The 55902-nt window shown below is 70.4% G+C and carries 53 protein-coding genes, 1 tRNA gene and 3 pseudogenes (2 of these 57 running past the window's edge); 29 read left to right on the top strand and 28 right to left on the bottom strand.

Features of this window, described 5'->3' with window-relative positions; all coding sequences use genetic code 11:
* A protein-coding gene (locus ACFYXM_RS22780; RefSeq protein WP_389291813.1) for a hypothetical protein crosses the window boundary here: on the top strand, positions 1-187 show its 3' portion. Its footprint begins 80 nt before the window's first position; only the last 187 of its 267 coding nucleotides appear in the window; its start codon lies beyond the left edge, outside the window; its stop codon occupies positions 185-187.
* Positions 188-760: 573 nt separating this feature from the next.
* Here ACFYXM_RS22780 and ACFYXM_RS22775 read toward each other — a convergent pair.
* Complete coding sequence (locus ACFYXM_RS22775) at positions 761-1111, bottom strand: hypothetical protein (RefSeq protein ID WP_389291811.1); 351 nt, start codon at positions 1109-1111, stop codon at positions 761-763.
* Positions 1112-1548: 437 nt separating this feature from the next.
* Between ACFYXM_RS22775 and ACFYXM_RS22770 the strand changes: the two genes are divergently transcribed.
* The 6 genes from ACFYXM_RS22770 (at position 1549) to hemC (ending at position 6416) form a co-directional block, all read left to right on the top strand.
* Complete coding sequence (locus tag ACFYXM_RS22770; RefSeq protein WP_389291809.1) at positions 1549-1947, top strand: hypothetical protein; 399 nt, start codon at positions 1549-1551, stop codon at positions 1945-1947.
* Between the two features lie 978 nt (positions 1948-2925).
* Positions 2926-3465 (top strand): helix-turn-helix domain-containing protein, encoded by a 540-nt coding sequence (locus ACFYXM_RS22765; RefSeq protein ID WP_389291807.1) that lies wholly within the window; start codon positions 2926-2928, stop codon positions 3463-3465.
* Complete coding sequence (locus tag ACFYXM_RS22760; RefSeq protein ID WP_389291805.1) at positions 3458-4669, top strand: helix-turn-helix domain-containing protein; 1212 nt, start codon at positions 3458-3460, stop codon at positions 4667-4669. Before ACFYXM_RS22765 ends, ACFYXM_RS22760 begins: the two co-directional genes overlap by 8 nt.
* Positions 4670-4907: 238 nt before the next feature.
* A complete protein-coding gene (locus ACFYXM_RS22755; RefSeq protein ID WP_389291803.1) occupies positions 4908-5093 on the top strand; it encodes a hypothetical protein in 186 nt (61 codons plus the stop codon).
* Positions 5090-5299, top strand: coding sequence for a hypothetical protein (locus tag ACFYXM_RS22750; protein ID WP_389291801.1), 210 nt, complete (start codon positions 5090-5092; stop codon positions 5297-5299). The genes ACFYXM_RS22755 and ACFYXM_RS22750 overlap by 4 nt, the downstream gene beginning before the upstream one ends.
* Before the next feature lie 154 nt (positions 5300-5453).
* Positions 5454-6416 (top strand): hydroxymethylbilane synthase, encoded by a 963-nt coding sequence (hemC, locus tag ACFYXM_RS22745; RefSeq protein WP_389291799.1) that lies wholly within the window; start codon positions 5454-5456, stop codon positions 6414-6416.
* Positions 6417-6786: 370 nt separating this feature from the next.
* Here the strand turns inward: hemC and ACFYXM_RS22740 are convergent, their stop codons facing one another.
* Positions 6787-7083, bottom strand: coding sequence for a GYD domain-containing protein (locus ACFYXM_RS22740; protein ID WP_389291797.1), 297 nt, complete (start codon positions 7081-7083; stop codon positions 6787-6789).
* 485 nt (positions 7084-7568) lie between these two features.
* On the opposite strand from ACFYXM_RS22740, the gene ACFYXM_RS22735 reads away from it, so the two are divergent.
* On the top strand, positions 7569-8237 hold the full coding sequence (locus ACFYXM_RS22735; RefSeq protein WP_389291796.1) for an HAD-IA family hydrolase: 669 nt from the start codon (positions 7569-7571) through the stop codon (positions 8235-8237).
* A 299-nt stretch (positions 8238-8536) separates the two neighbouring features.
* On the opposite strand, the gene ACFYXM_RS22730 is transcribed toward ACFYXM_RS22735, so the two are convergent.
* Positions 8537-9034, bottom strand: a complete 498-nt coding sequence (locus tag ACFYXM_RS22730) for an ABC transporter permease (protein ID WP_389291846.1) — start codon at positions 9032-9034, stop codon at positions 8537-8539.
* Between the two features lie 229 nt (positions 9035-9263).
* On the opposite strand from ACFYXM_RS22730, the gene ACFYXM_RS22725 reads away from it, so the two are divergent.
* The 3 genes from ACFYXM_RS22725 (at position 9264) to ACFYXM_RS22715 (ending at position 12172) form a co-directional block, all read left to right on the top strand.
* On the top strand, positions 9264-9908 hold the full coding sequence (locus tag ACFYXM_RS22725; protein WP_389291794.1) for an HNH endonuclease family protein: 645 nt from the start codon (positions 9264-9266) through the stop codon (positions 9906-9908).
* Positions 9909-10771: 863 nt separating this feature from the next.
* A complete protein-coding gene (locus ACFYXM_RS22720; protein ID WP_389291793.1) occupies positions 10772-11215 on the top strand; it encodes a DoxX family protein in 444 nt (147 codons plus the stop codon).
* 297 nt (positions 11216-11512) lie between these two features.
* The gene (locus ACFYXM_RS22715; RefSeq protein WP_389291791.1) at positions 11513-12172 is read left to right on the top strand and encodes a DedA family protein; all 660 of its coding nucleotides are present in this window, start codon (positions 11513-11515) and stop codon (positions 12170-12172) included.
* Here ACFYXM_RS22715 and ACFYXM_RS22710 read toward each other — a convergent pair.
* Positions 12159-12383, bottom strand: coding sequence for a DUF2277 domain-containing protein (locus tag ACFYXM_RS22710; protein ID WP_389291790.1), 225 nt, complete (start codon positions 12381-12383; stop codon positions 12159-12161). The genes ACFYXM_RS22715 and ACFYXM_RS22710 overlap by 14 nt on opposite strands.
* A 126-nt stretch (positions 12384-12509) precedes the next feature.
* Complete coding sequence (locus tag ACFYXM_RS22705) at positions 12510-12944, bottom strand: hypothetical protein (RefSeq protein ID WP_389291788.1); 435 nt, start codon at positions 12942-12944, stop codon at positions 12510-12512.
* A 491-nt stretch (positions 12945-13435) separates the two neighbouring features.
* Between ACFYXM_RS22705 and ACFYXM_RS22700 the strand changes: the two genes are divergently transcribed.
* A complete protein-coding gene (locus ACFYXM_RS22700; protein WP_389291844.1) occupies positions 13436-14767 on the top strand; it encodes a sensor histidine kinase in 1332 nt (443 codons plus the stop codon).
* A gap of 151 nt (positions 14768-14918) precedes the next feature.
* Complete coding sequence (locus ACFYXM_RS22695) at positions 14919-15614, top strand: response regulator (RefSeq protein WP_389291787.1); 696 nt, start codon at positions 14919-14921, stop codon at positions 15612-15614.
* 87 nt (positions 15615-15701) lie between these two features.
* Here the strand turns inward: ACFYXM_RS22695 and ACFYXM_RS22690 are convergent.
* Positions 15702-16016: pseudogene (locus tag ACFYXM_RS22690) on the bottom strand (phosphatase PAP2 family protein); the annotation flags it as partial.
* Between ACFYXM_RS22690 and ACFYXM_RS22685 the strand changes: the two are divergent.
* Positions 15973-16332 carry a hypothetical protein gene (locus tag ACFYXM_RS22685; protein WP_389291855.1) on the top strand — a complete coding sequence of 120 codons (360 nt, stop codon included), beginning with the start codon at positions 15973-15975 and terminating at the stop codon, positions 16330-16332. The pseudogene ACFYXM_RS22690 and the gene ACFYXM_RS22685 sit on opposite strands and share 44 nt — an antisense overlap.
* Before the next feature lie 514 nt (positions 16333-16846).
* On the top strand, positions 16847-17788 hold the full coding sequence (locus ACFYXM_RS22680; protein WP_389291786.1) for an N-acetylmuramoyl-L-alanine amidase: 942 nt from the start codon (positions 16847-16849) through the stop codon (positions 17786-17788).
* A gap of 407 nt (positions 17789-18195) precedes the next feature.
* On the opposite strand, the gene ACFYXM_RS22675 is transcribed toward ACFYXM_RS22680, so the two are convergent.
* Together ACFYXM_RS22675 and ACFYXM_RS22670 are read right to left on the bottom strand one after the other, a co-directional pair.
* A complete protein-coding gene (locus tag ACFYXM_RS22675) occupies positions 18196-18384 on the bottom strand; it encodes a hypothetical protein (protein ID WP_389291785.1) in 189 nt (62 codons plus the stop codon).
* Positions 18385-18562: 178 nt separating this feature from the next.
* Positions 18563-18730: pseudogene (locus ACFYXM_RS22670) on the bottom strand (transposase); the annotation flags it as partial.
* A 103-nt stretch (positions 18731-18833) separates the two neighbouring features.
* Between ACFYXM_RS22670 and ACFYXM_RS22665 the strand changes: the two are divergent.
* Both ACFYXM_RS22665 and ACFYXM_RS22660 read left to right on the top strand, forming a co-directional pair.
* On the top strand, positions 18834-19079 hold the full coding sequence (locus ACFYXM_RS22665; RefSeq protein ID WP_389291783.1) for a hypothetical protein: 246 nt from the start codon (positions 18834-18836) through the stop codon (positions 19077-19079).
* Positions 19069-19530: a nucleotidyltransferase domain-containing protein gene (locus tag ACFYXM_RS22660; protein ID WP_389291781.1), complete on the top strand. Its 462-nt coding sequence runs from the start codon at positions 19069-19071 to the stop codon at positions 19528-19530. Before ACFYXM_RS22665 ends, ACFYXM_RS22660 begins: the two co-directional genes overlap by 11 nt.
* 213 nt (positions 19531-19743) lie before the next feature.
* Here ACFYXM_RS22660 and ACFYXM_RS22655 read toward each other — a convergent pair.
* Positions 19744-19818, bottom strand: a tRNA-Val gene (locus ACFYXM_RS22655).
* A gap of 264 nt (positions 19819-20082) precedes the next feature.
* Between ACFYXM_RS22655 and ACFYXM_RS22650 the strand changes: the two genes are divergently transcribed.
* The 4 genes from ACFYXM_RS22650 (at position 20083) to ACFYXM_RS22635 (ending at position 23626) form a co-directional block, all read left to right on the top strand.
* Positions 20083-20856: a DUF4097 family beta strand repeat-containing protein gene (locus ACFYXM_RS22650; RefSeq protein ID WP_389291779.1), complete on the top strand. Its 774-nt coding sequence runs from the start codon at positions 20083-20085 to the stop codon at positions 20854-20856.
* Positions 20857-20927: 71 nt separating this feature from the next.
* The gene (locus tag ACFYXM_RS22645) at positions 20928-22388 is read left to right on the top strand and encodes a hypothetical protein (protein ID WP_389291777.1); all 1461 of its coding nucleotides are present in this window, start codon (positions 20928-20930) and stop codon (positions 22386-22388) included.
* Between the two features lie 270 nt (positions 22389-22658).
* Positions 22659-23246 carry a DUF4383 domain-containing protein gene (locus ACFYXM_RS22640; RefSeq protein WP_389291776.1) on the top strand — a complete coding sequence of 196 codons (588 nt, stop codon included), beginning with the start codon at positions 22659-22661 and terminating at the stop codon, positions 23244-23246.
* Positions 23247-23398: 152 nt separating this feature from the next.
* Positions 23399-23626 carry a zinc ribbon domain-containing protein gene (locus tag ACFYXM_RS22635; protein ID WP_360112335.1) on the top strand — a complete coding sequence of 76 codons (228 nt, stop codon included), beginning with the start codon at positions 23399-23401 and terminating at the stop codon, positions 23624-23626.
* A gap of 314 nt (positions 23627-23940) precedes the next feature.
* On the opposite strand, the gene ACFYXM_RS22630 is transcribed toward ACFYXM_RS22635, so the two are convergent.
* From ACFYXM_RS22630 to ACFYXM_RS22615, 4 genes are all read right to left on the bottom strand, one after another.
* The gene (locus tag ACFYXM_RS22630; protein ID WP_389291774.1) at positions 23941-24600 is read right to left on the bottom strand and encodes an O-methyltransferase; all 660 of its coding nucleotides are present in this window, start codon (positions 24598-24600) and stop codon (positions 23941-23943) included.
* 172 nt (positions 24601-24772) lie between these two features.
* The gene (locus tag ACFYXM_RS22625; RefSeq protein WP_389291773.1) at positions 24773-25642 is read right to left on the bottom strand and encodes an HAD family hydrolase; all 870 of its coding nucleotides are present in this window, start codon (positions 25640-25642) and stop codon (positions 24773-24775) included.
* Positions 25639-28446: a phosphoribosyltransferase gene (locus tag ACFYXM_RS22620; RefSeq protein WP_389291771.1), complete on the bottom strand. Its 2808-nt coding sequence runs from the start codon at positions 28444-28446 to the stop codon at positions 25639-25641. Before ACFYXM_RS22620 ends, ACFYXM_RS22625 begins: the two co-directional genes overlap by 4 nt.
* A complete protein-coding gene (locus ACFYXM_RS22615) occupies positions 28443-29606 on the bottom strand; it encodes an HpcH/HpaI aldolase/citrate lyase family protein (RefSeq protein ID WP_389291769.1) in 1164 nt (387 codons plus the stop codon). The genes ACFYXM_RS22620 and ACFYXM_RS22615 overlap by 4 nt, the downstream gene beginning before the upstream one ends.
* A 220-nt stretch (positions 29607-29826) precedes the next feature.
* On the opposite strand from ACFYXM_RS22615, the gene ACFYXM_RS22610 reads away from it, so the two are divergent.
* Positions 29827-30762: a TerD family protein gene (locus ACFYXM_RS22610; RefSeq protein WP_389291767.1), complete on the top strand. Its 936-nt coding sequence runs from the start codon at positions 29827-29829 to the stop codon at positions 30760-30762.
* A gap of 181 nt (positions 30763-30943) precedes the next feature.
* Here ACFYXM_RS22610 and ACFYXM_RS22605 read toward each other — a convergent pair whose 3' ends face one another.
* The 6 genes from ACFYXM_RS22605 to ACFYXM_RS22580 all read right to left on the bottom strand — a co-directional run bounded on the left by ACFYXM_RS22605 (position 30944) and on the right by ACFYXM_RS22580 (position 36135).
* Entirely contained in the window at positions 30944-31678 is a 735-nt protein-coding gene (locus ACFYXM_RS22605) for a Tellurium resistance (protein ID WP_389291765.1), read from the bottom strand.
* A 308-nt stretch (positions 31679-31986) separates the two neighbouring features.
* A complete protein-coding gene (locus tag ACFYXM_RS22600) occupies positions 31987-33132 on the bottom strand; it encodes a DUF475 domain-containing protein (RefSeq protein ID WP_389291763.1) in 1146 nt (381 codons plus the stop codon).
* A 70-nt stretch (positions 33133-33202) separates the two neighbouring features.
* Complete coding sequence (locus tag ACFYXM_RS22595; RefSeq protein WP_389291761.1) at positions 33203-33778, bottom strand: TerD family protein; 576 nt, start codon at positions 33776-33778, stop codon at positions 33203-33205.
* Positions 33779-34056: 278 nt separating this feature from the next.
* Positions 34057-34632, bottom strand: a complete 576-nt coding sequence (locus tag ACFYXM_RS22590) for a TerD family protein (RefSeq protein WP_389291760.1) — start codon at positions 34630-34632, stop codon at positions 34057-34059.
* 243 nt (positions 34633-34875) lie between these two features.
* The gene (locus ACFYXM_RS22585) at positions 34876-35334 is read right to left on the bottom strand and encodes a peroxiredoxin (protein ID WP_362620667.1); all 459 of its coding nucleotides are present in this window, start codon (positions 35332-35334) and stop codon (positions 34876-34878) included.
* Positions 35335-35697: 363 nt separating this feature from the next.
* On the bottom strand, positions 35698-36135 hold the full coding sequence (locus ACFYXM_RS22580) for a DUF3052 domain-containing protein (protein WP_389291758.1): 438 nt from the start codon (positions 36133-36135) through the stop codon (positions 35698-35700).
* Between the two features lie 471 nt (positions 36136-36606).
* On the opposite strand from ACFYXM_RS22580, the gene aceE reads away from it, so the two are divergent.
* Positions 36607-39348, top strand: coding sequence for a pyruvate dehydrogenase (acetyl-transferring), homodimeric type (gene aceE / locus ACFYXM_RS22575; protein ID WP_389291757.1), 2742 nt, complete (start codon positions 36607-36609; stop codon positions 39346-39348).
* Between the two features lie 238 nt (positions 39349-39586).
* Here aceE and ACFYXM_RS22570 read toward each other — a convergent pair whose 3' ends face one another.
* A complete protein-coding gene (locus ACFYXM_RS22570) occupies positions 39587-39979 on the bottom strand; it encodes a peptidase inhibitor family I36 protein (RefSeq protein WP_389291755.1) in 393 nt (130 codons plus the stop codon).
* 217 nt (positions 39980-40196) lie between these two features.
* Complete coding sequence (locus ACFYXM_RS22565; RefSeq protein ID WP_389291753.1) at positions 40197-41807, bottom strand: MFS transporter; 1611 nt, start codon at positions 41805-41807, stop codon at positions 40197-40199.
* Positions 41808-42090: 283 nt separating this feature from the next.
* Here ACFYXM_RS22565 and ACFYXM_RS22560 point away from each other — a divergent pair, with 283 nt between their 5' ends.
* The 3 genes from ACFYXM_RS22560 (at position 42091) to ACFYXM_RS22550 (ending at position 45460) form a co-directional block, all read left to right on the top strand.
* Positions 42091-42768, top strand: a complete 678-nt coding sequence (locus ACFYXM_RS22560) for a TetR family transcriptional regulator (RefSeq protein ID WP_389291842.1) — start codon at positions 42091-42093, stop codon at positions 42766-42768.
* A 394-nt stretch (positions 42769-43162) separates the two neighbouring features.
* Positions 43163-44374 carry an alpha/beta hydrolase gene (locus ACFYXM_RS22555; RefSeq protein ID WP_389291751.1) on the top strand — a complete coding sequence of 404 codons (1212 nt, stop codon included), beginning with the start codon at positions 43163-43165 and terminating at the stop codon, positions 44372-44374.
* Between the two features lie 96 nt (positions 44375-44470).
* Positions 44471-45460 (top strand): DUF4429 domain-containing protein, encoded by a 990-nt coding sequence (locus ACFYXM_RS22550; protein WP_389291750.1) that lies wholly within the window; start codon positions 44471-44473, stop codon positions 45458-45460.
* A 241-nt stretch (positions 45461-45701) separates the two neighbouring features.
* Here ACFYXM_RS22550 and ACFYXM_RS22545 read toward each other — a convergent pair.
* Both ACFYXM_RS22545 and ACFYXM_RS22540 read right to left on the bottom strand, forming a co-directional pair.
* Positions 45702-46088 (bottom strand): annotated as a pseudogene (locus ACFYXM_RS22545) (RNA-guided endonuclease InsQ/TnpB family protein); the annotation flags it as partial.
* Positions 46089-46140: 52 nt separating this feature from the next.
* On the bottom strand, positions 46141-46269 hold the full coding sequence (locus ACFYXM_RS22540; protein WP_389291749.1) for a hypothetical protein: 129 nt from the start codon (positions 46267-46269) through the stop codon (positions 46141-46143).
* A gap of 375 nt (positions 46270-46644) precedes the next feature.
* Between ACFYXM_RS22540 and ACFYXM_RS22535 the strand changes: the two genes are divergently transcribed.
* Positions 46645-48045 (top strand): sensor histidine kinase, encoded by a 1401-nt coding sequence (locus ACFYXM_RS22535; protein WP_389291747.1) that lies wholly within the window; start codon positions 46645-46647, stop codon positions 48043-48045.
* Positions 48046-48081: 36 nt separating this feature from the next.
* Positions 48082-48765: a response regulator gene (locus ACFYXM_RS22530; protein WP_389291745.1), complete on the top strand. Its 684-nt coding sequence runs from the start codon at positions 48082-48084 to the stop codon at positions 48763-48765.
* A 115-nt stretch (positions 48766-48880) separates the two neighbouring features.
* Here the strand turns inward: ACFYXM_RS22530 and ACFYXM_RS22525 are convergent, their stop codons facing one another.
* The 5 genes from ACFYXM_RS22525 to ACFYXM_RS22505 all read right to left on the bottom strand — a co-directional run bounded on the left by ACFYXM_RS22525 (position 48881) and on the right by ACFYXM_RS22505 (position 55716).
* Entirely contained in the window at positions 48881-49702 is an 822-nt protein-coding gene (locus tag ACFYXM_RS22525) for an APH(3'') family aminoglycoside O-phosphotransferase (RefSeq protein ID WP_389291744.1), read from the bottom strand.
* Positions 49703-49864: 162 nt separating this feature from the next.
* Positions 49865-50509, bottom strand: coding sequence for an isochorismate family cysteine hydrolase YcaC (ycaC, locus tag ACFYXM_RS22520; protein WP_389291742.1), 645 nt, complete (start codon positions 50507-50509; stop codon positions 49865-49867).
* A gap of 332 nt (positions 50510-50841) precedes the next feature.
* Entirely contained in the window at positions 50842-51861 is a 1020-nt protein-coding gene (locus tag ACFYXM_RS22515; protein WP_389291740.1) for an aldo/keto reductase, read from the bottom strand.
* Positions 51861-52322 carry a MerR family transcriptional regulator gene (locus ACFYXM_RS22510; protein ID WP_389291738.1) on the bottom strand — a complete coding sequence of 154 codons (462 nt, stop codon included), beginning with the start codon at positions 52320-52322 and terminating at the stop codon, positions 51861-51863. The genes ACFYXM_RS22515 and ACFYXM_RS22510 overlap by 1 nt, the downstream gene beginning before the upstream one ends.
* Before the next feature lie 298 nt (positions 52323-52620).
* The gene (locus tag ACFYXM_RS22505; RefSeq protein ID WP_389291736.1) at positions 52621-55716 is read right to left on the bottom strand and encodes a BTAD domain-containing putative transcriptional regulator; all 3096 of its coding nucleotides are present in this window, start codon (positions 55714-55716) and stop codon (positions 52621-52623) included.
* 160 nt (positions 55717-55876) lie between these two features.
* Between ACFYXM_RS22505 and ACFYXM_RS22500 the strand changes: the two genes are divergently transcribed.
* A protein-coding gene (locus ACFYXM_RS22500; protein WP_389291734.1) for an ATP-binding cassette domain-containing protein crosses the window boundary here: on the top strand, positions 55877-55902 show its beginning. Its footprint extends 1825 nt past the window's final position; only the first 26 of its 1851 coding nucleotides appear in the window; its start codon is at positions 55877-55879; the stop codon falls past the right edge of the window.

Below are 55902 nucleotides of genomic sequence, written 5' to 3'. Positions count from 1 at the left end.
GTCCGACGACCTTGCCGTCATCATGGCCACCGGCGCCGACTTCGCCGGAGCCGTCCGCGCCACCGTCGGACAGCTCGCCGACATGTACCGCACCGCATGGGCCCACGGCACCGTCCCCGAGAGCGAAACGCCCCTCCTGATCGCCTACCAGCTCGCCCCACGTCCGACACCGACGCACCAGCCGTGACCACGCCGCATGACGCCGTGTCCGACCGGCCCGCCGTTCCCCGCGTCGGCCGCCGCATCCCCGGCCCCTACCCTGTCCGACAGCCCACGCCGTAGACCCAACCCGACCGACACCGCGCCCCACCGTGTCAGACAGAGCGCTATGCCGGACCCCGCCCGTACCGTAGAAGCCGTCCCATCCACGCTCCTGACTCGACGCCGCTACGGACCGAGGCCCCGCCCACTGATTTGGAGGGCGGGGCCTCACCTGTACCAAGCGCTACACAAGCCTTGCCGGTTCGCGTACCGTGACCAATCCGACGGCGGGCATAAGAGGGCAAGCTGTCGGCGAGCTGCGACGCCGCCGAGCCCTCGCCCGCCGTCGCCATCACCCTCGCGTTCTCCTCCAACGCCGGGCGCACGCAGCGCCGAGGGTATTTGCGTCCTGCCACTTCACGCAGGTGACGTATCTCGGGTACGACCTACGACAGCGTGGATCCTGCGACAGGCAGCGAATTACACCCCTACAGCCAGAGAAACGAGGACCTTTGGGACTTTCATCAGTCCCTACCGGCGAAGCTTTAACCGCCTTCATCTACCACCAGGCGCTGCACCCAGTCCCAAGGCTGCTGCACGCACGCATCCAGAACTTCTTCAGGTGAGGGTAGGACCCACTGGATCCAGTGGCCTTCGACACGGCCCCATCCTTATAGAGCTCCACGTAGGTGTAGGACGTCATGACACCGATCGACCAGGTTCCCTTGTAGTAGCCGCCACTGGTCGCGGTCCAGGTCTTGCATACCTCTGCGTTTCCGCCGCTCTTGTCAGTGAGTCTGGTACAGCCACCGTCTGCTTGAGCTGCTGGCGCGTTGAGCAATAACGCGCTGACAGCAGTTGCGGCGGCGATGCCCAATCCGCTGATCACGCGCCGCTTCTTGTCCAGCATTCTCGATCTGACCATTTTGCGATCCTCCAGCAGTCCCGGCTAATCGGCCTTAGCAGACCTGGTTGCACTAACGCTGCTCCACCCTGGTCGTCCAACCTTGGAGAAACCTTCGGGAAACCTTGAATCCGCCCTCGGGACTGGCGGGAATCACGGATACGGCCTGTCCGATGACAGGCCGCGCACCACGGGGATGCACCGGTGCAGATCGACATGCCGTCGCCCACCACCCAAGCCAAACCGCCCAGGCCAGCCACCCATCGCCCGCACCGGGACCTCGCCGCGCCAGCACCCACGTACATCAGCCAGGAAGGCGGCACATCCGGTACGCCCGGACAATCACAGGCTCGCCCCACCAAAGCGGGCCTTCGCGTTTCCCGCACAACCCTTCACAGAACTCACTTGTCTCACTGGCACAGACCCAAGTACGGAGAGTGCACATGAGACGCCCCGCCGCCCTGCTCGCCACCACCGCTGCCGCGCTGCTCGCGCTCACCGCATGCTCGACCGGCGAGGCGGACGTGAATAAGCCCGCGCCAGTGCCGACGAAGACCGTCGACCACGCTGCGGCCGAGAAGGCCGCGGGCATCCCGCCCGCTCCGACCGGCGACGCCCGCGACGCCTACCTCGCCGCGATCAAGGCTGTGGACCCGCGGATCGTCGAGGACGAGGAGAAGGCGATCGACGCCGGCCGGAACCAGTGCAGCAGCCTCGCGAAGCCCAACGGCAAGGAGGACTGGTTGGCCGCGCAGCGGTTCGGGAACGACGCCCGGCCGCTCAGGGACGAGCAGGGCAAGGCGCTGAACGAGGCACTGCGCAAGACCCTCTGCCCGAAGTGACGTTGCCCACCGTGACCGTTCCGTGATCCAATCAGGGCGTCTCCGGCATGCCTGGAAGTGGTGGTTGACTGAGCCGCCGCACCTCGTACGCAACAGTTCGGCAGCTGCGTACGAAGTCCTGAGCAGCACTAAACGTGACCGTTTCCGGTCTATGGACTGCTTCGTTACGCAACTGCCGCAATTGGCGCAAGATATCCAGCGCTTCATCCGTAAGACCCAGTGATTTAAGCCCGCGCAGCACATTTCCTATTGGAGCGCCGCGGAGCGAATCGGTGGCCTGACCGCCTTCCCTCAACAAGTCCATGTAGAGCGATTCGAGCTTCGTCCATGCCGTAACCACGGCGCCCACGGGCGACGCGGACGCCATCTCCATGGCGTCCGCGAATGCGTCGTCCTGCGAGGCACGGCGAGTTGCCCGGAGGACACGCGACCGCGCCCGATCAGCCCGCCTGCGGCGTAGCTCAGTGTCAGGGTCTTCGTGAAGAAGATGACGCAGCAACTCTTCAACCTGTGGTTCATTCTCACCAGCTGAGCGAGGCCCAGGCGCAGACCCAGAATCACGCGCAGGCTCAGACACGGGCTCGGGCACACGCTCAGAAACAGGCACAGCAGTAGGCCCAGGCACCGTTACTGGGCTGCCCCTCACCGCGCTAGAAGCATTGGACCGCGCCAGTTCCTCCACCTCATCGAGCACGTTAGCCGCCTCAGCCGCAAACTCAGCGCTCCCAGCAGGGGTTTCAACCCGCGTAAGCCGACCGAACGCACCCTTGATCTGGCTCCGCAGCACCCATACCAAGCCAATCGTGACGAGAGGCCACGTGAGGGCCTTGACGTACTCCAGGACCAGTTTCGCGATCTCCACGACGCCATCATGCCGCTGCTCACACACGCCCCCTGTTCAGCGCCGGATTCGTGACGGAGACGAGACCAACGCCCATCAACCACCAGCAACTACCGCGGCGGGGAGGTGATGCGCCTATGGGCCGCCCCATCGACGACAAGGACCGCCGCCGCGTCCGCGAGCTGCACGCCGCGGGCAAGTCCCGCAACGAGATCGCCCGCGCACTGAAGCGCAGCCCGAGCACCGTGTCGAAGATCGCCGCCGACCAGGGGCTCGCCTTCGACCGCGCCGAGCAAGTCGAAGCCGCCACCCGCGTACGAGCCGCCGACCACGCCGCCCGCCGCGCCACGCTCGCGTTCGGCCTCCACACCGACGCCGAACGACTCCGCGCACAGATGTGGGAGCCGTGCAAGTACGGCGAGTTCGGCGGCAAAGACAACAAGTGGTCCGAGGTCGACCTCGACCGCCCCCGGTTCGGCGACCAACGCCAGATCATCGCCGCCGCACAGACCGCCGTGAACGCATCGCTGCGCCTCGTCCCCGCGCGTGCGGGGTTTCGCTCCCTCCCGCAGCGCGCGGAAGGGAGCGGTTTCGTCGTTCTCAGACCAGCCCAGCCCAGGTTCAACGTGCCTGCGGATATATGGGCTCCGACGGCGTACCGTCGGCCATGTGAGTGAGCATCTGGGCGATAAGTTGCGCCGCCTCCGACGGCTGTCCGGTCTGACACAGGAAGCTCTCGCCGAACGTGCGGGGGTATCAGTCGACATCGTACGTTATCTTGAACAGAAGCGTAAACACTCCGCTCGGCTACCCACCCTCCATGCACTGTCGCAGGGGCTCGGGGTAGAACTTACGTCCCTCCTTGGTGATCCTCCAGGGGTGTCGTCGTCGGGGGACATCGATCCGCCGCAGCTCGTTGCCGTCCGGCGCGCCATCATGCCGCCGCTCTTTGCCCCGCCCGCCGAGCCGGACGACGTTACGTCGCTGTCTCTGCCCGCTGTCCGGTCAGAGATCGCCGATGCCTGGACGCTCTACCACGCCGCAGAGTTCGGGCGGTTGATGGATCTCCTCCCCGGGATCATCGCTGACGCCCGACTGGTCGCGTCCGTCGGATCGACTGACGAGCGGGCAGCGGGACAAGCAGCACTGGGGAAGGCGCTCCAGCTTGGCGGACATCTGTCGATCCGCCTCGGGAAAACCGACCTGGCCCTGTCCGCTCTGGAACGCGCCATAGCAGCCGCAGGAGCCTCATCGGATCCGTTGCTTGCCCCGATGATCTCGAACTCCGTCACATGGGCCTACCAGCGACAAAACCGGCTGGACGACGCTACCCACCTTGCAATCCATGCAGCCGACGGCGTGGAGCGGGAGCACGCCACCAACGCATCAGGTGTGCGTGTCTGGGGCGGGCTGCTGATGTCGGCCGCTACGTCCTACGCGCGGAGCGGCGACTACGACCGGGCCGACGAGATGATGCGCGCTTCCGAAGCGGCTGCGGGCCGGCTCACCAAACTACCGGCACCGGAGGACGGGCGGTTGGTGTCCGTCTTCAGCCGGTCATCTGTCCGCATCGAGCGTGTTCGCCTGGCCGTTCAGTACGGGCACCCGGAAGACGCGTTGGCACTCGCCAAGGGGATGCGGCTGTCGCCGGACACCCCGCCGTCCTGGCGCACGTGGCTGCTGCTCGACGTCGCGCGGGCCCACACGGACACCGGGAACGCCGAAGGTGCCTTGAAAGCACTGGAGAGCCTGCGTCGTGTCGCTCCGACGTGGATGCGGCACCACACACTCGCGGTTGCCATCGTGCACGACCTCCTGGCGCTCCCTCACCCTCCGGCAGGAGTTCGAAAGATCGCGGACTTCCTCGGGATCGCCCAATAGCGTCGCAGAACCAGGACGAAGCGTCCCTGTTGTCCGTCGGTGCCCGGCGAAATGCTGGGCCCTCACAGCGGACGAGAGGGGCGGGCCGAATGTCCATGACGCTCAAGGTGTACGAGGTCAACCGGCATGGCCGGACACGGGTCATCCGCCCGAAGGCCGAGGTTGACCCGGTCGAGGAACTTCCCACGAAGCATGAATTCCCGGCCTGCCGGTGCGGCCGGTGCAAGGGTGGGCAGCAGTGACCGCGCAGTCGAGTCCGCCCGCGCCGCCCGGCCCTGGCTGGTGCCACTGGCACAAGGGCCCGTCCGGCACCGCGGTCCTGGTCGACATCATCGAGCAGGGCTCGGGCCCGGGGCGGCAGCTGTACGCGTGCAACCCGTGCCGGGAACAGCGCGGTCTCCGCCCGTACGGCGAGAAGTCGTGACCGCGCCGACCGGCCGCCCGCTCCCGGACCCGGGGTCGCTGACGTGGGACCAGGCCGCGGGCCGCGCCTGCGTCTGGTGCAAGACGCCCCTGACCACCGGGACGGTCCGCGTCGGCGTCATCCCCGACCGGCTCGGCGCCCACGTCCTCGACACCGAGGTGTGGACCGGGCCCTGCTGCGCCGACCTCGTAGCGCAGTCCCCGTAGTTCCGAGACTCCCGTTCCGGTGTGCTCAGTGGGGACCGTCCTCACCGAAGCGGGTCCGACCCGCCCCTCCCGTGCTGGAACTGTCACACGGGAGGGGCGAGAGCATGCGGACGTTCGCCGCGTCGTTCAACCTCGGCCCGCACGCCGCGACCGCTTGGCGTTCCTGTTCGCCGGCCCGGTTTTGTACCCGGACGACACCGACCGCATCACCTTGCAGCGCGCCGAACTCGACGCGTGGCGCTGGGCACCCCGCGCCGAGGCGCAAGAGTTGCTGCACCCCGCTATAGCTGTCCGAATCATGGGGCCACTCCAGGCCCAGCTCGGCGGTAAGGGCTTGTTCGTCCGTGAGATCGACCAAATGTTGCAGCGTGGGCAGGTCGACATGGCCGTGCACTGCATCAAAGACGTGCCGGGCGACGTGCTGATGCCGCGCGGACTGATCTTCGCCGCGTACCTCCCGCGCGACGACGTTCGCGACGTCCTGCTCGTCCCTGAGGGGTCCGATGTGCAGACGCTCGCCGACCTGCCCCCCGGCGCCTCCGTTGCCACCTCGGCGGTACGCCGCAAGGCTCAGATCAACCGAGTGCGCCCCGACCTCAACGTCGTACGCGTCCGCGGCCTGGTCGGCACGCGAATCGACAAGCTCGACGGCCGCAAGCCGATGGATCACAAGCTCGACGCGATGGTCCTCGCGCGGGCAGGACTGGACCGCCTCGGCATCATGGACCGTGCCCGACAGGTGTTCGAGGTCGGCGAGATGCTGCCGGCCGTCGGCGCCGGTGCTCTCGGTCTGGAATGCCGGAAGGACGACGACGCGGTTGCGTACCTGCTTCAGCAGCTCAACCACGAACGCACGATGACCGAGATCACGGCCGAGCGGGTCATGTTGCACGGACTCCGTGGGCACTGCAACAGCCCGATCGCCGGGCACTGCATCACAGAACCGGACGGGCAACTCAGTCTGCGCGGCATGGTGTTTTCCCGCGACAGATCCAAGTTCGTTCACGCCCATGTCTGGGGTGAGTCGCTGAATGACCCTGGAGTCTTGGGTTCCCGCGTCTGTGCCGAGCTACTGCGACAGGGCGCCCGCGAGATCATCGAGGGCATCCCACACTGACGCCCGCTCCTCGGCGAACGGGAGCGGCACGGAGACCTGCTCCGGAAGCGGGCAGCCCGCGCAGTGACATTCAGGGCCCCGCAGGTTGCGCCTGCGGGGCCCTTTCGCGCGTTTCCGCAGCTCAGCCGGTAGGGGTTTTACAGGCGGTGTGCGAGAAGTCACGTGGCCCTCGAATGCTGATATCGCGGATCGAACTCACAACATCCGCGCCCACCAGCGCAAAGGCCCCCAACCGATCACGGTTGGGGGCCTTTGACATCTACTTTTGACATCAACGGGGGCGGTCACCCACGGTCGGGACGCTGCCGCTTCAGCATGCGGTCCAGGTGACTCACTGCCTCGCGCTGGGTGTCCTGGAGGATGTGGGTCGTCAGCCAGCCGCCTTGGCGATGATGCGCCCCATCTCCTCTGGACCGAAGGCCCGCAGAGTCGTGGAACGGACGTTGCCCACCCCGCCGAGCTGCAGGAGTGCTGCCGTGGCAGTTTCGTCGTCGGGCGCCTCGACGATGGCCACGAGGTCGTACGGACCGGCGGTCCAGTAGATGCTCAGGAGCTTCGCCCCGAGCTTCTGTACCGCTGACCCGAAGGCCTCGGAGCGTTTTGCGGTGTCCTTGTAGTTTCGGACCCCTTGATCAGTCCAGCTCAGCAAGGTGACGTACGTCGGCATGTTTTTTCACCCTCACGAGGAGACACATCGTGAGGCCAAGCTTGGACATCTGGGCTGGAACCTGCACGAGATACGCACCCGAACGAGCAATACGAGCGACCACAGGCATCGAGGGGCAGGCTGACATCAACGACAGCGGACACCAGCGGTCGCCGCGGTTCTCTGCGGAGCAGATGCGGTCGTACAGTCGTAGCAATCCAGGGCTGGTTGTTCAGGGGTCACGAGCGCGACCGGGACTCTGTTGCGCCTCTAGTGCCGCATCAGGCAACGTTTGCCCCGTCGCGACGTCGGGCACGCACTCTCGCTGCACCAGCCGAAAGCCCAAGTACGTCCAGTACAAGGACTTCCGGCCGGCACACCGAGAGCACGCACCCCACGCCGCTCCTTGACGGGCAAACGTTGCCTGCCGCGGCACTAGATTGGCCAGAGCACGCTCCCTTTGTATCGTGCCGGAACAAATAAGTCGCGCGTAGAGGATGGCCCCGATGCCCAGGTCAGAGACCATAGGTGTTTTTAAGGCGTTGCTCCTGGACATGGACGGCACCCTCGTGAACTCCGATGCCGTCGTGGAACGCTGCTGGCGGCGCTGGGCATCACGCGAAGGTCTCGAACCGGAGGCCGTACTGAAGGTGGTTCACGGACGGCAGGGCCACGCCACCATGGCGGTGCTCCTCCCGGACCGCCCGATGGAGCAGAACCACGCGGACAACCGGGCGATGCTCGCCGAGGAGACCGCCGACACCGACGGCGTCGTCCCTGTCGCCGGAGCACCCGCCTTCATGGACGCGATCGCCGCGCTTCCGCATGCCCTGGTCACCTCGGCCGACGAGGCACTGGCCCGTACGAGGATGGCGGCCTCCGGCCTGCGGATGCCGACGGTCCGTGTCACCGCCGAGCGTGTCGGAGCCAGCAAGCCGAACCCCGAGGGCTTCCTCAAGGGCGCGGCCGAACTGGGCTTCGCCCCGGCGGACTGCATCGTCTTCGAGGACTCCGAGGCGGGCATCGCGGCCGGCCGGGCGGCGGGCATGCGCATCGTGGGCATCGGCCCGCGGGCGGCGACGCTCTCGCCCGACGCTCACGTCGAGGACCTGACGCAGCTGCGAGTGGAAGCGGCGGCCGACGGCTCGATCCGGCTGCACATCGACGCGAACTGACTGCCTCGCGCCCGTAGGCCGCGTCTTCGAAGTGCCGCCTGCCGTGCGACGGCACTTCGAAGACACGCGCTAGCTCTGTGACCACCGCACAACGCCCCGCTCCCGCGTGTACGCATGCGTGCACGCGGGAGTGCGTACGTCTGTGGACGCATATGCGCACGCGTCCGCCACCGACCGCCGCCCGCGCCCATCGCCTGCGCCCCAGCCACGCCCACGGCCACAGTCACGGGGCGGCCGCTCACTGCCCCGCTACGAGCAACCCACCACCCGCTGTCCGCTGTCCGCTGTCCGCACGGAGCTCAGTCCCGGTGCAGCCGGCCGCGTGCGACCAGTTCGAGTACGACCGTGACAGCGACCGACTGCACCGCCATCAGCGCCACCAGCACGAAGAGTTGCACGGCACCCGCCTGAACCGGTGAGGCACCGCCCAGCAGCATGCCCACGAACGCGCCCGGGAGCGTGACGAGCCCAACGGTCCGCGTCTGGTCCAGCCCGGGAAGCAACGCATCCGCCGCCGCGGGCCGGGCGATCTCCAGCCTCGCCTCACGATCGGACAGCCCGAGCGCCACGCCCGCCTCCCCTCCCCGTGCCGGGCCGTCAACTCGTCCAGCGCCCGCCGCCCGCCGCCCGCCGAGCACGGTCGCGGTCAGCGCGCCCCCGATGCTGATGCCGGTCACCGGGATCAGTGCGATACCGCGCACCGGCACGAGCCCGGTGACCACCAGCAGGGCGACGACCGGCGCGGCCCCCGCCCCGATCGGCAACGCCGCCCACCACCACGTGCGCTTGCGAGTGATCCGGCGCCCTTCGGTCCCGGCCGACTTGCCGTGGCGTCAGCACACGAGCCCGCGCGGACACGTATACACGCCCCCGCGCTCCAGTCCCGTTCATCAGACCCCTTGATGTGACGTGCCCATGTCGCCACTCTGTTACCTGGCGCCCACCCCACGGAAACCTGGCGCCGCCACGATGACCGGGTCCGGCCGGTCGCACGTCCAACGCCCCCCCCACATCAAGGGAGTTCGCATGTCAGGTGTCTACGCGCGTCGCCTCGCCGTCGCCGCAGCATCCGCAGCCCTCGCCGCAACGACCGGGCTGCTCAACGCCCCTGCCGCCCAGGCGGCCATGCCCACCCCGGTCTCCGCATCGACCGCACGTACGTACCTGAGTCAGCTCACCGTCGCGGCCGAAGGCTCGTCGGACGGCTACAGCCGGTCCAAGTTCCCGCACTGGATCACGCAGTCCGGCACCTGCAACACCCGTGAGGCAGTGCTGAAGCGCGACGGCACGAACGTGCAGCAGGACTCCAGCTGCGCGGCGGTCGGCGGCACCTGGTACTCGGAGTACGACGGCGCCACCTGGACCGCCGCCTCCGACCTGGACATCGACCACATGGTGCCGCTCGCCGAAGCGTGGCGGTCGGGCGCCAGCAGCTGGACCACGGCTCAACGTCAGGGCTTCGCGAATGACTTGACGCGTCCTCAGCTCATCGCCGTCACGGACAACGTCAACCAGGCCAAGGGCGACAAGGACCCGGCCAACTGGCTGCCCCCGCGCACCTCGTACCGCTGCACCTACGCACGCGCCTGGGTGCACGTGAAGCACTACTACGACCTGAGCGTCGATTCGGCCGAGAAGAGCGCACTGCAGGGCATCCTGAACGGCTGCTGAGCACCACCGGATCGCCGGCCCCGACGGACACCGGACCGGACACGACCGCCGAACGCGGCGCAGAACGAACGACCGCCCCGCCCGAGCGCGAAGCCGGGCGGGGCTTCCGCGCCCCCCTCTCGCCCCGGACCGGCCACGCACCCCTGCCGCGCACCCCGGCCACGACCGCGTGAATCCACCAGGCCCGCGTGAATCGACCACGCTCACGTCAGGCCGATCCTCGGACCCTCCCCGCACGGACACACCGAGAAGGTACCGAGACCCCAAGGGACACAGGCAGCGCCAAGGCACCCGAAGACACCGGCATGTTTTCGGTCGACTACGACCACCGCCGGCGATCACCGGTACCACCGCGCAGGCACGGCCCGGCACCGTCCGACGCGGATCGGCGACGGAGCGCGCCGGACAAGCGCGAAGCCCCCGTGGAACGCGGTTCGCACACCCGTTCCACGGCTCGACTCCACGCGCCCCCGAGAGCGCCGACCCGGGAGCTTTTGAGCGAGGACCGACTCCTACCTCGACCGGCTCCGGGCACGACGGCAACCCGGCCGGGCGTCGCCGACTCGCCACCCCGGCGCAAATCCCCCATACCGACCGACATGGGCCCGGCACGCCATGCCCCGGGGAGACCGGCTTACGTCACATACCGCACATGGCCGGAAAGCTGCGCCGCCATTGCCCCAGGCCAAGCGGTCGACCGGCAGGGGCGCAGATATGGGCGACATCCGATCCAAGTCCGGCCGAGCAGCGCGGGCCGAGTTTCAGCCAGTCGACATAATGTTGAACTTGCAAGCATTGGTGAGGTCTCCCTAACCTGGACCACCCGATCGGCTCACATCCCCACCCCGACCGAAGGAGCCCCCATGCACACACGCCTGAATCAGGCCCATCCGTACGCGCTCGGCCTGTTCCGGATCGTGGTCGGTCTCCTCTTCGCCTGTCACGGCGCGGCCACGCTCTTCGGCCTCTTCGGCGACAGCTCCGTAGCCGCCGGCGCCTGGCCCAAGTGGTATGCGGCGGCCATCCAGCTGGTCGGCGGCGGCCTGGTGGCCCTCGGCCTGGGCACCAGGATCGCCGCCCTGGTCGCCTCCGGATCGATGGCGTACGCGTACTTCACGGTCCACCAGGCCGACGGCCTGTTCCCGATAGAGAACGGCGGCGAGGCCGCGGCCATCTTCTGCTGGGTCTTCCTGCTGCTGGTCTTCAGCGGCCCCGGGGTGTTGTCCCTGGACCGGCTGTTCCACCGCGACGACACGGAGCGGGGCGAGGAGCGCGTACGCGAGCAGGCCCCGGCAGCAAGGGCCTGAGAGTCCGGAAGGGTTCCGTGATCCGCTGCTCACAGACCGACCACGAGCAGCGGATCACGGGCCCCACCGGCGCCCACGGGCCCGCTCGTACGGCTTTCGTTCACCGTTCGCCGCGCGCACCGCTCACGTACGCCTGGTACCCGTTCCTCCCGTTTTCCGTGCGTACGTGACCTTCCCAACATCGTCCATATTTATGGATCATCGGATGGGTGCGGGGCGTACGCTGTACAGCTGGCCGTGCCGCTCCTGCCGCTCCCCTGCGACGTCGCGGCGTTGTTCCGGATCGGGGAGTAGTACTTGCTTGAGAGTGTGGCTGCGTTGACCGGCAGCCCCTGGATATACGCGGTGGTCGCCGTCTCAGTGCTGCTGGACGTCTTCCTGCCCGTGCTCCCCAGTGGGGTCCTGGTCATCACCGCCGCCACCGCCGCCACCGCGGGCTCGACGACCGTGGCCTCCACCGCGGCGCGGGCGGCGGAGCAGGTGCCCGAGGTCCCGTCACTCCTCGCACTGATCCTCTGCGCGACCGCCGCCTCGGTCCTCGGCGACCTCGTCGCCTACCGGCTGGCCTGGCGCGGCGGCGAACGTCTGGACCGGGCCATCGCCCGCTCCCGCCGCCTCACATCGGCCCAGGAACGCCTGGGCGGGGCCCTTGCCCGGGGCGGCGGCATCCTCGTCATCGTCGCGCGCTTCGCACCGGCCGGCCGGTCGGTCGTCTCGCTGGGCGCGGGCGCCGCGCACCGCAAGGTGAAGGAGTTCCTGCCCTGGTCCGCGCTGGCGGGAGCGGCCTGGGCCGGTTACAGCGTGGGGCTCGGCTACTTCGGCGGGCAGTGGCTCGGCGCGACCTGGGTGGCCACGGCCGTCTCGGTCCTCGCCCTGTTCGTGGCGGGCGCCCTGGCCGCGTACTTCATGCGCCGGCCGGCCGCGGAGGCGGCCGCGACGGCGACTACGACGCCCTGAGGGCGCCCCGTATCTCCAGGCCGTCCAGCAGCTTGGCGGTCGCCTCCGCGATCTCGTCGACGGCCCGGTCGAAGACCTCACGGTTGCGCGCCGCCGGGGCGCGGAACCCGGACACCTTGCGTACGAATTGCAGAGCGGCGGCCCGGATCTCCTCCTCGGTGGCCTCTTCGGGCAGGGCGGGCGGTCGTAGCGTCTTGATACTGCGGCACATGTATCCAGTGTGACCCGAGCCACTGACACTGCCCGGGACGCCTGCGCGTCCCGGCCATCCGGCCGTCCCCGCCCGACCGTCCCCGCTCGCCCCACCCCGCGCGGGGGTCTCCGCTCGGGCGGGCGATCAGGCGAGCACTGTCGACCGGTCCGTGCACAGGGCCCAGATGACGAATGTGTCGATAGCGATGGAGATGATCGCCCAGAGCGGCTGGTAGGGAAGCCACGCGAAGTTGACGATCAGGCTGACGGCGGCGAGCGCCACACCTGCGGCGCGCGCCCACATCGCCCCTCTGAGAATGCCCCAGCCGATGATCGCGAGCACGATGCCGAGGACGAAGTGGATCCAGCCCCACGCGATCACGTCGAACCTGAACGTGTAGTTGTTGATGCGCGTGTACACCTGGTCGGAGGCGATGCCCGTGATGCCTTTGATCACTCCGAAGACACCGTCGACGAGGAGCAGGACACCGGCGAACATGGTCCCGCCGGTCGCCCAGGGACTGGTTTGCCCGTGATCCACGCTACGGGCCGGGCCGGACGCGGACGCTGAGTGTGCCATGGGAACTCCTTGGCCGGAGCGGGGTGGGCGGACCGCACACGCCATGAGCGGACCGCACACGATGGGCAGGCCTGACGGGCCGGGCGGGCCCGCGGAACAGAACCGACCTTGCGCCGCGCGTTCCGCCGCGACCACCCGTGCGCGCCCGTGCGGGTGACGGCTCCCGGAGCGCCGGGGACGGCAGGCGACTCACGAGGACGGGGCGGGGCGAAGCGCGGCTCGCGGTGGCCGGGGCCGCGTGCGTGACAAGGGTGACTTTCGGCAGTGCCGGGGCACCCGCCCGGCTGCGTACCGTCGTGCGGGTGAAGAAAGTGATGACCGGTGACGCGGACCGTCGGGGTGCCGGGGACCACGCCTCGGGCAGGGAGACCCCGCCCGCCGTTGTCCCGCGGTTCCGAAGCGCCCTTGCCCCATGGGCCCCGCCCTCCCTCGCCCTGGGCGGTCTGCTGACCGTCACCGCGGCGGTCTGCGTCGGACTGAGCGCCGTCAGCATGTGGTGGGCCCTGCCCGCCGCCGTGGCGGCCTTCTTCGCCGGTCGGGAACCGGGGAGGACCGGACCCACGCTCCTCGTGCTCGTCGCGGTCGTCGCGGGCGGGGTCGTCGCGGTGGCGCTGGTGCCGTCCTGGCTGCTCATGGCTGGGCGCTACGTCGCCGTGGTGTCGGTGGCGGCGATGCTGCCCTGGTTCGCCGGGCGGTTCTGGCGCCAGTACCAGGAGCTCGTCCGGGCGGGCTGGGAACGGGCCGACCGTCTGGAACGCGAACAGCGGCTCGTCGCCGAGCAGGCGCGGTCCCGGGAACGGGCCCGGATCGCCCAGGACATGCACGATGTCCTCGGCCACGACCTGAATCTCATCGCCCTGTCGGCGGGCGCGCTCAAGCTCGCGCCCGGTCTGGACGAGGCCCAGCGGGCGGCGGCCGGTGAGATCCGGGCACGGGCGGCGGCATCGGTGGAACGGCTCGGCGAGGTGATCGGCATCCTGCGGGAGGAGGCGGACGACGAACCTCCGCCGGCATCCGGTACCGGCATCCCCCGCCTGGTCGACGACGCCGCGGCCGCCGGTCTCACGGTCGACCTGCGGATCGACGGCGACGCCGACGGCGCCGGGGTGCCGCCGACCGCGGGCCGGGCCGCCCACCGCGTCGTCCAGGAGGCCCTGACCAACGCCGCCAAGCACGCACCGCTGGCCCCGGTGGGCGTACGGGTGACGTACACCGCCGAGGAGACCGTGGTCCGCGTACGGAACGGCCCCTCGCCCGCGCGGGGCGGCCCGGAGACCGTGCCGGGCACCGGGCGGGGCCTGATCGGGCTGGACGAACGGGTGCGGCTGGCGGGCGGCACCTTCGCGTACGGTCCCCGCGAGGACGGCTTCGAGGTCACCGCCCGGCTTCCGCACACCCCGTCCGCCCGCCGCCCCGCGACTGCGCCCCGCGAGTCGGCCCCGACGCTGCCCCAGGAGCACCGCCGCGCCCGCAGCCGGGTCCGGCGGGCGCTGGTGACCGCGATCGTGCTGCCGTTGGTGGCCTGGGCGATGCTGAGTGCCGCCCTCATGGCCTGGGACATCCGCTCGGCCCAGCAGTCCGTACTGGACCCGGGCGACTACGCCCGGCTGCGGGTGGGACAGGATCGGGAGACGGCACGTCGGCTGCTGCCCGAGCGCGAGACCACCCAACGGCAGGCGGGATGGGAACCACCACGGGGGAACGGCATCACGTGCGAGTACTACGCGATGACGGCCGACCGCTTCGACGACCGGTCCGGCGACGCGTACCGGCTCTGCTTCCGCGGCGGCAGGCTGATGTCGAAGGAGTCCCTGACACCATGAACCCGGCACACACGCCGCACGCACCACGAGCAACCCGCCCCGTGCATCGGACTCGCCCGCCACACCCGGCCCACCCATCCTGCGCAGCACATGCGCCCCACACACCGCACGCTCGACACACGCCCCACCCGGAAAGGACGGTGACCGGCCGATGATCCGGGTGCTGATCGCCGACGACGAGCCGATGATCCGCAAGGGCGTGCGCTCCGTGCTGTCCATCGATCCGGAGATCGACGTCGTGGCCGAGGCGGGCGACGGGCATGAGGCCGTGGAGCTGGTCCGCCGCCACCGTCCGGCCGTGGCCGTGCTCGACATCCGGATGCCGGGGACGAACGGTATCGAGGCGGCGGCCGAGATCCGGCGCACCGTGCCGGAGACCGGAGTCGTGATGCTCACGACCTTCGGCGAGGACGACTACATCCTCCAGGCGCTCGGGGGCGGCGCCACCGGCTTCCTGATCAAGTCGGGCGAACCCGAGGAGCTCATCGCGGGCGTACGCGCGGTGGCCGAAGGCGCCGCCTATCTGTCACCGAAGGTCGCGGCGCGGGTCGTCGCCCATCTGTCGGAGACCGGCGCCGGCGCCCGGGCGGGACGCCGCAGCGCCGCCCGGGAACGGGTCCGCGCCCTCACCGCCCGGGAACGCGATGTGCTGGCCCTGCTCGGCAGCGGGCTGTCCAACGGGCAGATCGCCCGGCGCCTCCATGTGGTGGAAGGCACGGTCAAGGCGCATGTGAGCTCCATCCTGGCCCGGCTGGGGGTGGACAACCGCGCCGCCGCGGCGGTCGTCGCCCACGAGGCCGGAATCGTCGCGCCCGTTCCGCTTCCGGAACCGTCGCCCGAGCGCTGAGGCCGCCGCCCGGCCGAGCGGCAGGAACGCGAGCAGCACGGCCCCGACCGTCGCGGCCGCGAGGAGCGCGCCGGCCAGCACGTCGTGCGGGTAGTGCACACCGACCATGACCCGCAGCAGTGCCGCGGCCCCGGCCAGTGGCAGAACGACGGCCGCCAGGCGGGGCCGCAGGGCGGCCAGACCGACCGCGAGACCGGTGGCGAGCGTGGCGTGGTTGCTCGGGAAGGACCAGTCGCCGGGCGGCGGGCACTCGGCGACCGCCTCCGCCGCACCGTGCAGGACCCGGCAGGGCCTTGCCTCGTCCACCACCAGCTTCACGGCCTCGCTGACCGCGTAGGCCAGTACGGTGCCGACGCCGGTGAGCACCATGCCGGCGGACAGCCGGGGCTCCCCGCGCCGCACCGCGCCCCACCACACCCACACCAGCAGCAACCCGAGCACCACCAGGGTGCCCTCGGTGGCCGCCTCCAGCAGCGGCCCCACCCACGACGGACCGTCCGCCGCCGCGCCGGTCACCGACCGGTACAGGGACGCCGAGGCACCGCCCGTCACCTCCACCGGCCCGGCCGTGCCCCATCCGCCGGGCGCGAGCCATGTCACACCGAGCGCCCCCACTCCAAGGACGGCGCAGGCGAGCAACGGCCGCGCCCCGCTCCCGGCGCCGTTCCGGGCCCTGCCTCGGGCCCCGCGCCGGTCCTCGTTTCCACTCAACGTCTGATTCATGCGAGCGAACGTAGGTGCCGGGAGGAAAGTGAATCCTGGCCGAACGGAAGATCACGACCATGACTTTCGTCGGGGGCCGGGGCGGGGCCGCGCGGGCGCGCGATGGCGAGTGGGATGCGGTGGGCGGCCGCGACGGCGGGACCCGGCGCACGCCCTAGTCCGGCCCCGAACCGGCGCCGGACTAGGCCGTGTTTCGAGAGGCCCCGCCCTTCGGACGGACGACGCTGCTTTCGAAACACGCCCTAACCGGAACCACAGGGACGAGTCCGGCTGTCACAGCAGGGGTATGCAACTCGTACGAGCCGCTCGTCCCGCCGGGAACGGACCATGTCCGTACGGATGTCGACGAACGGCACGAAGTACAGGGTGAGGGCGGCGGATTCCGCATGCTGGGGCCCGCGTTCCGGGCAAGTACCGAGCGGAGGAGTGGAGTCGGTGAACAGAACGGCCGACGGATGCGCGGACCGGTTCCGGAATGCCGCGCACACCGCAGGGCGAAAGGAGATTCCGTGGCAAAGCCTCTGAGTGCGGCACAGGTCATATCCGCGCTGCGCGCCGAGGGCGTCCGTGTCGTCGAGGTCGGCAACTGGCGTACGCACAACCGAAATTCGAAGGGTGCGTGGGGCCCCGTCAACGGGTCGATCGTGCACCACACGGTCACCAGGGGCACCGCGTCCACCGTGGCCATGGTCCGTGACGGGTACTCATCCCTGCCCGGCCCGCTCTGCCACGGAATGATCGCGAAGGACGGCCGGGTCCACATGGTCGGCTGGGGCCGCGCGAACCATGCGGGCGGCGGCGACCCGCGGGTCCTGAAGCAGGTGATCGCCGAGTCGTACGGCAGCCGTCCGACCCCGCCCACCAAGGGCAACGCGAACGGGACCGACGGCAACGCGCGGTTCTACGGCTGGGAGTGCGAGAACCTCGGCGACGGCAAGGACCCCTGGCCCAAGGCGCAGTACGACGCGATCGTCCGCGTCCAGGCCGCCCTGTGCCGGGCGCACGGCTGGTCGGCGAAGTCCGTCATCGGCCACCTGGAATGGAGCTCCGACAAGGTCGACCCCCGCGGCTTCACCATGGTCAAGCTCCGTGCCGACGTGGCCGAGCGCCTGAAGCACCCGGCGAACTGGAACCCGAACAAGGAGGACCCGATGGCGGGGATCACCAAGAAGGACATCTTCGACGCCGTGTGGAAGACCGACGCGATCGCCGGCCCGACCGACGCGGCGGACCACAAGACGAACCCGACGTGGCAGGCACAGTCGATCCTCAAGGACATGCAGGCCCGGATCCGTTCCATGGACAAACGGCTGGCCGCCCAGACCGCCGCGATCACGGCCCTCGCCGGACAACTCGGCAAGGGTGCGGACACCGCCACCGTCGTCGCCGCGGTCGAGAACGCGATCGAACGGGCCGTCATCGACGTTGACATCAACACCGAGGAGACGTGACGGCCTCGGGCCATTAGGCAACTGGCTCGCGCTCATCTGGGGCGAGCTGACCGATTGGGTCGAGTTGCGGCCTGCGGAAGTGGATCAAGCCGAGGCGCATATGATCACTGCTGTCCGTGAGTGGCTGACCGTCGAGGGTGACCAGGAGGCTGAGGGGCGCTACTTCGACCGTTGGCTCCACGACATCCTTGGGTTCGAGCCTCGTTCGGCACCGTCCAAACCTAGTCCACGATCTTGAAAACCGTCGTGGCAGCAATGTCGCCGTGGGTTCAAATCCCACACCCATCGCAGAGAACGGCCCCTGACCAGGTGAATCGGTCGGGGGCCGTTCTCGTGCGCGATGCCCGTAAGACGCCGTGAATCCCCGCCTGTTCCCGCTCGATCGGGCACGTGCGGGGCACGGCGGTTCAGCGCTTCTGGGCCCTGTACCTCTTGAGTAGAGCCGTGATCTGCGCGTAGTTGGCGCCGCCGTTCAGTTCCGCAAGGAGATCATCAGGGCAGAACTCATAGTGGTCGCCCCACCACCGGCCGCCCTTGTTGTCCCAGATGCGGTATCCGCCAGGGACCCCTCTGGCCACATACCGTCTTCGGCTCATGCTGCGTTCCCCCAGTGCTGGCCTTACAGGGCACGGTACATCAAGGCCGCCGAGAGGCGTTTCGACCGCAGCTCAACCACTTCCCCCAACCCACCACTCACCCCAGCTCCCCACGACGCTCGCCACACTCCTGCCTCGTTGCCTCGCTCACCGTGACGTCCTTCGTGTTCGTACTCGTGGCGCCGCTTTCACCGCGGCGGGCCCGCTCGGCCCGCACCCAGTTGCGCAGCGTCTCCCGGCTGCCCCCCAGATCCTTCCCGATGCCCTCGAAGGTGTGGCCCGGTTCCGACAGGTACAGCGCGACCGCATCCGCCTTGAACTCGGGCGAGTAGACCTTCATCACCATAAGAGATCCCTCCTCCCCGGCCCCTGCCGGCGCCGGGCTCAGAGGTGTCCACCACTCGGGGACAGGTCCCTTCCGGTGATCGCTTCCAAGCGGTTGGAATCCCTTGGCGTCACCGACGTACGGCGGTTCCTCGTCCAACTGGGCAACGGCTGAACAACCTCGGCATCCGACGCAACCAGGCCCGCAGCACCGCTCTCTTCAGCTCGCCACCGAGATCCTCGCCCGCACCCTCGGCATCCATGCCGACGTCGCCGTCGCCTGGCAACGCCTCTCCGCGGGCGACTGGGCCGACTGCGCCGCAGAAGTCAGCCACCGCTACCCACCCGGGAGGCAACACGATGCACCGTGACAACCAGCCAGCGAGCGGGCGACCTGCGATCTCACCGGAACGGGCTGCCGAAACGAAAGAGATCATCGACCGCGTCACGCGGTGGGCCGCAGGCCGCCACGACGCCGTCGGTCTCCTACTTGTCGGATCGTGCGCTCGCCATGCCGCACGGTCCGACTCCGACATCGACCTCGTCCTTCTCACGACAGACGAGTCCCAGTACTCCGACAACACATGGGCCGACGAGCTCGCGCTCGGCCAACTGATCAGAACCCAGTCATGGGGATCGATCAGCGAACAACGCTTTGCCACAGCGTCAGGCTTGGAAGTCGAGATCAACATCGGGTCTCCCGACTGGGCACAGACGGACCCGGTGGATCCTGGCACACGCCGAGTCGTCACCGACGGCGCCCGTCCCCTGCACGACCCAGGCACTGTCCTCGCGTCGCTGATCCGAGCCTGCCAATCATGACGGCCCCGGCGGCAACGGCCGGCTCAAGGGGCATTCGGACAGCTCCAATACCCGACGTCACCATTACACGTCGTCCAGGACACCCAGCGCGAGGCAGTGAGTCACCTGGACCGCATGCTGAAGCGGCAGCGTCCCGACCGTGGGTGACCGCCCCCGTTGATGTCAAAAGTAGATGTCAAAGGCCCCAACCATGATCGGTTGGGGCCTTTGCACTGGTGGGCGCGGACGGTTTCGAACCGCCGACATCTGCTTTGTAAGAGCAGCGCTCTACCCCTGAGCTACGCACCCGTGGATGAACCAACAGGGTACATGGCCCATCGACCACGGTCACAAGCGGTCCCGGGCCGACCGGGCGCGGGGCCCGAGCGCTCGCCCCGTCGGTGGTGACGGCGCGGGGACGGCACGTGAGGCTTCGAGCCGGGGCCGGGTGGTGGGGGGTTATCCCCACCCCGGTCATGGTGGCCGACCGGATTCCGGCGGGCGGGGTCGCCTACGTACGGTGAGGTCACTCCGTCGGGGACCACCCGGCGTAACCGTGGGGGATGGATCACCGTGACAGTCCGCACTCGTGCTCTCATCGCGTCCGGTGGGGCCCTGCTCCTGGGGCTCGCCGTCAGTGGCTGCGGGAGCTCGGATCCCGGTGACGCGCCCGCCGAGCACAAGTCGTTCGCCCTCGGCGGGGGAACCGGGAAGGCGCTGACCATCGACGCCACCAACACGACGCTGGAACTCACACCCGCCGATGTGCGCGAGGTCGAGGTGACCCGGCACGTCGACGGCTGGGTGTTCGCCGGGAGCGGGCCCGAAGCGCAGTGGGGGCTGCGGGACGGCACACTGACCCTCCGGGTGAAGTGCCGGGCCCTGATCAGCGACTGCTCCTCGCGGCACCAGGTGAAGGTGCCGCGAGGCGTTGCGGTGACCGTCGAGAGCGGCAACGGGAAGATCACTGCGTCCGGCTTCGACACACCCCTCAAGCTGCGCAACAGCAACGGCGCCGTCACCGTCCGGGACTCCAGCGGGCCGCTCTCGTTGGAGAGCCACAACGGAACCGTCGAAGCGGAAGGGATCTCGGCGGCGTCCGTGTCGGCGCAGTGCGACAACGGCAGGATCCGGCTCGGCTTCGCCTCCGCTCCGGATCTTGTCAAGGCCCGCAGCCACAACGGGAGCATCGCCATCGGCCTGCCGGGCGGTTCCGTGAAGTACGCGGTGAGCGCCACCGCCCACAACGGAAGGACCTCGGTGGACGTGCCGCGCAGCGACGACAGCTCTCATGTGGTGGAGGCTCGGAGCGACAATGGCCAGATCACGGTTCGAACCGCGAACTGATCGGCCCGTGTGTTCGTCCATACCTGGTGGGACAATGTACCGGGCAGGGCGAAACGGCACGGGAGAGGGATGTGACGGGGACACACGCGCGGCCGCGGGCGAGAGCGGGTGGGAATTCCGCCGTCGGTGACACCACCGCCAAGGGCACCACCGCCCAGGGTTCGAACTCCAGGAGTTCGACCGCCACGCGTTCCGGGGGCAGGGCTCCCGGAGCACTCAGGGACGTTCTCGCGCTGGCCCTGCTCCCGGTACCGCTGCTCGCGGCGGCCCTGCCCGCCGCGTTCGCCGGCGGGGGTACGAGGCGTTGGTTCGGCGGGCGCGGCGGGAACCAGCGCGCCGACGCGCAGGCCGCGAAGGACGCCGCGGCCGCCGCCTTCTACGAGCTGGACACGGCCCAGCGCGATCTGCGGATCTCGATCGAGACGATCACCGCCGTCGACAGTTCGCCCGACGCGCGCAAGGCCGTCGACGACTTCGACGCCCTCGGTCGGCAGATCGACGCGGTCAGCCACCGGTACATCACCGCGGTCGACGCGCACGATCTCGACCGGGACGACCTGGAGCCGGCCCTCGCCGCCAGGGCCAGGACGGAACTGACCGCGGCCAAGGACGATCTGGTCCGGGTCAAGGGCGAGCTGGACCGGTTCGTGCGGGGCCTCGGGCCGCTCCTGGGCAAGGCGGAGACGCAGCTCGCCCGGCTCGCGCCGGCCGTGGAGCGGGCGCGGCAGGCGCTCCTCGGTGCGAGCAACGCTCTCGATGCGGTGCGGGCGTCCGGGCTGCGAGCGGACGACCTCGCCGCGCGGCTGGCGGCCCTCGCCCCCGAGCTGACCAAGCTCAACGAGGGCGCCGGGCGGCACGGTGTCCAGGAGACCCTGCAACGCGCCGACCGGGTGCTGCGTGACGCCGAGGCGGTACGTGCCGACGCGGACCGGCTGCCCGCACGGGCCGCGGAGATCGATCACCGGCTGGTGTCGCTGCGTACGCGCGCCCAGGCGCTGACGACCCGGGCGGCCTCGGTGGAGCCGGTGCTGAGCGAACTGCGACGGCGTTTCTCGGCCGCGTGCTGGCAGGACCTCCAGCCGGTCCCCGAGCAGGCGGCGGTCAACGTGCGGCAGGCCGAGGAGAAGCTGAAGGAGGCCACCCGGGCGCGGGACGAACAGCGGTGGGCCGACGCCACCTCTCGCCTGAGCACGGCACGCGCCCTGCTGAACGCCACGGACGAGGCGGTGTCCATGGCCGGCGACCGGCTGAACCGGCTGAACGACGTGGCCAAGGATCCGCAGCAGGAGATCCAGCGGACCCGGTTCACGGTCAGGGACGCCCAGCGCCTGGCCATGGCCGGACGCAACACCCCCGATCCCCGGCACGCCCGCCCGCTGGACGACGCGGTGGCCCGGCTGGAACGCGCCGCCGCCGGACTCGACGAGCACCATCCGGACTACTGGCACTTCCTCACCGAGACCGAGGCGGTACGGCGCACGGCCGCGCGAGTGGTCTCGGAGATCCGCGAGGAGCGCGGAGCGGGCGCCTGATCCGGGCCGTCGGAAAGGCGCCTCGCCCGTCCGGCCCGTGCTTCCCGCCGCCCCTGGGCTCCGTGCAACCGGGGTCCCCAGTGGTCCGGCCCGGGTCCAGTGCGCGCCGCCTCGCGCCCTGATGCCCGCCCTCCCTCGACGCCCTCGCGCCCCCCGTGACATCCAGGGGCGTACGCGCCCTTCTGGATGCGTACCCGTGCTGATGTGCACCCGCGCCGCCCTCGGCGGATCCTGGGAGTACGTCTGAAGGAGGCACCCAAGGAGGCCGACATGGCCACCCATGCACCGCACGCCGCCGGACGCCGGACTCCTCGACGCCGCCGCCCGGGAGCCACCCGGTTCGACAAGCACCTCCCGGTCGATTACCGGCTCAACCGCGTCTACCGGGTCGGGGCCGGGCTGATGGGGCTGGTGCTGCTCGCCTTCGGGATCCTCGGGCTGATGGACAGAATCGGCTTCTTCAACACCGGAGGCGCCACCGTCGCGGGCCTCAACACGAACGGGGCGCTCAGCGTCCTGTCCATCTGTGTCGGCCTGCTGCTCTTCGCCGGAATGGTCATCGGCGGCAACTTCGCCTCGACGCTCAACATGATCCTGGGAGTGGCCTTCATCCTCAGCGGCTTCGTCAACCTCGCGCTGCTCGACACCCACTTCAACTTCCTCGCCTTCCACCTCCAGAACGTGCTGTTCAGCTTCGTGGTCGGCCTGATGCTGATGGTCTTCGGGATGTACGGGCGGGTCAGCGGCGGGCTCCCTCACGACAACCCGTACTGGCGGGCCCGTCACCCGGAGGAGGTCGAGCGCGAGCTTCGGGAGAGTCGCAGAACGGCGACGATGCCGGTCGTCCACCGCCCCTGACGCACACCACACCCGCCCGCCCTCCCGCCCGCCCGCCCTCCCGCACGCCTCTCCGCGCGCCCGGTGCGCCCGCCCGTACGACCGCGCCCGCCACTGTCGCGGGCCGTAGTCGAGTCCGTCTGCCGTCGGCCGGTGCCGGATAGCCTGGGGGCATGCCTCGTTACGAGTACCGCTGCCGCTCCTGCGGAGACACGTTCGAACTCAGCCGTCCGATGGCCCAGTCCTCGGACCCGGCCTCCTGCCCCGCCGGGCACCCCGACACCGTGAAGCTGCTCTCCACCGTCGCCGTGGGAGGGTCGTCCGCCAGGTCGGCAGCGCCTGCCGCCCCGTCGGCGGGTGCCGGGGGCGGGGGCTGTTGCGGGGGCGGCTGCTGCGGCTGAGCGCGTTCCGGCGACGCAGCGTTTCGGCGACGCAGCGACACAGCAACGGGGCGGGGGCGTCGTGGGACGGCCCCGCCCCGGGTCCGCGCCCTCCCGCGTCCGCCCCCGGCTCTAGTGCCGTGACCGGCAAGGTTTGCCCCGTAAGGAGCGTCGTCCGGTGCGTGCGATCGCAAGGCGGCCGGAAGCCCTCGGATGGGGCCTCCCCTGCTCGAACGAAGTCGAGAGCTTGGGGAAGGGGCTACGTGGGCTTTTGGCCAACGCCGCGAGCGTGCGTGCTGGGCGGCGCGACGGGGCAAACATTGCCGGGAGCGGCACTAGCGCTTGCGGGAGAGGCTCAGTCCGTCGGACACGGTCAGCATCACGCTGTCCATCCGGGGATCGGCAGCCACGTGATCGTTGAACGCCTGGATCGCCGCCGCGCTGCCGGTCGCCCGCGGATCGGTCACCAGACCGTGGAAGAGCACGTTGTCCGTGACGAGGAGGCCGCCCGGCCGCATCCGGGGCACCAACTCCTCCCAGTACGCGATGTAGTTGTCCTTGTCCGCGTCCAGATAGGCGAGGTCGATGTGCGGCTCGGCAGGCATCGCCCGCAGCGTGTCGAGCGCGGGGGCGATACGGAGGTCGATCCGGTCGGCGACTCCGGCCCGCTCCCACGCCTCACGGCCATAAGCGGTCCACTCCTCCGAGATGTCGCAGGCGATCAACCGCCCGTCGGCGGGCAGTGCGTGCGCCATCGCCAGGGCGGAAAAGCCGGTGAACGTGCCGACCTCCACGATGTGCCGGGCTCCGGTCAGCCGGACCAGGAAGGCGAGCAGCGGGGCCTGCTCCTCGGCGGACTGCATGCCCGCCTGCTCGGGCAGGCGGGCGTACGTGGTCTCGACGAGTTCCCGCTGCACCGCGTCGAGCGGCGGGTTGTGGGCCAGCATGTACGCGTACAGCTCGTCCGTGATCTTGGTCTCGTTGCCCTTGGTCATCACGCGCTCCTGTTCGATCTCACTGTTCGACCCCCGGGCCTGGTTCTCCCCGGGCTCCGGATCTTCCCAGGGCCTGAGTGTCCTCCAGGCCCGGCTCTCCGGATCGCCGTTTCTCCCGCCCGGCGCGGCGCGCGAGTCGGCGCCGGCGCACGTCCCGGAACGCACGCCCGGTTCAGCACGCCCGCTCCGGACGGGGCCCCGGGAGGAGGTCCGGGCCCGAAGCCCGCAGGAGATGCCGGAGGATCGCCTCGCCCGCGGCCACCCCGTCCTCGGCCGTCACCTGGACGTGCGGGGCGTTCCAGCCGGCTTCGGCGAGTTCTCCGTGGGCCGGACGCCAGGCGTGGTCGGCGGCCAGGAGCAGATCGGCGTCGAGGAGGCTGTCACCGGCCGCGAGAGTGCGCGTGGCACCTGTGCGCCGGGCGACCTCGCGCATGGCGGCGCTCTTGGTGAGCGGGGCGGGTACGGCGTAGATCTTGCGGCCCTGGAGAGAGACCGTCCAGCCGCGGCTCCGCGCCCACTCCCCCACCTCCTCGACCCAGCCGTCGGGCAGCAGCGAGCGTTCCACGACGAGGTACACGAAGAGGTCCTCGGCCACGCGTTCCTTGAGCACCCAGGCGGGGTCGGCCGCGGCCAGGAGACGGGCGCGGACCTCGGCGAGCGAGGCCGACTCGGCGGTGAGCCTGCGGGAGACCCGGGCCTGCCAGTCGCGGTCGGACTCGCCGTCGACGAGAAGGTGCCCGCCGTTGGCACAGATCGCGAACCGGGGTGCGGGGCCGGGGAGGCGGACGCGCCCGTACTGCTCACGGGTACGGGTGGTCGTGGGGACGAAGACCGTGGTGCGGGCCAGTTCGCCGAGCAGCGCCGCGGCCGTCTCGGTCAGGTAGGAGAGGGGCTTGTGCCCATACACCTCCACGCAGAGCAGGCGGGGGGCCTCGGCGTCCGGCACGGCGAGCCGGAGCGCCGCCGCGGAGTAGATCAGGGTGCGGTCGAGATCGCTGGCGACCAGTGTCGTGGCGGCACGGGACGTGTCCGGTGCGGTCACTTCGGCTCCACCGCCCTGCCGTTCGCGCCCGTCGCGCCCCGCGTGTACTTCGGGTGGATCAACCCGACGCAGGTGTACGGAAGTTCGTCGACCTCCTCGATCGGCACCCCGCGCTGCCGCGCCAGCAGCCGGATGTGGTCGAGGTCCGCGCCCGCGCCGCGCCTGGCGAGGATCTTCCACGGGACACGGCGCAGCAGTACGCGGGTGGTCTCGCCGACGCCCGGCTTGACCAGGTTCACGTCGTGGATGTCGTGCTCCTCGCTGATGCGTTCCACCGCGGCCCAGCCCTCCCAGGTGGGGGTGCGGTCCGCGGCGAGCAGTGCCGCGACCTCCGCGTCCACGGCGTCGGCGACCTCGTCGAAGCACGCGGTGACGGTGTCGAGGAAGTGGCCGGACGCATCGCCGTCCGCGAGTTCCCGGTAGAACTTCGCGCCGTGGAATTCGTCGGGACCGACCAGGTCGGAGCGGAGGACCGTACGCGAGACCAGCCCGGAGACGGTGGAGTTGAGGCAGGCCGACGGGATCAGGAAGTCCTCGCGGGTGCCATAGGTGCGCACGCAGCCGCCCGGGTCGGCCAGGACCGCGATCTCCGGGTCGAAGCCCCCGGAGCCGTCGGCCCTCATGGCACCCTCGGCCCCCTCCGGCCTCTTCGTTCCGTCGAACTCGGCCAGGGCCTCGGCGAGTTCGCGGGTGATCGCCCCCTTGCCGGTCCAGCCGTCGACGAAGACGACGTCGGCCGGGTCGTGGTGGGCGGCCAGCCAGCGCAGGGCGTTGGCGTCGATGCCTCGGCCGCGCACGATGGAGACGGCGTAGTGCGGCAGGTCCAGGCCGTGGCGATGGCGGGCCCAGCGGCGCATGAGGATGCCGACGGGGGTGCCGGCCCTGACGAGCGAGACCAGGACGGGGCGCGGGGTGCGCTCGGCGAGGACCGTCTCGGTGACGGTGCCGACGGCACGGGCGACGCGGGCGGCCGACAGCTCCAGCGCCGCCTTGAACAGGCTCTGGTACTGGGCGGACGGCTGGTACTCGACGGGCAGCGACTCGGCGTAGTGCGCGCCACCGCTCTGTATCGCCTCCTCGCGTTCCTCGACCGGTGCCTCCAGTTCCACGTGCGAGAGGTCCTGGAGCAGCCAGCCGACCTCGTCCGGCGCGTAGGAGGAGAACGCGGGGCCGCGGAGGGGCTCGGACAGCACGGTGGGGGGCTCCTGCCGTTCGGAGGCGTATGAGTCGGAGACGTACGGGTCGGGTGAGTCGGACCCGTACGGGTCGGAGACGTGCGGATCGGGGGCGCGCGAAGGGATGCACGGCGAGGCGTACGAGGGGACGTACGACGGGACGACGGCGAGCAGGACGTGCTCGGTGTGCGCGGCGAGCCGCGCCAACAGGCCGTCGGGGGCGTGGAGTTCGGGCGTGTCGGCGGCGGAGTCGACGGTCACGACCACAGCGTCGAACCCGGCGCCCGCGACGTTGTACGCGTACCGGTCGCCGGGCCCGTCGGCCGGGTTGTCGTGGGCCGGGAAGACCAGTCGGCTGCGTATCGCGTAGCCCGGATCGTCCACGGCGAGGACGGGGGAGCGCGTAGTCGTCGAGTAACGCACCTCGGCTTCCGTGTGCTCCTCCAGTGCCGTGGCCAGTCGGAGAGGCGCGTACATCAGCTCCTCGAAGCCGAGGACCAGTACGCGTCGGGCTCCGCCCAGTGCGGCTGCGACACGGTCGGCCATGGCCGGGAGCGCCCGTTCCAGGACGGCCCGGTGGGCGGGGGTGAAACCATGGCGCCCGCCGTCGGGTACACCGGCCGGCCACCGGAGGTCGACCCGGGTGCACATGCGGCGTTCCGTCCTGGCGACCGCCTCCGGACCGGGAGAATCCGGCTTCGGACCAGGGGATCCAGCCGCCGGACCAGGAGAATCCGAGTCCGGGTGGAGCGAGTCCGTCTCCGGACCTGAGGACTTCGCTTCCGGGCCGGGAGACTGGGCCTCCCGGCTGCCGGAATCTGCCTCCTCCTGCGCGGCGACCAGCGCACGGCCCTTCTCCAGGACACCGTCCGGGAGCGTGACCGCGCCCGAGCACCGCGCCACCAGGTCGACGCGCGCGCCGATCTCCGCGGCGAACGCGGCCAGCCGTACCCGGTCGGCGGGTGAGCGCATGTCCACCAGGGCCACGACGACGTACCGTCCGCGCGGGTACCGCTCGTGCAGGGCGCGGATGGTGTTGAGCACGGTGTTGCCGGTGGAGAACTCGTCGTCCACCAGCACCAGTGGCGCATCGGCGACGGCACTCGGCTGCTCCGCGACCGCGCCCGGCGCATCGCCGTCGCCCCGGCCGCCCGCCAGCAGGGCGGGGTCCTCCGGGAGCAGCAGATGCGAGGTGGCGTGCGAGTGCGACTCCTCGAAGCCGCCCGCCCGCGCCACTCCGTCGACCGGTCGGCGCGTCGAGTGGAGGTACGGCGCCACGCCCAGCCCGTCCGCGACCGCGTGCCCGAGGCCGGTGGCCGTCTCCGCGTAACCGAGCACGACGGCCCGGCGCGCCTCGGCCTCGCCGAGAAGTGCGCGCACCCGTCGGCCCAGCTCGAATCCGGCGTCGTACACCACGGAGGGTCTCTGCGGCACGTGCTTGCCGAGCACGTTCGACACGAGCAGATGGGCCCGCTTGGGGTTGCGGCGCAGGGCGAGGCCCAGAAGTTCCCGCACCTCCCGGTCGCCGTCGGGCCTCCCGTCACCGACCAGTTCGACGCCCAGTCGTTCCGTCACCCAACTGCCCGACCACACCATGTCCGTCGCCCGCTCCTCGCCCGGGGCCCTCATTCCACGACCCCCGCGGCCAGCAGCTCCACGAAGCCGACGTCCTCCCGTGCCACGCCGAAGACCTCGGCGCGCTGCAGGGTCCGTTCGGCCCAGGCGCGGTGCGGCTTCACCTCGTTCATCTTGTTCGTGTACGCGGAGCGCATGACGCCGCCGCCGTCGCGTTCCGGCTGCAGGATGTCCTGGGCGTCGCTGAACTCCTCGTGACTGACCACCGACAGCGCGTGCACGGGCGCGACGTGCGACGGATGGATGCAGGTCTTGCCGAGGAGGCCGTTGGCCCGGTCCAGCTCGATCTCCCGCAGCAGGCCGTCCAGGTCGTGCTCGATCAGTGCCGTGCGCAGCTCCTCGGCGCGGCCCTCCAGGAAGGGGCTGCGGCGCAGCTGCGGTTTGAACATGCGTTTCTGGAGCCGGAAGTACTCCCACACCGGTCCGGTGATCGCGAAGCCCGTGCCGTCCGCCCGGCCCAGAACGTTGACGACGTCGGCGATGACGGCGCCGACGATCTGCACGTCGTAGGCCGTCATGTCGGGCGGCCTGCGCAGCCCGTACGCCGAGCAGAAGTCGGTGACGCCGAGCCGCAGCGCGAGCACGCGTTCGCGGTACTTGTCGACGGTGCGGGCTATTCCCCGCAGTGTTTCCTGGCGCGTCTCCAGGTGCAGCAGCTCGGGCGATTCGAGGACGGGCATCGCGAACAGTCGCCGCCCGCATGCCTTTTCGGCCTGGAATACGGCCTCCATGAAGGGCGTACCACGCTCTTCCGTGAACTTCGGAAGTACAAATCCAGACAACAGCCGGACGGCACTGCCGAGCCGGCGCACCAGGTCGACGACCTGGCCCGGTTCCCGGACCCGGATGAAGAGCAGGGGCAGCTCGGCGCCGCGCGCATCGAGGTCGGTGAACTGCCTGACCAGGTTCTCCTCGGCACCGACGACCTCGGAGTCGTCGATCGAGTCCTCCAGACAGAGCACCATCGAGACGACTCCGCGCGCCACCTGCTTGATGATGTCGTCGGCGAGCCTCGGTCTGGTGGCGGGACTGTACAGAGTCGCCCCGAGAGCGGCCGAGAGCACATGGGCGGGCGAATCCGCCCCGAAGACGCAGGGTTCCTGGAAGAACAGCCGCTCTCGGACCGCGGGCGCAACATGCCCGAAATGACGCATCTACTTCCCCTGTACTGCCCAACCGGTCGAAGAACACATGGCCGGTAATAGTACGTACAGACGCGTGTCGAGAGTTCCCCGTGGGCATGAATTCCGGGTAACTCGTCCATTTACCGACCACGCGACGTACGGCGAACGGCCTGGCTCCGGGCCGCCCCGGAGACACCCGGTGCGACCCCCGCGTTGTCCGCGCGGGCAGCCAGCAGGCAGGATGACGGGCATGACGCACGCGATGGTGAAAGGCTCGAACGTCCCTCTGGACGCCATGGCCGTACGGGCCGTGCTGCGCTGGACACCGGGCACCGGAGTTCCGGATGTGGACGCCTCGGCCCTGCTGCTGGGAGCCGACGGACGCGTGCGCTCGGACGAGGACTTCGTCTTCTACAACCAGCCCCGCCACCCCTCCGGCCTGGTTCGACGGCTGCCGAAGCGCAGTGTGCCCGAGGGGCTCACGGACAGTATCGAGGCCGATCTCACCGCACTCGACCGCTCGGTCGACCAGGTGATCATCGCCGCGTCCTCCGACGGCGCCACCTTCGCCCAGGTGCGCGATCTGCGCGTCCTGCTGTACGACTCGGCGGGCACCGACGAGGAGCCGCTCGCCGTCTTCGACGTGCGCCCTGAGACCGGCGAGGAGACGGCGATCATCTGCGGGGAGCTCTACCGGCGCGGCGATGGCTGGAAGTTCCGGGCCGTGGGGCAGGGCTATCCGACCGGACTGGTCGGCCTGGCGACCGCTTTCGGCATCTCGGTCGACGAGACGGAACCCGCCCCGGCCCCCTCTGTGTCCTCGGCGTCCTCGGTATCCGCGGTCACGTCCCCGGCGCCCTCCCCGATAGCGGTTTCCCCGCCCATGGCCCCGCCCGTGCCCGCCCCCGCGTTCCCGCCGCCCGTGCCCGCGTTCCCGCCCGCCCCGGCGCCCGGCCCCGACGCTCAGGTCACGGTCCAGCACCAGCAGCCCGGATACGGCTATCCGCAGCCCCCGATGGCCCACCCGGCCCCGCAGCCGGTCGTCCCTCCGCCCGCCTACGGACACCCGCAGGCGAGTGCGGCCCAGGCCGCCTACGGCTATCCGCAGCCCGCCCCGGCCGCGGCGCCCGCTCCCGACCCGCACTTCGTGCTGCCTCCGCAGGGACCGCAGTTCGTACGGCAGTGACACGGCGCCGGAGCGCCGCGCGCCCGGCACCGGGGTTGTCCGTCACGGACCGGTCGCGCCGCCCCGGTACGGACCGGCCACGGCCCGGCGTCCGCGCTCGGGTCCAGGACGTGCCGCCGTGCGCGGCTCTCGGGTCCGGGGCCCGCGGGCGTGTGCCGCGTTCAGGTCCGGGACTTCGCGTTCAGGTCCGGGACTTGTAGCCGCGCCCCCACTGCATGCCCCAGCCGTACATGCGGTCCAGCTCCGACTGGAAGCCGTACACGAACTTCACCTCGCGCCGCACGACGAACTCGTCCTTGGAATTGTCGACCGTGAACACCGCGCAGGAGCGCGCCTCCGGAGCGTGCTCGTCGAGTTCGATCTCGATCTGCGGTCCGTTGCCGGGGTAGAGCGTCACCTTGGCGTGCGTGCGGTCGAAGGCCGGCGTCTGGTCGTAGATGTAGACGAAGAACATCAACCGCTTGAAGTGCTCGCGCTGGTCGAGATTGATGTAGACGGTCTCGCCGGACGGCGCCCCGAAGCGGTCGTCCCCGCTGAGCCGTATGTACGGCGGTGCGTTCAGGTCGCCCAGGAGGTTGCCCAGCGGCTGGACCACTCCCCTGGTGCCGTCCTTCAGTTCGTACATGCAGCCCAGGTCCAGGTCCACGTTGACCATCCCCTGGGTATGCGCCTGGACGACATCGGGCTGGAACATCTTCAGGGGGCGCAGCAGCCGGCCGCTCTGCCGTGATCTGCCTTCTATGTCGGACGTGCGCATCCGCCAGGAGAGGTTGACCCGCAGATTGCCGTTCAGCGCGCCGTTCTTGGTCAGCGAGACCGTGGCGTGCCGCTTGGTAAGCACGATCGAACTGGTCAGCGCGTTGCCCGACTCGAACTGCGGCTGCCGCCCCGGCCATAGATTGTCCAGGAACCCCATCCCCAACCCCCACGTCTCTCGGTTCTCTCGATCGGAAGTGCCCCGGCCCGTGCCCGGCCCGATGGCGATGGCCGTCCCATGCCGCGCACGGTCCCCACATCACCGCGGGGCGGGCCGCCGGGCCGGTTCCGGATGTCTCCGGAGAACCGTCGCCACGCGGACCGCCCCGCTGAGAGCGTTCCTCATTCCCCACCGGGTCACACCCCGGATTTCCCCACCGGATCGCGCCCGGCCGGGAAATCCCGGCGCGATCCGCCGGGTCCCCCGCCCCCGGCGGATCGCGCCGGGGGCGGGGGCTTTCCCCGGGGTCACACGCCGGAGGTTACTTCCGTCCTGGCTCCCGCCTCGTCGTCCCCGCCCGCGGCCGCCAGCGCCTTGTTGCGCCGGACCGAGGACCAGAAGGACCAGCCGATCAGCACGACACCTACCAGACCGGTGATGAGCTCGTGGATCTGGTACTGGATGGTGACGAGGAGGATGACGGCCAGCGCGCCGATGGCGTAGTGGGCGCCGTGCTCCAGGTAGACGTAGTCGTCGAGGGTGCCCTGACGGACCAGGTAGACCGTGAGCGAACGGACGTACATGGCACCGATGCCGAGGCCCAGGGCCATCAGCACGATCTCGTTGGTGATGGCGAAGGCGCCGATGACACCGTCGAACGAGAAGGACGCGTCGAGCACCTCCAGGTAGAGGAACATGAAGAACGCGGCCTTGCCGGAGAGCGCGATCGCGGAGACCTTCTTCCCGCTCTTCCGGGCCTCCTCCTCGGCCTCGTGCTCTCGCTCCTCCTCTTCCTCCAGCCGGTTCTCGAAGAAGCCGGAGAGACCGCCGACGATGAGGTACGTGATCAGACCCGCGACCCCGGCGAGCAGGACGGTCTCCGCCTTGTCGGCGTGACCGCCGCCGTGCTGGTGCGCGTTGGTCGCGAAGGTCATGGCCGAGATCAGCAGCGCGATCAGCGCGATGCAGACCGACAGCATGTCGACCTTGCCCAGCTTCGCGAGCGGGCGCTCGATCCAGCGCAGCCACTGGATGTCACGCTCCTCGAAGACGAAGTCGAGGAAGATCATCAGCAGGAACATCCCGCCGAACGCGGCGATCGCCGGGTGGGCGTCCGTGACCAGTTCCTGATAGCGCTCGGGCTGGCTGAACGAAAGGTCGACCGCCTCGATGGGACCGATCTTGGCCGTGACGGCCACGATCACAACGGGGAACACCAGTCGCATACCGAAGACGGCGATGAGCACACCGATCGTGAGGAAGATCTTCTGCCAGAAGGCATTCATCTTCTTCAGGATTCCCGCGTTGACCACCGCGTTGTCGAAGGACAGCGAGATCTCCAGGATGGACAGGATCGCCACTACGCCGAAGGCTTCCCACCCCCCGTAGAACACCGCTGCGACCAGGCCGAGCGCGGTAACCGCGAACGACCAGCCGAAGGTTTTCAGAAGCACTGGCTACCCCATCGTGTGTGAAACAGATCTCCCCCGGCTTGAACGGGGCTCCCCCGCGCCATGCGCGGCTTTACGAAACGTTGACCCCAAAGTCTAGAGCGATCCCGCGCAACCCGGACGCGTACCCCTGACCCACGGCACGGAACTTCCATTCGCCGTTGTACCGGTACAGCTCGCCGAAGATCATCGCGGTTTCTGTCGACGCGTCCTCGGTGAGGTCGTAACGCGCGAGTTCCTGACCGTCCGCCTGGTTGACCACGCGAATGAACGCATTGCTGACCTGGCCGAAGGCCTGTCCCCGACTGTCCGCCTCGTGAATGGAGACCGGGAAAATGATCTTGTCGCAGTGCGCCGGGACCTGGGTGAGATTCACGATAACCGACTCGTCGTCGCCGTCGCCCTCGCCCGTGAGGTTGTCGCCGGTGTGCTCCACGGAGCCGTCGGGGCTCGTGAGGTTGTTGTAGAACACGAACCATTCGTCGCCGAGCACCCGGCCCGACTGGCACAGCAGCGCGCTGGCGTCGAGGTCGAAGTCGGCGCCGGTGGTGGAACGCGCGTCCCAGCCGAGCCCGACCAGCACCTGGGTGAGGTTGGGTGCGGCCTTGGAGAGGGAGACGTTGCCTCCCTTGGCGAGTGTGACGCCCATGGTGTGGTCCTCCCCGAGTCGATGAGTCGATGAAACCGTCTGCTGAACCTGAATCGACTGCTGAGCCCGTCCGGCGCCGCACCGCGTGCGGCGCCGGACGGGCTGCGTGCCTGGGTGAACCGGGCCGCTTCCGGCGGACCGACCCGGCCTCGTGCCTGTTCGACCGCCGGCGCCTCGAACGTCCGAGCCCTCACCTCGGACGCCGAGAACCCCGGGGCCGGACGCCGGCACCCCCGGTGCCCGGGGCCTCGGACGACGAGACCCCGGATGCCGGGCTCTCAGACGTTGACGCCGAAGTCCTGCGCGATGCCGCGCAGCCCCGAGGCGTACCCCTGGCCGATGGCGCGGAACTTCCACTCCGCCCCGTGGCGGTACAGCTCGCCGAAGACCATGGCGGTCTCCGTGGACGCGTCCTCGCTCAGGTCGTAGCGCGCCAGCTCGGTGTTGTCGGCCTGGTTGACCACGCGGATGTAGGCGTTGCGCACCTGGCCGAAGCTCTGCTGGCGGGCCTCGGCCTCGTAGATCGAGACCGGGAAGACGATCTTGTCGACATCGGCCGGAACGGTGGACAGGTTGACCTTGATGACCTCGTCGTCGCCCTCGCCCTCACCGGTGAGGTTGTCACCGGTGTGCTCGACGGAGCCGTCGGGGCTCTTGAGGTTGTTGAAGAAGACGAAGTTGCTGTCGCTGCCGACCTTGCCCTGGGCATTCGTCAGCAGGGCGCTGGCGTCGAGGTCGAAGTCACCACCGGTGGTGGTGCGGGCATCCCAGCCCAGACCGACGATCACGGCGGTCAGGTTGGGCGCGGCCTTGGTCAGCGAGACGTTGCCGCCCTTGCTGAGGCTGACTCCCACGAGTCCTCCCATTGGTTTCCTGGGCGGCCGGCGGGCGCCGGCGCCTCCACATTGCTTGGCATCCGATGAACGAGTGGATCCTAGTGACCGGTTCCCGGCCGGAGCAGGCTTTTGGCCGGGTCGGAGCGGATCCACCGGTCGCCGGTCGGGCGGACCGGAGCGCTCCGGTGGATCGCGGTACTGCGGAGCATCGGGGTGCTGCGGTGCATCGGGACGCCCCGGTGGCTCGGAGCATCCGTGGGATCAGAGCGCGTCGAGCGCCTTGATGTAGTCGTTGAGGTCACGCGCGTCGGGCAGGGCGTTGACCACGGTCCAGCGCACCACGCCCTCCTTGTCGATGATGAAGGTGCCGCGCACCGCGCAGCCCTTCTCCTCGTCGAAGACGCCGTACGCCCGCGAGGTCTCGCCGTGCGGCCAGAAGTCCGAGACCAGCGGGTATTCGAGGCCCTCCTGCTCGGCGAAGACCCGCAGGGTGTGGATGGAGTCGTTGGAGACGGCGAGCAGCTGTGTGTCGTCGTTCACGAACTTCGGCAGCTCGTCGCGGAGTGCGCAGAGCTCACCCGTGCAGACGCCGGTGAAGGCGAACGGGTAGAAGAGCAGCACGACGTTCTTCTCGCCGCGGAAGTCGGAGAGCTTCACGGTCCGGCCGTGGTTGTCCTTCAGCTCGAAATCCGGGGCCTGGGTACCGACCTCGATCGCCATGAGACGCGTCCCTTTCGCTACGTTCACCGGGCTGGGCTGTCCGGGTGGCCCCAGCCTACGCAGCCCCCGCGCCGCGTGCGCCGCCCGCACGGGCCTCCCGGAGTCCCGCACGGACCTCGGGACCGCGCGAGCGGCGGCGGCCGGCCTGTCGGGGCCGGACGACCGTCGTGCCGGCCGCGAAGCCCCGGGGCCGGGTTCGCACGGCCGAAGAGCGCGCCGACGACCCGGCAAAGCCCGGCGGCCATGGGACACGCCCGTGCACGGCCGGATACGCGGTCGTACGACGTGGCCGTACGACGAAGGTCCCCCCTGCGGCCGCTGCCGGTGGGGGGACCTTCGTGGTTCGGGCGCGTCGAGCGCCGTTCAGCGCTTGCTGCGGGCCGCCTTCGGCGTGACCAGACGGCTGCCCGTCCAGTCCTTGCCCACGCTGATGCTCTTGGTCTGGGAGAGACCGGCGGTCTGCGCGGCCTCGTTGATGTCGCTCGGTTCGATGTAGCCGTCACGGCCGGTCTTCGGCGTCATCAGCCAGACCGTGCCGCCGTCCTCGATCAGACCAATGGCATCCACCAGCGCGTCCGTAAGGTCGCCGTCCTCGTCGCGGAACCACAGCAGAACGGCGTCGGCGACGTCGTCGTAGTCCTCGTCGACGAGATCCTGACCGATAGCGGCCTCAATGCCCTCACGGAGCTCCTGCTCGACGTCGTCGTCGTAGCCGATCTCCTGGACCACCTGTCCGGGCTCGAACCCCAGGCGTGCTGCCGGGTTGGTCCGCTCCTCCGCGTGGTCCGCGGTCGCGCTCACGGGTTGCCTCCTGATCATGTTTCGGAAAATGCTTCGGCCACGCGCGTGCGCGAGGCATTGGCCGTAGTCCACACGGGAGTGGCGGATCGCGCAAGTACCCAGCGTGCGAGACCGCCTAAACGAGGACGTTCCCTGCCACGTCCCCGCGGTGTCGGCGGCCTCCCTTCGGGGCCCGGCGCTACCGTCCACACCCTTTACGTCCTTCCACAGCTTATGCCGTTTCGGTCCGCCATTCGGATTCGAACATCCTTTGGGAACGCTTTGGCGGCTTGGGCGTATGGTTTCCGTTTGCGGCGACCCGTCCCCCCGCCATGGACGCGATGTCTCGTGAACACAGGGGTTACCCCTCGGTAGAGATGACGTTTGCGCCCTTGCGGTACACGATGGTGTTGGCGTACTGGCACCACATCCCGGGGGCACGTTCCCCCGTGACCGGCCCCGTAGAGCAGCACCGAACAGCGAAGGAACAGCGTGGCTTCCGGATCCGATCGCAACCCGATCATCATTGGCGGCCTGCCGAGCCAGGTCCCGGACTTCGATCCCGAAGAGACCCAGGAGTGGCTCGACTCGCTCGACGCAGCCGTCGACGAGCGAGGCCGTGAGCGGGCCCGTTATCTGATGCTCCGGCTCATCGAGCGCGCGCGGGAGAAGCGTGTCGCCGTGCCGGAGATGCGCAGTACGGACTACGTGAACACGATCGCCACGAAGGACGAGCCGTTCTTCCCCGGCGACGAGGAGATCGAGCGCAAGATCCTCAACGCGACCCGCTGGAACGCGGCCGTGATGGTGTCGCGCGCCCAGCGCCCGGGCATCGGGGTCGGCGGCCACATCGCCACCTTCGCCTCCTCCGCCTCGCTCTACGACGTGGGCTTCAACCACTTCTTCCGGGGCAAGGACGACGGCCTGGGCGGCGACCAGATCTTCTTCCAGGGCCACGCGTCCCCGGGCATCTACGCCCGCGCCTTCCTGCTCGACCGACTGAGCGAGGCGCAGCTCGACGCGTTCCGCCAGGAGAAGTCGAAGGCGCCCAACGGTCTGTCCAGCTACCCGCACCCGCGGCTGATGCCGGACTTCTGGGAGTTCCCGACCGTCTCGATGGGTCTCGGCCCGCTCGCCGCGATCTACCAGGCGCGGATGAACCGGTACATGGAGGCGCGCGGCATCGCCGACACCTCCCGGTCGCACGTGTGGGCGTACCTGGGCGACGGCGAGATGGACGAGCCGGAGTCGCTGGGCCAGCTCTCCCTCGCCGCCCGTGAGGGCCTGGACAACCTGACCTTCGTGGTCAACTGCAACCTGCAGCGGCTCGATGGCCCGGTACGCGGCAACGGCAAGATCATCCAGGAGCTGGAGTCGCAGTTCCGCGGCGCCGGATGGAACGTCATCAAGCTGGTCTGGGACCGCTCCTGGGACCCGCTGCTCGCGCAGGACCGCACCGGCATTCTGGTCAACAAGCTGAACACCACGCCGGACGGGCAGTTCCAGACGTACGCCACCGAGTCGGGCGCGTACATCCGCGAGCACTTCTTCGGGGACGACCCGCGGCTGCGCGAGATGGTCAAGGACATGTCCGACGACCAGATCCTGCACCTGGGGCGCGGCGGTCACGACCACCGCAAGGTGTACGCGGCGTACGCGGCGGCCAAGGCCCACAAGGGTCAGCCGACGGTGATCCTGGCTCAGACCGTCAAGGGCTGGACGCTGGGGCCGAACTTCGAGGGCCGCAACGCCACCCACCAGATGAAGAAGCTCACGGTCGAGGACCTCAAGCGGTTCCGCGACCGGCTGCACCTCCCGATCAGCGACAAGCAGCTGGACGAGGGCTACCCGCCCTACTACCACCCGGGTCGCGACTCGGAGGAGATCCAGTACATGCACGACCGCCGCAGCAGTCTGGGCGGTTACGTCCCGACGCGTGTGGTGCGTGCGAAGCCGCTGGTCCTGCCCGAGGAAAAGACGTACGCGACCGCGAAGAAGGGTTCGGGGCAGCAGTCGATCGCCTCGACCATGGCGTTCGTCCGCATCCTGAAGGAACTCATGCGGGACAAGGAGATCGGCAAGCGCTTCGTGCTGATCGCGCCCGACGAGTACCGCACCTTCGGCATGGACGCCTTCTTCCCGAGCGCGAAGATCTATAACCCGCTGGGTCAGCAGTACGAGTCGGTGGACCGCGATCTGCTGCTCGCGTACAAGGAGTCGCCGCAGGGCCAGATGCTGCACGACGGCATCTCGGAGGCCGGTTGCACGGCGTCGCTGATCGCTGCCGGGTCGGCGTACGCCACGCACGGCGAGCCGCTGATCCCGGTGTACGTCTTCTACTCGATGTTCGGTTTCCAGCGCACCGGCGACCAGTTCTGGCAGATGGCCGACCAGCTCGCGCGCGGCTTCGTGCTGGGCGCGACCGCCGGTCGTACGACGCTGACCGGTGAGGGTCTCCAGCACGCCGACGGCCACTCCCAGCTGCTGGCCTCGACCAACCCGGCCTGCGTGGCGTACGACCCGGCGTTCGGCTACGAGATCGCGCACATCGTCAAGGACGGTCTGCGCCGGATGTACGGCGGGACCCCCGAGGAAAACGAGGACGTCTTCTACTACCTCACCGTCTACAACGAGCCGATCCAGCACCCGGCCGAGCCGGAGAACGTCGACGCGGAGGGCATCCTCAAGGGTGTCTACCGCTTCAAGACGGCCGAGCGGGGCGAGATCCCGGCCCAGATCCTGGCGTCCGGCGTGGCCGTGCCGTGGGCGGTCGAGGCGCAGCGGATCCTCGCCGAGGAGTGGAACGTCCGGGCGGACGTCTGGTCGGCCACCTCCTGGAACGAGCTGCGTCGTGAGGCCGTGGAGACGGAGCGGTACAACCTGCTGCACCCGGAGGAGGAGCAGCGCGTCCCGTACGTGACGCGAAAGCTCTCCGGCTCCGAGGGGCCGTTCGTGGCGGTCTCGGACTGGATGCGTTCGGTGCCGGACCAGATCGCGCGGTGGGTGCCCGGTGCGTACCAGTCGCTGGGCGCGGACGGCTTCGGCTTCGCGGACACGCGTGGTGCGGCCCGCCGGTTCTTCCACATCGACGCGCAGTCGATCGTGCTCGCGGTGCTGACGGAGCTGGCGAAGCAGGGCCGGATCGACCGGTCGCTGCTGAAGCAGGCGATCGACCGGTACGACCTGCTGGACGTGACCGCGGCCGACCCGGGCGCGGCCGGCGGCGACGCGTAGGCGCGACAAAGGTCGGGCCGAGAGCGACCGAGGGGCGGCGGGGACCGGACGGGTCCGCGCCGCCCCTCGGCGTGTCGCTTCGTGCCGCTGCCGCTCCTCGGGGCGCCCGGCCTCGGGGCGCCCGGCCTCGGGGCGCCCGGCCTCGTTGCCGCCGACGGTCCCGGTTCCCGCCGCTCGGCGTGTCCGGTGCCGCACCTGCCGCCCCTCGGTGTGCCGGGTCGTGTCCGGTGATGTCCGGTCAGTTCTCCCAGACCTTGAACGCCCGGACCTGGTACGGGGACCGGGGCACCCAGGTGCCGCCGCCCGGGTAGGTCTCGAACTCCCCGGTCTCGGCGCATTCCGCCGACTGGTACGTGGTGACCGGGCGGCCCGTGCGGTTGGCGAGCGCCTGGATCCTGGCACCCGCCCGCAGCGGGACGCAGCTCTCGATGTCGACGGTGGACAGCTCGTGGATCTGCCGGGCTCCGGTGAAGTCCGGTTTCTCCCAGAGGCAGAGCTGGCCGCTGTCGCAGGTCCCGAGCCGGACGGGCGCGGAGCGGGCGACGGGTCGTGAGTCCGGCGAGTGCGCGGCGGCGGCCTGCGGGATCAGTGCGGCAGCGGCGAGAGCGGTGGCAAGAGCGGTCGTACGCATCGTGCGTGTCCTGCGCATGGAAATCGACCCCCGTGGTCGTGCGAATCGGTTGTACGCACCCTGACCTGCGGGGCGGCGCCCGGGAAAGGGGCCGTGGGGCACACCACCCGGATAGGCGACAGCCCCGCCGGAACGGTCCGGCGGGGCTGTTGTACGCGGTGTGTTGACGGTGCCGGGTCTGTCGGCCCGCCGACGCGTCGGGGGACGGTACGGGCGGTCAGATGTGGCCGACGCCCGCGCCCGCCTCGGCGTTCTGACCGCGCTTGGCGAGCGTGGCGACCAGCGCGGCGACCACGGCGACGACGCCGGCGACCGTGAATGCCGTGCTCATGCCCGACACGAACGTGTCATGGGCGACGCCGGTGATCTTCTGCGCGATCTCCGGCGGCATGTTGCCGGACACCGGCGGGATGCCGACCTCGACGGCCGCGGACGCCTGGTCCAGCTGCTGCGGGCTGAGCGGCGGAAGCTGTGCGGCCTTCCAGTTGTCGCCCAGGTGGGAGTCGACCTGGGAGGCCATGACCGCGCCCAGCACCGCCGTACCGAGGCTGCCGCCGACCTGCATGGCGGACTGCTGGAGACCACCGGCGACGCCGGACAGCTCCATCGGGGCGTTGCCCACGATGACCTCGGTGGCGCCCACCATCACCGGGGCGAGGCCGAGGCCGAGCAGACCGAACCAGATCGACATGGTCAGGGTGCCGGTGCCGACCTCCAGGCGGGACATCCCGAACATGGCGACCGCCGTGCACACCATGCCGCCGACCAGCGGAACCCGCGGGCCGAACTTGGTGATCATCGCGCCCGCGACCGGAGAGGCGACGATCATCATGCCGGTCAGCGGCAGCAGGTGCAGACCGCTGTCGACGGGGCTCAGACCATGCACGTTCTGGAGGTAGAACGTGACGAAGAACAGCCCGCCCATGAAGGCGAAGGCCATCAGCACCATCAGGACCGTGCCCGCGGTCAGCGGCAGCGACCGGAACATCGTCAGCGGGATCAGCGGCTCCCTGACGTTCTTCTGGGAGAGGGCGAAGACCACGAACAGGGCCACGGCACCGCCCAGGAAGCCGAGGGTCTTGTAGTCGCCCCAGCCCCACTCGGAGCCCTTGATGAGCGCCCAGATCAGGCAGAACATCGCCTGCGACAGCAGCACGATGCCACCGATGTCGAACGAGCGCGGCACGTTCTCGGCGCGGTGGTCCTTGAGGATCACCAGGCCCAGCAGGAGCGCTATCACCCCGACCGGCACATTGATGAAGAAGACGGACTGCCAGTTGACGTGCTCGACGAGCACGCCGCCCAGGATCGGACCGCCCGCGGTCGAGGCGCCGATCACCATGCCCCAGATGCCGATCGCCATGTTCAGCTTCTCGGCCGGGAAGGTGGCGCGCAGCAGGCCGAGCGCGGCGGGCATCAGCAGGGCACCGAAGAGGCCCTGGAGCACCCGGAACACGATCACCAGGGCGACGCTGTCGGAGAGCCCGATGGCCCCCGATGCCGCGGCGAAGCCCACGACACCGATCAGGAAGGTCTGGCGGTGACCGAACCGGTCACCGAGCTTGCCCGCGGTGATCAGGGACACCGCGAGGGCCAGCATGTACCCGTTGGTGATCCACTGGACATCGGCGAGCGAGGCTTTCAGGTCATGCTGGATGGCCGGGTTGGCGATCGCGACGATCGTGCCGTCGAGCGCGACCATCATCACGCCGATGGCCACGGAGAAGAGCGTCAGCCAGGGGTGGCCGCGCAGCCCCTTGGCAGGTGCGGGCTCGGCGGTGTTCCGCGGCTCCCGCGACGCCTTTTCGACGGTGGTCTGACTAGTCATGCCGGGGACACTAGTGTCAGGCTCTGACAGTTGACAAACCATTTCACTAGCCGGTAACTGTCACGTAGCTCACAGGTACGCTGAGCTGGCCAAAAGCAGGAGAAAGAGGACCACTTCAGTGACCGAGGGGCAGCGGGCGGCGCGCCCTGCCGAGCCGCACGAGAGTCCGGCGCGAGGGCCGCGCGAACACCCGGCCGGGCGGAACGGGACACCGGCCGGGCCGGAACGGACTCCGGCCCGGCGGGACCGGACTCCGGAAGGACGGGGCGAGCGCCCGGGCGGGCTGCGCGAACGGAAGAAGCGCCGCACCCGGGACGCCCTGCTGCACGCCGCGCTCGACCTCTTCACCACGCAGGGGTACGAGCAGACGACCGTCGACGAGATCGTCGATGCCGTCGAGGTCTCCCAGCGCACCTTCTTCCGCTACTTCGCCAGCAAGGAGGAGGTCGCCTTCGCCATCCAGGAGATGGTGGAGTCCCACTTCCTCTCGGAGCTGCGCCGGCGGCCCGCCTCGGAGGCGCCGTTCGAGGCCATACGGCGCGCGGTCCTCTGCGCCTGGAACGGCCTCGGTGACACGATCGAGGCGGTCATCACGGTCGAACTCCACATGCGCACGTACCGGTTGATCGAGTCGACACCGTCGCTGCTCGCCGCCCACCTGCGGCGCAACATCGACCTGGAGAACCAGATAGCGCTGCTGATCGCCGAGCGCGAGGGCCTCGACGTGGATAAGGACCCCCGGCCCAGGGTGGCCGTCGCGGCGTTCTGCGGGGTCATGCGGGTGACGGGCCAGCTCTGGGGCCGGGGACGGGACGCCAGTGTGGAGTCGCTGCGCGTACTGACGGAGCGGTACCTGGACCAGCTCGGCCCGGCGCTGGCGGGGAACTGGCGATCGGGTACGGGCGCGGGCACGGGCGCTGAGGCAGAGGCGGGGACCGGTACCGGCCGCACACCCGGCTGACGCAACGTCCGTACGGGGTCCGGGCCCCGGCCCCGACCCCGCTCCCGTCGACACCATGAACCCCCGCCCGGCGTCCCGAATCCTGATGTCCCGATGCCCTGACGCGCCGACATCCTGGCGCGCCGACGCCCGGGCGCGCCGACGCCCGGGCGCGCCGACGCCCGGGCGCGCCGAGGTGCCGTACGTCTCGGCGCACCGCATGACCGACTTCACAACGCCCCGCCCCGACGGTCACGTGCGACGCTCCGGATCCGCCTCCCGGGCCCCTCGCGCACCTGAGCGTGCGCGCCGCACCAACACAGCGTGAGGCGGGCGGACTTGAATTCCCGACAGTCGGGTGATGTGCGTCACCCTCTACACGGGTGCCGTGACGCGTCTCCTAATGTGGGCCGGAGTGACTTCCTTCGACTCCTCTCCCACCCTTGCCGCCTGGCGTGCGCTGCTCGCCGTCGCGGTGGTGTTCGTGGTGCTGGCGACCACGGGCTGGACCGCCGTGCGCCACCAGAGCCCCGACGAGCCCCGCGCGGCCGCGCTCACCGCCTGGGCCCGGGGCCGCCTCGCGGGACACCCCCTGCCGGACGCCGACGCACCGCCGCACCGCGTGGCCCGGTTCTTCGCCGCGCTCACGGCCGAGCAGCGCACCGCCCTCGCCGACAGATACCCGCTGGTCGTGGGCAATCTGAACGGTGTCCCGGTCACCCTGCGCTATCACGCCAACCGGCGGGCACTGACCGAGGCGCGAGCGGTCGAGGGCAAGCGCGTGCACGACGTCCGGCTCTCCCCCGACGGCCGAGCCGAGGCACTCCGCCGGATGGACCGCTTCCGGTCGATGCTCGCGGGCGGCCGGCACATCCTCGCCTTCGACCCGTCCGGGAGGGGGCGTGCGGCGGAGGTCTTCGGCGACCTTGACCGGGCCGAGCGGATCTCCGTGGTCGTCCCCGGCGTCGACACCAACCTGCTGACACTGGAACGGTCCGCGCCCAAGGTGAACGCCGCCCCGGTCGGCATGGCGAAGTCGCTGTACGCGGCGGAGCGCGCCGCCCGCCCCGGCACCCGTACCGCCGTCATCGCCTGGGCCGACTACACCGCGCCCGCGGGCATCGGCGTGGACGCGGCCCTGGGCAACCTCGCCGAACGCGGCGCGGTGCGTCTGAAGGCGCTGGTGGACGCGCTGCCCGGCGGGTCCCCCGTCTCGCTGTTCTGCCACAGCTACGGCTCGGTGCTGTGCGGTGTCGCGGCGCACGAACTGCCCGCCAGGGTCTCGGACATCGCCGTCGCGGGCAGCCCCGGCATGCGGGTGGAACGCGCCGCCCAGCTGCGTACCGGGGCCAGGGTGTGGGCGACGCGGGACCACGACGACTGGATCGAGGACGTGCCGAACCTGGAGTTCGGCGGGCTCGGCCACGGAGCCGACCCGGTCGAGCCCTCGTTCGGTGCGCGGGTCGTCGCAGCGGGCGACGCGGTCGGGCACAGCGGCTATTTCGAGCCGGGCACCGAGAGCCTGGGCAACTTCGCGGCCATCGGCGTGGGCGCCTACGACTCGGTGAGCTGCGCGGCTTCCGACCGCGCCTGCCGTGCCGGCGTCGCCCACGACCGGGCGGCCTGACAGGGATCCGACGGGCGCATCGCACCGTATCCGGCCACATATCGGGGCTTGCTCCAGGGGGGACGTGGGGGGCAAGTGCCGCATACGATGAGGCACATGGGTGATGTGCTGGCCGGAATTCATGCCACCTGGGAGTTCGACGACGACTCCGTGCTCATCCGCTTCGAACGGGGGATCCGCACACCGAAGCTCTTCCAGAGCCTGCGTGAGCGGCGTGTACCGCACGCGGCACTGTCTTCGGTGACGCTGGCCCCCGGCAAGCGGGGCACGGTGGTCCTGCGAGCGATGCCGAGACCGGGCGCCGACCCGCTGCTGGAGGCCGCCGCCGGGCAGCTGAAGGACAGCCACGACCCGTACCGGCTGGTGCTCCCCGCCGAGCGCGAGACGCTCGCCGAGTACTACGCGGACACGCTGCGCGCCCTGCTCGGCCCGGACGCCTCGGAGCCCGCCGACCGGTTCATGGTCGCGGTCCCCGAGGCACCGATGCAGTTCAAGGCGTACGACGGCCGGGCCGGTTTCGACGGCGAGCGGGTCTCCTTCCGCTGGTTCTGGACGGGTGCCTCCACGGCGAAGTGGAAGGCCGGAGACCAGACGTTCCCGGTGACGGAGCTGAGCGGCGTCGAGTGGCGTTCGCCGGACGCCATCGACGGGTATCTGCGGTTGCTGCCGCGCGGGTCGAAGGGCACGGTCGCGGTGTCCGGCCCCGCCATGGGCACTCCCATGGGCGCGGTCACGGCCTCGGGCGCGGGTGCGGACGTCGAGCCGGTGGACGGTCCGTGTACGGCGCCCGGCGGCGCCCTGCCGACGGCCGCCGCCCGTCCCGATCAGGACCCGGCCGCGGTGGTGTTCGGCCTCGGCTACGGTCCGGTGCACGAGTCGCTGCCGTTCGCCGCGGCGGTGCTGGAGTCCGTACGCCGGACGCAGCCCACGCACACGACCCCGGACCCCGTCCTGGTCGGCGCGGGCCGGCGCGACCCGGCGGACATCGCGGAGCGGATCCGCCATCTCGGGGAGTTGCATCAGGCGGGTCTGGTGACGGACGACGAGTTCAGCGCGAAGAAGGCCCAACTGCTCGCGGAGCTCTGAACGGACCGGGCGGCTCTCCCGTTTCGGCGGATGCGCCCCTGGACTCGTCAGCCGAAGAGTCGTGAGACCACTGCCAGCAGGAAGAGCACACCACATACCACCGCGGCCATCTGCCAGGTCCGTCTCTGCGAGGGCAACGGGAGTACGTACGGGGCCTTCGGTGTGGGATTGACGCTCTCCCTCCTGAAGGAGGGAGATTCTTACGGCTCGCGCCGTGAGACTTCCTGTTTCATCGCCGACTGCCCGCCCGGAAGCGGAAACCGCTGGTGGTGTACTCGGCGGACTTGCGGGACTTCTTGCGGGCCTTGAAGCGCGGGTACTTGGCCCGCTTGCCGAAGAAGTTGGTGAACGCGGTCTGCAAGTGCCGCAGCGTCTGCTGCAACGGCACCGACGACACGTCGTTGAGGAAGGCCAGTTCCTCGGTCTTCTTCCACGCCGTCAGCATCGCCGAGGTGGCGTTGTAGTTGACCCGCTCCTGCCGCGTCCACGCCTCCGTGCGGGCCGCGAGCGCCAGGTTGTAGACCTTGCGCACGCATCCGAACGTGCGCGACAGCTCAGCTGCCTGCACATCGGTCGGATAGAAGCGGTACTTGAACGCCCGCTTCACGAGATTCGCAGCCGTGCTCACAAACTAATGAACCCACACATAAAGATCACATCTGCTGGTCAGAGCACTGCGATCACTCCGTCTTGCCCCAGGCTCCCTTTTCACGCGCCTTCTGCCGCGCGAAATAGGGGACCCCGACTTCGGGCAGCTTGACCTCGTCGGTGCGGGGCTGCCGCGTGACGACACCTTCTGTCCACCTCACCGCTCTGCCCGTACCCGCGCAACGCTGGTGAGGCACCGTTCCGGCCCGATCGCAGTCGGGGGAGGGCCGGGCCCACAGGGAGGGGTTCACCTCGCTCCTCGAGCAGTTTCTCCACGGCCTCGAAGGCTTCCTCGTCGCTCAGCACTCGTCTCCCCCGGGTCCTGTTCGTCCGAGGCCGCGATCCTCCGGCTGCGCGGCTCCGCCCGACCAACAGGACAGTACCCAAGCGTCGCCGGCCATGCCGGTCATTCGCGCACGAGAGGCTCTGCCGGGTGAAATGGTGAAAAATACTCGGAGTTGGGCGACTGAGCGTCCGTGCGTCCCGCCCGTCATACCCTCGTACGAGACGGGGTGGCGGCGGATCGAAACCCCGGTATGACGCCATCGGGCAGGTCCGCTGCCTACGCTGATGCGGCCATGACCACTCCCCCGCCGCACGTCGAATCCGAAGCGCGACACGGCCTGTCCGAGGCCTCGCGCGTCCCGTCCGAAGCGCCGCCCACCGTCGACGGCCTGGTGAGTGCCGCGCGCCGCAATCTGCGGCGGCTCGCCCATGGCCTCACCCACCCGTCCCACCTCCCGGCACCCCTCCTGGCGAAGGCACCCAGGCGCTGGCGGCTGCTGCTGCCCCACGCGCCCGGCCTCGTCCTCTTCGCGACCTTCTTCCCGGTCACGATCAGGGTGCTGACCGACCAGTACGGGGTGGACGGCGGGCTCACCGGATTCCTGGCCGTCACCCAGGCGGCGCCGCTCCTGATGCTGGCGCACCGGCCGTTGCAGGCATGGTGGATCATCCTGCCCGCCGACATCCTGGGGGCGCTGATCCTGCTCCGGGAGCCGCCCGCCTCGTTCGACGTCTGGCCGTGGCCTCCCCCCACCCTGCTCGGCCATCTCTTCCTGCTGCTGGCGGTGGCCCTGCGCGAACCTCTGCGGACCGTGGCCTCGGTCTGGGCGGTGACGTCGGTGGCGGGCCTGGTGCTGCATCTGATCGCCCCGGGGCGCGACAACGGCAGCGCGGCGCTGCTGTCGGTCATCGGCGCGGTGTTCGCGGTGCTCGGCGCGGTGATTCGGGAACGGGGCGTCGCGCGGCAGCGGCTGGTCGAGCAGGAGATCATCAGTGAGGCGGAACGGGCGCGGCGGACCCTGCTGGAGGAACGCGCCCGGATCGCACGCGAACTGCACGACGTGGTCGCGCACCACATGTCCGTGATCACGGTCCAGGCCGACTCCGCGCCCTACCGCATCCAGGGGCTGTCCGAGGAGGCGCGCGCGGAGTTCGGCGCGATCGCGGCGAGCGCACGGGAGTCGCTGACGGAGATGCGGCGGCTGCTGGCAGTGCTGCGCAGTGACGGCACGGACGGCGAGCGGGCGCCGCAGCCGGGGCTCGACCGGGTGCAGCAGCTGGTCGAGGCGATGGTACGGGCAGGGCTTCCGGCCGAACTGTCGCTGGCCGCCGGCCTGCCGGAGCTGCCACAGGCGGTGGATCTGTCGGCGTACCGGATCGTGCAGGAGGCCCTGGCCAATGTGGTGCGGCACGCTCCCGGCGCGCGGACCCGGGTGTCGGTCACGTCCGACGGCGGGCACCTGACCGTCCTGGTGGTCAACGGCCCTGCGGGGCAGGCGGGTTCACCGCTGGAGACCAACGGCACCGGGCACGGGCTGGTCGGCATGCGCGAACGCGTACGGTTGACCGGCGGCTCGCTGGACACCGGTCCGCTGCCCGACGGCGGCTACCGGGTAGCCGCCCGGCTGCCGCTGAAGCACTCGGTGAGCTGACGCCCACCACGCCCTGACGCCGCCCTCGGAGGAACCTTGACCATCCGCGTGATCATCGTCGACGACCAGGCCATGGTCCGAGCGGGGTTCGCGGCGCTGCTCGCGGCGCAGAGCGACATCGAGGTGGTCGGGGAGGCGCCGGACGGGCGCCGGGCCGTCGACATCGGCCGGGAGGTGCGCCCGGACGTGGTCCTGATGGACGTCCGGATGCCCGAGATGGACGGCCTGGCGGCGGCCCGCGAGCTGCTGAACCCGCCCGCGGGGGTGGAGCACCAGCCGAAGGTGCTGATGCTCACCACGTTCGACGTGGACGACTACGTGTACGAGGCGCTGCGCGCCGGGGCATCCGGTTTCCTGTTGAAGGACGCACCGCCCTCGGACCTGATCGCGGCGGTACGGGTGGTGGCGTCCGGCGAGGCTCTGCTCGCGCCGTCCGTGACGCGGCGCCTGATCGCGGACTTCGCCCGGCAGGGCCCCTCCGGCGCGACCCGGAGCGGACAGGCGCTGCGGCTGAAGGGGCTGACCCCGCGCGAGACGGAGGTGCTGGAGCTGATCGCGCGGGGGCTGTCCAACCAGGAGATCGCGGCACGGCTGGTGCTGGCCGAGCAGACGGTCAAGACCCACATCGGGCGCGTCCTGGCCAAGCTCGACCTGCGGGACCGCGCACAGGCGGTGATCTTCGCGTACGAGGCGGGGCTGGTGGTGCCGGGCGAGGCGTGAGAGTCGCGGGCGCCTGGGCCGCGTCGTCGAAGCGTCGCGGGCCGGACGGGACTTTCGAAACATGCCCTGAGGGCTGTCCCGTAATCCCTGGCGGGCGCGGATTACGGGACAGCCCTCAGCCCCAGGTGAGCGGGTCGAGATGGAGGTAGAAGCGCAGGCGGTCGTGGTCGAGGGTGACTCCGTACTGCTCGGCGAACGCCGCGTCCGCGGCCCGCGCGTCCTCCTCGTCGGCCCAGGTCTCCCGCGCGTTGGCGAGCAGCAGCGACAGGTCGGCGTAGCGGTCGGCCAGGCCGAGGCGGCCCAGGTCGATGAAGCCCGACACGTCCAGGGTCCGGGGGTCGAGAACGATGTTGGGCAGGCACAGGTCCCCGTGGCAGACGACCGTGTCGGCGGCCTCCTGCTCGCGCCGCCGGTCGGTCTGCGGGACGAGGCGCTCCAGCAACTCCGCTGCGGGCGTGTGCTGTTGCTCGACGGGCAGGAACTCCGGGTGCACCGCGCCACGGGCCACGACGTCGTGTGCCCGGGCGATCATCCCGTCGAGGTCCCGGCGGAACGGACACCGCCGTGCGGGCATCGCGTGCAGCGCGCGGACCGCGTCCGCGATGCGGTCCCAGGAGGCCCGCAGCTCGGCGGCGGACAGCTGATCCGCGGGTGTCCCGGGAACGGTGCTGGTCACCAGGCAGGCACCCGCGTCACCGGAGTGCCAGTCCAGTACCCGTGGCCCCGGAACGCCCTGGTCGCCCAGCCAGGCGATCCGGTCGCGCTCCGCTCCCAGGTCGGCCGCCTCCGCGGCGGCCACGCACTTGGCATACCGGCCGCCGTCCGCGCTGCGGAAGACGCCCGCTCCCGACTCTCCGGTGTCGACGGGAAGCCACTCGCCCTCGCCGCCGCCCGGCGTCTTCGGCAACAGGGTTCGAGGGCCGGGGACTTCGCTCATGCCGGCCACCCTATGCGGCGCCCCCGAGCCGTGCGGGAGGGACGTACGGGTGGGGACGTACGGGCAGAGCCGTACGAGCGGGGCAGTACGAGCGGGGCAGTACGAGCGGGCGGCCCGGGTGCGTGGCCCCGGGCCGTCCGGGTGGGCGGTCCGCCCCCGCCCTCAGCCCTTGCCCCGGTCCTTTGCCGCCGCGTAGCCGGCCATGAGGTTCCGGTAGCCCGGGATGTGGCCGGAGAGGAGATTGCCCAGGCCCTCGATGTCGCGCCGCCAGTCGCGCTGGAGCTCGCAGGCGACGCTGAACCAGTTCATCAGCTGGGCTCCCGCGTTCGCCATGCGGATCAGGGACGCGTCGCGCACCTGCTCGGTGAAGGTCCCGGAGGCGTCGGTCACCACGAAGACCTCGTAACCGGCTTCGAGCGCGGAGAGGACGGGGAAGGTCACGCAGACGTCCGTGACGACACCGGAGACGATCAACTGGCGGCGCCCGGTCCGCTCGACCGCCCGGACGAAGTCCTCGTTGTCCCAGGCGTTGATGTTTCCCGGCCGGGGGATGAACGCGGCGTCGGGCAGGATCTCGCGCAGCTCCGCGACCAGCGGGCCGTTGGGGCCGTCCTCGAAGCTCGTGGTCAGCACCGACGGCAGGTTGAAGTACTTGGCGCTGTCCGCGAGCGCGAGGACGTTGTTCTTGAACTGGTCGGGGCCGTAGTCCTGGACGAGTGAGATCAGGCCGGCCTGGTGGTCGATGAAGAGGGCGGCGGCGTCGTCGGCGGAGAGCCGTTTGTAGGTGAAGCCGTTCTGAGCCGGCACGGAACTCAACTCCCTGGGGGAAGCGACCGTGCCACGCGGACGGCGCCGCCCGGCACGGCCACTCACGGTTCGAGGAGCCCGGTCCGGATCGGATCGGTCCCGGGCGCCTGGCGGTCTCGCTCGACGACCAGTAGAGAGCGCCGGTCCACCCCCTGCAACCGGAAGCCGGACGCCTCCCGCCTCCGCCCGCACCCCGTACACGTCTCCGTGCGCACCCCCGTACACGTCTGCGTACGCGCCTCGGCGCAACGGCCTGTCCGCGCCCCGTCGAGGGCGCCCCGGGGCCCGCTTTCCCGCCTGCGCGCACGGGCCTCGGACCGCCCCCGTACCGGCTACCGCTCGCGGGCCGTGGCCGTGTTGCTCATGTCCGGGTAGCGGTCGCCCGCCACCTGTCCGGCGATCGGCTCCAGCAGGGCCAGTTCCTGGTCCGTCGGCGTGATCCGGGTGGCGGCCACGTTCTCCAGCAGACGGCTGGGCTTGCGGGTGCCGGGGATCGGGACGACGGTCAGGCCGTGCACCTGGGCGCGCTGCTGCACCCAGGCGAGGGCGATCTGTGCGGGCGTGGCCCCGTGCACCTGGGCGATCTCGCGCACGGGCGCCAGCAGGGCGGCGTTGGCCTTCGCGTTGTTGCCGGTGAAGCGCGGCTGGTACCGGCGGAAGTCACCGTCCGGCAGGTCCTTGGCCGCGTCCGTGAACGCCCCGGTGAGGAACCCTCGGCCGAGCGGCGAGTACGGCACGAGGGCCACCCCCAGCTCGACGGCGGCGGGCACGGCGCTGCGCTCCACGTCCCGGCTGAAGAGCGACCACTCCGACTGGAGTGCGGCGATCGGGTGCACCGCGTGCGCCTCGCGCAGCTCGGGCCCGGTCACCTCGCTCAGTCCGAGGTGCTTGACCTTGCCCTGCCGGACCAGTTCTGCCATCGCTCCGACGGACTCGGCCAGTGGGACGAGGGGATCGCGGCGGTGCATGTAGTAGAGGTCGATGACGTCGATGCCGAGCCTGCGCAGACTGTTCTCGACGGCCTGCCGGATGTACGCGGGGTCGTTGCGCACGCCCCGGTAGTTCGGGTCGTCGTCCCTCCGCTCGATGGCGAACTTCGTGGCGAGGGTGATCTCGTCCCGGTGCGCCGCGACGAACGGGGCCAGGAACTCCTCGTTGGCGCCGCTCCCGTAGACGTCGGCGGTGTCGAACAGCGTGACGCCCGCCTCCAGCGCCGTCTCCAGCGTCTCGCGCGCCGCGGCCTGGTCGGTGTCCCCGTAGAACTCACTCATCCCCATGCAGCCGAGTCCCTGCACGCCGACCCGCGGGCCGCCGTTGCCGAGCTCCACCGTGGCGATCTTGTCGTCAGTCATCAGGCCCAGGGCCTTTCCGGCGCCCGTCGGGCACCCGCGTAGAAGTCGATCTTGTGGTCGAGGACGGCGAGCGTGTCCTGGAGCTCCGCGATCCGCGCCTTCACGTCGCGGCGGGTCGCCTCCAGCAGCTCCTGCCGTTCCTCGAAGGTGTGCTCGCCCTCGCGCAGCAGCTCCGCGTACCGGACCATGTCGGCGACCGGCATCCCGGTCAGCCGCAGCTTGCCGACGAACGCCAGCCAGTCCAGATCCCGGTTGGTGAACCGGCGCTGCCCGGTGTGCGACCGGTCGACGTGCGTCATCAGCCCGATCCGCTCGTACCAGCGCAGGGTGTGGGCGGTGAGCCCGGTGAGGGCGGCGACCTCGCCGATGGTGTAGCGGTCCTGCCCGTCGGGGCGCGGGTAGCCCTTGGGAGCCGACGCGCAGACGTCCGTCCTCGTGGAAGTGGTCTCCATCACCGTCATGCCCTCCACGCTAGAACCCTGGAGTGCACTCGAAGCAAGCGCGAGCCTAAGGGCTGTCCGTAGTCCCTGGCGGGTGCGCGACGACAGCTGCGGCACCTCGCCGCGTTGTCGGAACATCCGCATACACCCAGTATGCGAACGCTCCTCCGCCTTGCGATGCACCACATCCGACGCCGCGCACTGATCCGCCACGGATCAAGGGGCGGCTTCCGGTCATCGGTGGGGCCCATTGGTGTGAGTCCGGTCTCCGGAACGACGACGCGTCAAAGCCGCATCGTGTCCGGTCCGGAGAACGGACTCAGTCCTCGGGGCGGGACCGGCCCAGCGCCGCCCGCAGCCGCGTGGCCTCCCTGCGGGCGTGGCCTGCGGCCGAGGCGTCGCCGAGCAGGTCGCGCGCCCTGGCCAGGGTGTCGAGGCCCACGGCCAGCCAGCTCCGGGAACCGATGCGGCGCCACAGCGCGACGGCCGCTTCGGCGCGCCGGACGGCCGGTACCGGTCGTCCGGCGGTGAGCTGCGCCTCCGCGAGCGCGTAGAGCGTTGCCGCCTCGCCCCACAGATTGCCGAACTCCCGGTAGGTCCACAGCGTCCGGGCCAGGAGCCGGCGGCCCTCCCGTTCGGCGCCGCCCTTCACCAGGACGTCCCCGAGCCAGCAGGTGGCGTGCGCGGCGGTGAGCCGGTCGCCGAGGACCTCGCTGATCGCCGCGGCCCGCCGGAAGCACTCGGCGGCCTCCGCGTGGGCGCCGATCTCCCGGTGGCACTGCCCCAGGCAGCGCAGCGCCTGGGCCTCGCCGGGGCGGTAGCCGGCGTCCCGGCTGTCCCGCAGGCACTGGGTGAACCGCTCCATGGCCGCCTCGGTGTGCCCTTGTTCCAGGTCGATGACACCGATGCCGTTGGTCGCGTAGACGAGGCAGTTGACGTTTCCGGCCAGGCGGGCGAGTTCCGCCGCCCGCTCGAAGTGGCGCACCGCCTTCGTGTAGTGGCCGAGCAGGCGGTGCACATAAGCGAGCCCGGCCGTGGCACTGGCCAGGTGGGCAGGGCCCTCGCTGTCGCCGAGCTCCAGCGCCTGTTCGAAGTGGCCCACTGCCTCCGGGTACCGGTCGAGGATGGTGGTGAGCTCGCCCAGGCAGCGGTGGAGCTGTGCGGCGCTGCGTCGGTCGCCACCGTTCAGCGCCGCCTTGAGGGCCCGGTTCTGGAGGCGTTCCCAGTCGTCGAAGTGGCTGCCGATCTGGAAGAGGGTGGTCAGCGTGGTGGCCAGTGCCGCCGCCGGGGCGGTCTCGTCCCTGTCGAGTGCCTGGTCCACCACGTCGATGAGGAACCGGCGCTCGTCGTTGAACCAGGCCAGCGGGTCGGCGAGGACGCGGTCGGCGTCCTGCGCGGACAGCCGCCAGGACGCCAGGGCTGTCTGCGAGATGCCCTGGAAGTCGACGCTGAGGGTGTCCGCGGCCAGGTCGGCCAGGTGCAGGCCGGCCCCCAGCAACCGGGCGAGCGCGGCTGCGCGGTCGTACGGCGGGACCTCCCGTTCCGCCCTCTCGCGGCCCAGCAGGCGCACCAGATCGTGCAGCCGGTGGCGCATGCCGGACGCCCCGGTCATGGCGGCCTCCACCAGGTGGACATCGGTCAGGTCGTCGAGCAAGGCCTCTGCCCGGCGCAGGTCCAGGTCCAGGAGCGCGGCCACGGACCAGACGGAGAGGTCCGGTCCGGGGAGCAGGGCCAGCATCCGCAGGGCGTGCTGGTTCGCGGGCGGCATCGCCCGGTAGGTCAGTTCGAGGCTGGCCCGTACGGCGATGTGGCCGACGGCCAGTTCGTCGAGCTTGCGCTGTTCGTCGGCCAGCGCGTGGGCGACCTTTCCCAATGGCCAGTTCGGCCGGGCCGCCAGACGTGCTCCGGCGACCCACACTGCGAGCGGAAGACCCTCACAGGTCTCCACGATGGCCCGGGCGGCGTCCGGCTCCGCGAGGGTCCGGTCGGTTCCGAGCATCTCCCGCAGCAGGGCGAGTCCGTTCGCGGGGTCCAGGACTCCCAGGGGGAGCCGGGCGCCGTCGAGGCCCGCCAGGGTGGTGCGGCTGGTGACGACGGCGGCGCAGTGGGCGCCGCTGGGGAGGAGGTCGTCCACCTGCAGGGCGTCGGCGGCGTTGTCCAGGACGACGAGTACTTTCCGCTGGGCCAGCAGGGTGCGGTAGAGGTGGACGCGGCCGGTGCGGTCCGGCGGTACCGTGCCGCCGCGCACACCGAGTGCCCGGAGGAAGGCGCCCAGGACGGTGAACGGTTCGGCCGGACCGTCTCCGAAGCCCTGCAGGTCCACGTAGAGCTGGCCGTCCGGGAACCGGGAGGCCAGCAGATGCCCCAGGCGTACGGCGAACGCCGTCTTGCCGACCCCGGCCGGGCCGGTGACCAGCAGGGTGACCGGCCCGGCCGTCTTCCGGGCCAGCATCCGGCATGCCTCGGACGCCTCCCGCTCCCGGCCCACCAGCAGGGACGGGCACGGCGGCAGCAGGCGGGGGCACGGGGGCGGCCCACCCGGTCCGCTCCGGCTCTCGTGGTCGTCCCCGCCGGCATCTGGCCCGTCCCCGGCGGGGGATCCGGGGGCCCCTTCGGAGGCGGAGGTTCCGACGGGACGCGGGCCGGAGGCGGTGACCACCGGGGAGGGCAGGGAGAGGTCCGGGGAGTCGGTGAGGATCCGCTGATGCAGCCGGCGCAGCTCCGGCCCCGGGTCGATCCCCAACTCGTCGGCGAGACAACGACGTTGGGCCTCGTAGTGGCGCAGGGCGTCGGAGGCCCGTCCGCTGCGGTACAGGGCCAGCATGAGTTGCCCGGCCGCCCGTTCGTCCAGCGGGTGGCGCTCCGTCAGGGACACGAGACGGGACAGGAGTTCGCCATGGTGTCCGAGACGCAGTCGGGCGTCGTTGAAGTCCATTGCGGCGGCGAGCCGTTCCCGCAGCAGTGCCTCACGCAGCGTGTTGAACCACGGGGTGTCGCATGCCGTGAAGGGCTCTCCCTGCCACAGGTCCAGCGCCTGTTCGAAGAGTCGGGCGGCGTGTTCCGTGTCCTCGGCCGCGCGGGCCTGCCGGACCAGGGCGTGGAAGACGTGCAGATCCACGTTCCGGGGGTCGGTCTGCACCGCGTAACCACCGGAGCGCCGGACGATGGCCGCGTCCTCGCCGGCCGGCTCCAGGGCCCGCCGCAGCAGGGACACGTACCCGTAGAGCGTGCCCTTGACGCGCTGCGGTGCGCGGCCCTCCCAAACCCGTTCGGTGAGGTGGGCGGCCGTCACCGTGCGCGGGGCGTCGACGAGCAACGCGGCGAGCACGGAACGCTGTTGCGGAGGGCCGAGCGCCATGGCCGCGCCGTCGATGTGCGCCGTGATGTCACCGAGCACGCGGAACCCGACCGCCATGGCACCTCCCTGCCCCGGGCCCAGCTTGCCGAGACGGGCTCCGTCAGCCAATTCGAGATCGCGCCAAGGTTGCGCCAAGAGCGGTGCGGGACGGTGAGGGGCACGGCCCGGGACCGCCGGGCACGAGTGCGGCGCTCGCAGCCCAGCCCGTGGGCTCGGCGTGAACGCGGCCGCCGCCCCCACGGA

Origin of the sequence: Streptomyces sp. NPDC002476 (genome assembly GCF_042889785.1) — a bacterium.
Lineage (GTDB): Bacteria > Actinomycetota > Actinomycetes > Streptomycetales > Streptomycetaceae > Streptomyces.
This window is presented reverse-complemented; position numbering and strand designations above follow the sequence as displayed.

Excerpts from the sequence above, each read along its gene's own strand:
- ACFYXM_RS22775 (WP_389291811.1), bottom strand. The coding sequence starts at position 1,111 with ATGCTGGACAAGAAGCGGCGCGTGATCAGCGGATTGGGCATCGCCGCC.
- ACFYXM_RS22770 (WP_389291809.1), top strand. The coding sequence starts at position 1,549 with ATGAGACGCCCCGCCGCCCTGCTCGCCACCACCGCTGCCGCGCTGCTC.
- ACFYXM_RS22765 (WP_389291807.1), top strand. The coding sequence starts at position 2,926 with ATGGGCCGCCCCATCGACGACAAGGACCGCCGCCGCGTCCGCGAGCTG.
- ACFYXM_RS22740 (WP_389291797.1), bottom strand. The coding sequence starts at position 7,083 with ATGCCGACGTACGTCACCTTGCTGAGCTGGACTGATCAAGGGGTCCGA.
- ACFYXM_RS22735 (WP_389291796.1), top strand. The coding sequence starts at position 7,569 with ATGCCCAGGTCAGAGACCATAGGTGTTTTTAAGGCGTTGCTCCTGGAC.
- ACFYXM_RS22725 (WP_389291794.1), top strand. The coding sequence starts at position 9,264 with ATGTCAGGTGTCTACGCGCGTCGCCTCGCCGTCGCCGCAGCATCCGCA.
- ACFYXM_RS22720 (WP_389291793.1), top strand. The coding sequence starts at position 10,772 with ATGCACACACGCCTGAATCAGGCCCATCCGTACGCGCTCGGCCTGTTC.
- ACFYXM_RS22710 (WP_389291790.1), bottom strand. The coding sequence starts at position 12,383 with ATGTGCCGCAGTATCAAGACGCTACGACCGCCCGCCCTGCCCGAAGAG.
- ACFYXM_RS22705 (WP_389291788.1), bottom strand. The coding sequence starts at position 12,944 with ATGGCACACTCAGCGTCCGCGTCCGGCCCGGCCCGTAGCGTGGATCAC.
- ACFYXM_RS22700 (WP_389291844.1), top strand. The coding sequence starts at position 13,436 with ATGTGGTGGGCCCTGCCCGCCGCCGTGGCGGCCTTCTTCGCCGGTCGG.
- ACFYXM_RS22695 (WP_389291787.1), top strand. The coding sequence starts at position 14,919 with ATGATCCGGGTGCTGATCGCCGACGACGAGCCGATGATCCGCAAGGGC.
- ACFYXM_RS22675 (WP_389291785.1), bottom strand. The coding sequence starts at position 18,384 with ATGAGCCGAAGACGGTATGTGGCCAGAGGGGTCCCTGGCGGATACCGC.
- ACFYXM_RS22660 (WP_389291781.1), top strand. The coding sequence starts at position 19,069 with ATGCACCGTGACAACCAGCCAGCGAGCGGGCGACCTGCGATCTCACCG.
- ACFYXM_RS22640 (WP_389291776.1), top strand. The coding sequence starts at position 22,659 with ATGGCCACCCATGCACCGCACGCCGCCGGACGCCGGACTCCTCGACGC.
- ACFYXM_RS22635 (WP_360112335.1), top strand. The coding sequence starts at position 23,399 with ATGCCTCGTTACGAGTACCGCTGCCGCTCCTGCGGAGACACGTTCGAA.
- ACFYXM_RS22630 (WP_389291774.1), bottom strand. The coding sequence starts at position 24,600 with ATGACCAAGGGCAACGAGACCAAGATCACGGACGAGCTGTACGCGTAC.
- ACFYXM_RS22620 (WP_389291771.1), bottom strand. The coding sequence starts at position 28,446 with ATGAGGGCCCCGGGCGAGGAGCGGGCGACGGACATGGTGTGGTCGGGC.
- ACFYXM_RS22615 (WP_389291769.1), bottom strand. The coding sequence starts at position 29,606 with ATGCGTCATTTCGGGCATGTTGCGCCCGCGGTCCGAGAGCGGCTGTTC.
- ACFYXM_RS22610 (WP_389291767.1), top strand. The coding sequence starts at position 29,827 with ATGACGCACGCGATGGTGAAAGGCTCGAACGTCCCTCTGGACGCCATG.
- ACFYXM_RS22605 (WP_389291765.1), bottom strand. The coding sequence starts at position 31,678 with ATGGGGTTCCTGGACAATCTATGGCCGGGGCGGCAGCCGCAGTTCGAG.
- ACFYXM_RS22595 (WP_389291761.1), bottom strand. The coding sequence starts at position 33,778 with ATGGGCGTCACACTCGCCAAGGGAGGCAACGTCTCCCTCTCCAAGGCC.
- ACFYXM_RS22585 (WP_362620667.1), bottom strand. The coding sequence starts at position 35,334 with ATGGCGATCGAGGTCGGTACCCAGGCCCCGGATTTCGAGCTGAAGGAC.
- ACFYXM_RS22570 (WP_389291755.1), bottom strand. The coding sequence starts at position 39,979 with ATGCGTACGACCGCTCTTGCCACCGCTCTCGCCGCTGCCGCACTGATC.
- ACFYXM_RS22565 (WP_389291753.1), bottom strand. The coding sequence starts at position 41,807 with ATGACTAGTCAGACCACCGTCGAAAAGGCGTCGCGGGAGCCGCGGAAC.
- ACFYXM_RS22550 (WP_389291750.1), top strand. The coding sequence starts at position 44,471 with ATGGGTGATGTGCTGGCCGGAATTCATGCCACCTGGGAGTTCGACGAC.
- ACFYXM_RS22535 (WP_389291747.1), top strand. The coding sequence starts at position 46,645 with ATGACGCCATCGGGCAGGTCCGCTGCCTACGCTGATGCGGCCATGACC.
- ACFYXM_RS22525 (WP_389291744.1), bottom strand. The coding sequence starts at position 49,702 with ATGAGCGAAGTCCCCGGCCCTCGAACCCTGTTGCCGAAGACGCCGGGC.
- ACFYXM_RS22515 (WP_389291740.1), bottom strand. The coding sequence starts at position 51,861 with ATGACTGACGACAAGATCGCCACGGTGGAGCTCGGCAACGGCGGCCCG.
- ACFYXM_RS22510 (WP_389291738.1), bottom strand. The coding sequence starts at position 52,322 with ATGACGGTGATGGAGACCACTTCCACGAGGACGGACGTCTGCGCGTCG.
- ACFYXM_RS22505 (WP_389291736.1), bottom strand. The coding sequence starts at position 55,716 with ATGGCGGTCGGGTTCCGCGTGCTCGGTGACATCACGGCGCACATCGAC.